Raw genomic sequence first — 54,787 nt, forward strand, 5'->3', positions numbered from 1 at the left:
GCCATCGACTATGCCACCGGCAGCGATGACCGGCAGCTCTACCGCCGCGACTATTTGTGGCAGCAAGGTAAAAGTACCTTGCTGCCAGGCGAGATCCTCATTGAGGAAATGGCCGCGATGGCCGCCTGCCTCCAGTCCCTGCGCTATGATGGCATCGGCGCCATGGCGGGCCAGCCACTTCGCTTCTGCTACCGTGGTTGCACTGGCAAACACTTTTGCTCCCGTGGCTTTCACCCGGGCCAGCAGGCCCGGTTCGGGCAGGCCGAAATGAAAGCTGACTACCGCGGGTTTGAACTCGGTCAGGATGGCGGCATGCTCGGCGTTGAACGGGGCACGACCTGGCCCACTCGATACAGCATCGGTACTCACACCGAACTCGGCATAAAAAGGCGCCAGCGCCTGTTGCCAGCGAGCAACCTGCTGGGGATCGGGATCCCCTTGCTGATGACAGAAGAAGTTGATGTTGAATGGCCCCAGACCGCTGGCGGCAAGCCGAGCGAGCTCACTTCGCAGGTCAGTCGGACTGAGCATGGCCGCCGGCAAGGAGCCCAGACAACCCGCGCCGGTGACGGCCAGCGCCAGCGCACTGTTTTGCACTCCCGCCATGGGCGCCTGAATGATGGGATAACGCATCCCGAGCTCTGCAAACAGGTTCATGGCTATGTACCCCGCGTACAGTCCGAAACAGCAGCGACCTGGCTGCGCGCCAGCGCTATGGCGCCATCAATGGCGCCGCGGGCCTGCGGGCTGTTCTGCCAGCAGGTCGACCCCAGCATGCTGGCCACCAGCTGGACTATATGGGCTGTATCCGCCTCGGCCAGCTCGCTCAGTGTGTGGTAACCCAGCTGTTCGAGCCGCCCTATGACGGTGGGACCCACCCCTTTCACCCCAAGCAGCAAGCTTCGTTCCTGTGCCGAGAACTGTTTCATGTCGGTCATTGCCCAGACTCCTTTCCTATGGCGGTATTTGAACATCAGGCCCGCAAGGGGCCCGATGAAGATAGAGAGTGATCAGCGCACGCTGCGCAGCAGGAAGTCCGGCTGACCGCAGGAGCGCAGTTCACGCTTTTGCATCTCGTCGGAACAGGTGACGGCATCCGTCCCCTCCTTGTTGATGCAGATGTAGACCTCCCGCAGGAAGCGACCGCCGTCGGCACAGGCAACCGTGATGTTGTCTGGCGCCAGCCAGTCGTTGGTACTGGCCAGATCCGCCTTGAGCTGGAAGCGGCTTTTGCGCAGAGGCTCGGCAGGGGACTGATACGCGGCCGGGATCTTCACCTTCTGACGCAGGTCGCTGGCCAGCTGATGATACTGGCCCTGGCTGAGGCCTGAGCAGGTACCGTGTTTCTCCCACTCATGGCGATAGAGAAAGCGGCTGGGGTAGAGCCCGGCAAACTGCTGCTCCATGTCAGGATCCAGCCGCTCGCGGGAACAGCTGCTCGGGTAGCCGCGCTGGTACTGGGGCCAGAGGCCGTGCAACACGAAGCCCAGCTGGCGGGAGCATTGATCCCGATCGGCCGGTTTGATGGCGCAATGCTCCGGCGACCAGGATAGCGCCAGGGCGTAATAGTCAAACTCGCCCACTTGCCCCTTGGCCTGCACGGCAGAAGAGTACAAGGGGGAGAGCAGCAGGGTGCCGAGCAGCACAACAATCTTCTTCATCTTGGGTTCCAGCGTTATATCAAAAGAGTGCTAACGCGGCAGCGCAGCCCCGTCGGCAGACGTCATGCTCCCATATTTTGAGAAGAGGGAACACCCCGGCAAGATGACAGCGCGCCCCTGGGGGTCAGACCAGTAAAGGGTTCCCCCTCCCGTTCCACAGGCGTAAGCTGACCCACCGGCAGGCCCTCGTGCCTCGCCCTTTCCCCATCCCGATTTCATCTTCAACAGGATGCAACATGATCCGCAAGAATCCATCCGGCCACCTGCCGGTCATCGACGAGTCCGCCTATATCGACAAGACAGCCATCATCTGTGGCAAGGTGATCATCAAGGAAAACGTGTTTGTCGGCCCCTATGCGGTGATCCGCGCCGACGAGGTGGATGCCAATGGCGACATGGAGCCCATTGTCATCGGCGCCAACTCCAACATTCAGGACGGGGTGGTGATCCACTCCAAGTCCGGCGCTGCCGTCACCATAGGCGAGTACACCTCCATCGCCCACCGCAGCATAGTGCACGGGCCCTGCGAAGTCGGTAACCGGGTCTTCATCGGCTTCAACAGCGTGCTGTTCAACTGCCATATAGGTGAAGGTTCAGTGGTGCGCCACAACTCTGTGGTGGATGGCTGCGATCTGCCCCCCGGCTTCTATGTGCCCTCCACGACCCGCATCAACCAGCAGAGCGATCTGGCCGAGATCCCCAGAGTCACTGTGGATGCCACCGAGTTTTCCGAAGATGTGGCTCACACCAACATAGACCTGGTCAAAGGTTACAAGGCGCTCTCAAACGAGTTTTGAGGCCGACCCGGTTTCATGACACACAACGGGCGCTCAGGCGCCCGTTGTCACAACTGTAAAGGGGGTGAAAAGGGTGTGTAAAAGCGATTGAGCGCAGCATAGGTGTGGCGTTTGATGGGTCATATTCACCCGGATGGAGTCATCCCATGTCATGCAAAGCCCTCCTATTGCCCCTGCTGCTCGGCAGCCTGTTTGTGCACGCCAGCGACATGCAGCCTCCCCTTCCCGATCGCCCCGGCGCTCATATGCCGCCACCCTCGGTACTCTATCAGGCCAGCAAGCAGAGCAAGGATCCCCAGGCGACTGCTCAGGAGCTGTTCAAGAACATCCCTGCCGCCGAGACAGACAAACGCTATGAGGTGATGATCAGTGTGCGGGAGTTGCCGCCGCAAGCCATCCGGGCCCAGCCCACCACTGCCCCGCTCAAGGGCCAATAAAATGAACAAGGATCGCTTCTGGCCGTGGGCGCTGGCGCTGTTCATCACCCTGCCTGCGCTCGCGGGCCAGGGCGAGATGGGCAGACCGGGCGGCCCACCAGGACGAGACATGTCACCTTCCGCCCTCCGCCCTGGTCACTATGCGGGCCCCTGGTCAGCCCCGGCGCCGGGCCATCGCATCGACAGGCTGCCAGGCGGGGTAGAGACCATATTGCTGGCGGGGTTCACCTACTATGTGTTCGGCGGCATCTATTACCAGCAACAGGAGAGCCACTATGTGGTGGTCACGCCACCCACTCAAGCCATCTTGGTGAAAACGGAGACCCACCTCATCCCGCTGGATCTGGATGGTCGCCGCTACTACGTCAGAGACGGCCACTACTATCAGCGGGAGATTGACGGGCACTACACGGAAGTGCCGCCTCCCGCCGCGCTGCGGTAAGCAGCAACAAAACGGGCGCCAAGGCGCCCGGTTTTATGTGTGTCAGCGGATGATCATGAGCACTTTTTCAAACTGATATGCCAGTTGGCACCCGACTGCACCTGATGTTTGGCGGCGAAGCTGTCCATGTTGAGGGCGACCGAGACCTGCAACAGGCTGTTGAGGTAGACCAGCGGCTGGCCTTCCGGCACGTCGCCGAAGCTGCTGACATAAGGAGCCTTGCCGTCATACCTGACCACATCCCCTTCACTGATCTTGATACAGGCCTTGTCCCCCTTGTTGACCCCCACCTGGGTCAGCAGTGTCTCGTCGATATTGGTCCAGACGTTGCCGTACTGCACATCCAGGATCGGGATTGTGCCCTTGAGGGTGCCATCTTTCTCGGCCACAGCCGGCTGGTAAGGGATCTTCACCACGTCGGCGGGCAGCAGCGGGCCCACCTGCTCATAGCTGATGGCACCGGAGGCGAGCCGGGCGCCTGTATAGGCGTAAACATCGCGGCCGTGGAAGGTGTAAGACTTCTCGGATCCCTTGAGGCGGTTGGTTTTCTCATCGATCTGACGCACAGCGTCTATGCCGAAGTGCTCGGCCACCAGGGTCAGGGTGCCGTTATCCGGGGTGACGATGTAGTGGCCGCTCCTGGTCTTGAGCACCACAGAGTGGCGATCTGTGCCCACACCGGGATCTACCACGCTGACAAACACAGTGCCCTTGGGCCAATACTGCAGGGTCTGATAGAGGCGGTAAGCCCCTTCCCAGATGTTGTAAGCCGGTATCTCGTGGGTCAGATCATAGAGCGGCAGGGTGCGGTCCACCCCGAAGGCAACCCCCTTCATGGCTGACACTGCGCCATCTTTGAGGCCAAAATCAGTCTGGATCACCAGGGCCTCGTTGGCGGCGGCGATGCCGCTGGCCAGCAGGAGGGCGAGCGCAAGGGCCCGGGGAGCGGTGCGAATATCCATATCAGAACTCCTGAATCGTGATAGATGAACAAGAACAGCCATTTAGACATCCAGAATGCCACCTATCATCAGCATTGCAAGCCGTTTCACCTGTATGGGGGGAACAGAAAAGCACTCGCCAGTGCATGCTGGCGGGTGTATGGATAGGCTTTGCCGTGACGGGATCACAGAGGAAGCAACATGACCAGACCCCAAGCCCCCACCCTGGCGTTGAATCTGGGTGAACAGATCAGCAAGGTGCTGATCACCCAGGCCGATGGCATCACCATCACCTACAAGCTGGCATTTGGTCTCGACGCCATGACACCGGGGCCATTTCGCCAGGATCCGCCGACGGCGCACGAACTGGAACGGGCCATCATGGTGGTGGAGGATGCGCTCATGCCGCTGGCGGACCGCATTCCGGCCCACGAGCTGGTGACGCTGTACAGCCCGATCCCGCTGGCTGGCGAGCTTGGCAGCCATGAGCTGAGCCGGGAGAGCATAGAGCAGCTGTTCGGCCAGTTTGCCGCCATGGTGGAAGGGGACCCGCTGGCGGCGGCCCACTTGCCCAAGGGACGGCACTTTGCCGCCGTATTGTTGATCCTGCGCGAATGGATGCACCACCTGGATGCCAAACGGGTAGTAGTAGCGGAGTAAATGGCTCAGGCTGCGGCTCGCTCGAAGCGGGTTCGCGACACAACCCAGGCCAGACCAAGACTGATCAGAACAGAGCCGAGGGCGAGCACATCCACCGCTGCCAGCAGGCCGACGCTGTCGCTCACCCAGCCCAGCAGCACAGGCACCCAGTTGGCCACATAGGCGATCACATAGAAGAGCGACACCAGCCGGGCGTGGCTGGCGCTGGGGGCAATCCGATTGACCAAAGTCGCGCTGCCGACAAAGGCGGCGCCCTGGGCATAACCGGACACCAGCAGCCCGAACCCTGCCAGCCACAACGACTGATAGTGAACGGCACCGGTAAACAGCAGCACGCTGAGCGCCAGGGCAAGGCAGCCGCTCTGCAGTGTGTGGCGGGCATCGAGGCGGCGAGCCCATAGCTGGCAAAGGCCGGAGAACACCAGATAGGCTGCGATGAGATAGCCAAACAGGCCGAGATCCCGCATCCCCAGCAACTGGCTAGCCACCTTGGGACCGATTGCCAGCAGACTGGCCGCCACCGCCCAGGCAGTAAACAGAGCCAGGGCGCAGAGGAAGAACGCCGCCCCCGTGGCTTTGAGCCCCTCCCCCAAGGAGCCCTTGCCTTGCCCCGATGCCACTGGCGGCTGCGCTCGTGCGCTGGCGGGCCAGCTCAGCACAACGCCGACCATGGCGCAGGTCGCCAGTCCCATGATGAGCAGGAAGGGCAGCTGAGTCGGATAAAAGTCCAGTTGCAGCGCCAAGCCGCTGAATACCGGGCCGAGCGCCAGTCCGGCAGTGAAGGATAGGGTCGCACTGAGGGCCGCCCGCTTGCCGCCGTCGCGGGGGCCGAAGCGCAACAGCGCCACATTGGCGGCGCCGGTCAGCGCACCCGTGCCAATGCCGGCCAAGACCCGCGCCAGCAGCAGCGACCAGAACGAATCGGCCAGGGAGAAGAGCAGGGCTCCACCCAGCACCGCCAGCAGCGCAGGCAATATCATGGCACGCAGGTCCGTCACCCGGCCTGCCAGATTGCCCACTCCGAACAGCGAGATCAGCACGCCGGCCGCATAGCCACCATAAATCAGGGTGAGGCTCACATCGCTCAACGCCAGCATCTGCTGATAGTGGGGATAGAGCGGCGTAGGCACGCTGCTGTTGAGCAGCGCCGACATCAGGGCCAGCGGCAGAAACAGCAGAATGGCGCCATGGGCAGCGCCCGACTGGCAGGGCCCGGGGGTAGACAAGGGTGATGACATGCACGGCTCCGATGGGCGCGGGGCCAAACCCCGCTGGTGAGAGGCGGCCATGATAGCGCCCGCACAGCGCCGCCGACAGCAGCACAAATGCATCATGCGGCTTCAATAATGCATGCGATCGGCATCTATTTGCACGCACACCAGGGCACACTTGGCTTGTGATCCCGCCTGTGCTGGCTTCTAATGGGCTCGCCCCAGCGGGGGGAACTTGAGTGGGAGGCTCGATGATCAACTGGGATGACGCGCGTTTTTTTCTGGCATTGGCAAGACAGGGCACACTGCGTGGCGCGGCCGGGGTGCTGGGGGTCGATCAGGCTACCGTCGGGCGACGCATCACGGCGCTGGAGCAGAATCTGGGCTCCAAACTCTTTATCCGCACACCAAAACTCTATGATCTGAGCCCGCTCGGCGAAACCATGCTGGCCGATGCCAGCGCCATGGAGCAGGCCATCCAGGCCATAGAACGCAAGGCAAGCGCCGGGGATCAGAGCTTGTGCGGCGAGGTACGCATCGCCACCACCGACACCCTGGCACAAGCCTTCGTGCTGCCTGCCCTCACCCTGCTGCGCGAGCGCCATCCCGGCATTCGTCTCAGCCTGCAGACGGCGGTCAACGTCAGTGATATCGCCTGTCTCGAGGCAGATCTCGCCATTCGGGGCCTGCGCCCCGACAACGACGAGCTGGTGATCAAGCGCCTCACCACCATAGAGATGGGGCTCTACGCCTCTCACGACTATCTGGCCAGACACGGCACACCCAAGTGCGGCCTCGGCCTGAGCCAGCATGCCCTGCTGCTGTTTGCCAAAGAGCTGGTCTCCCGCCACTGGCACAGCCTGTGCGGGGAGCCGCTGCACGAGCCGAATGTGGTGCTGCAGTGCAATGCCCAGCTGCTGTTGTTGGCGGCGGCCCGTCAGGGGCTGGGGATAGCGCTGCTCTCCACCTTTCTGGCAGACAAAGAAACCGAGCTGGTACGGGTGCTGCCCGCCCTCAGCGATCCGGTCGATATCTGGCTGGTGCTCCACCCCGACCTGCAGAAGGCCAGCCGGGTACGCGCCGTAGTGGATGCGCTGGAAGAGGTGTTTCACTGCCGTTAACCAGCACAGAGTGTTCCAGCACAGGGAGCTGCTCGCCATGGCGCAGCTCCCGAGCCCGACCGTGGGGATATGGCGAGGGATAAAGCCCAGCCCCCTCTCCGCCTTCTGCCCATACCCCCGCTTCTGTTAACATGCCGGCCACTATGATTGTTTCCATCGTGGCCCTGGCCGCGATAACCCCACACTGGTGCCCCTATGTCCATTGCCTCCTTTGCCGAACTGGCCCTCTCCCCCCGTTTGCAGCAGACCCTGAGCGAGCTCGGTTATGCCGCGCCGACCCCGATCCAGGCCCGCGCCATCCCCATCATTCTGACGGGGCGGGATCTGATGGCGGGGGCCCAGACCGGCACAGGCAAGACCGCCGCCTTCGTGCTGCCGTTGCTGGAGCAACTGATGCAACACCCGGCGAGCGACGCACCCCGCCCCATCCGCGCCCTGGTGCTGGTGCCGACCCGCGAGCTGGCGGTGCAGGTCTTTGATAGCGTGGCGCGCTACGGGCAAGGTACGGGTCTCACCTGCGCCCTGGTCTATGGCGGAGTCAGCATAGCCGCCCAGGTAGAGGCGCTTCAAGCCGGGGTGGATCTGCTGATCGCCACCCCGGGTCGCCTGCTCGACCATCTGCGTCAGGGGGCCTTGAGCCTTGAACACCTCAGCCATCTGGTGTTTGACGAGGCAGACAGGATGCTCGACATGGGCTTTATGGACGAGATCAAGGCGCTGCTCAAACAGATACCGGCGGATCGCCAGACCCTGCTCTTTTCGGCCACCTGCGACGACAACCTGTTTGCCTTGAGCCGCGTATTGCTGCGCGCCCCTGAGCTGATCGAAGTGGCACCGCGCAACACCACTGCGGCCGAGGTGGAGCAGCGGGTTTATACCGTGGATGGCGAGCGCAAGCTGGCACTGGTGGAGCACCTGATCAAGGTGAAAGGCTGGGCGCCTGTGCTGATCTTCAGCCGCACCCGTCAGGGGGCCGACAAGCTGGCCCAGCAGCTTGGCAAGGCGGGCATCAATGCGCTGGCCTTCCACGGCGATTTGTCGCAAGGGGCGCGGGAGAAGGTGCTGCTGGAGTTTCGCGCCGGCACCTTGCAGGCGTTGGTCGCCACCGACGTGGCGGCCCGCGGTCTCGATATCTTGGATCTCAACTACGTGATTAACCTGGAGTTCCCGTTTGTGGCCGAAGATTACGTCCACCGTATCGGTCGCACCGGCCGCGCAGGTAACAAGGGGCTCGCCATCACGCTATTTAGCCCGGAAGATGCGCCGCTGCTGGAAAAGGTGGAAGCCGTGCTCGACACCCGATTGCCCCAGCAGTGGTTCCCGGGCTTTGAGCCAGACCTCACCCGTTTCGAACCCGAGCGGCGCCGCAACAGCAAGGCAGCCCAGAAACAGAGAGCCAGAAAACAGGCCCTCGGCGGCAACAAGAGTGGCAAGGGCCAGCGTTAAGCAGCCTCAACGCCGCCCATAAAAAACGCCCGCATGGGCGTTTTTTATTATCCGACAAGGGCCAGCACTATGCTTGGTGACTTGGCACCTAGCGGGTAGCCAGCACCAATGGCAGGGATTTCAGGATCCGCCGCTCCGCCAGGGTCGAGAGGATAAACATCGCCATATAACCGAGACCGAGTGCCACGATAATGGCCACCACATTGGTGGTGAAGCGGGCCACCAGATAGTAGGCCGCCACCAGCGCCACTATGCCCGCCAACCGGATCAGCAGGCTCTGGGTAAAGTGACCATGGGCCTTGATATAGGCGAGCTGATAGCCGTTGAGCATCATGAAGATGAAGAAGATGGAGAAATGGAACAGCACGGGCACGGCCCCCACATAGTCGACGGGGAACAGCAGCAACACCAGCGGCTTGCCCGCCAGCAGCATCAGCATAAAGAACACCAGGCTGACGATGGCGGAGAGACGGAAGATCCAGCGGCGAATAAGCCTTATCTGGCGGTGATCGCCGTTGCGCAGATTGACCGCCAGCTCCGGCAGCACGAAGCGGTAGATGGGGAAGACAAACAGCAGCGTCATATAGGTGAAGATCGGGCGCACCACCACCTGGAAATCCCCCAGCTCGTCGATGCTGAAGTGGCGTATGGTGAGCAGCACGGTAATGTAAATCATCAGGATACTGGCCCCCGCTTCGAGGGACGCGGTAAAGCTCTTCTTCACATAGCTGACCATCTCCGGGCCGAGCGCCACCTTGGCCAGCGGTCGGGTAGCGATGTCCCGGCGGCGATAAAGATACATATAGAGGGCAATACCCAGCGACGAGAGCGTCAGCCCGTAGAAGAGCGACGAGAGTGCATCCATCCCCAGCCCGAAGTAGCAGGCCATAAACATCAGGGCGTTGGCGAGCGGCTCCAGCCAGGTGACCTTGTTGGAAATGTCATACATGCGGTACATGGCCACCAGATTGGTGAAGTAGACCTTGAGCCCCAGCCCGAAGATGATCCCCACCAGTTGCAGGTACTCCACCCGGATATGGAGCCCGTGCTTGATATAGGGGATCACTATCCCCCAGGTGAGCAGCACAATGCCGATGAGGAAGTAGCGGAAGATATTGATGATGTCTCTGTCGTTTTTGGTCTGGGAGTAGCTCACCACCATGGAGGAGCGAAAGCCGGTCATCAGGATGAGGGAAAGGGAGATGAGATCCACCACGCTGTTGAACAGCGCCAGGTCTCCCTTGGCCACCCACTGCGCCAGCCACACCTTGAAGGCGAAACCCATGATGATGCTGGCGAGTGACGCCCACATGCCGGTGACAAAGGCCTGCTTCAGCCGCTCGAGGGATTTATATTGCATAACAGTCACTTGTTACTGCCTGGCCAGAGAGGAATCCATCTTATGAAAGCCCACCCGGCTTGAACAGCCTTAATGCCGGGGGCCAGCTGCCGGTCGGCAAGACTCGGAAATCAGCCACAGAAAATCCGGTGCGCTGAAAACAGGAAAACGCCCGTTTGGGCGTTTTCTCTGGCTGGCACCCTTCAAGGGTGCCCCGCTTCTTGGGATCCCTGCGCCCTGGCTCTCTATGCCTGCGGCGCGGCCTTGATCAGCGACTGGTAGTGATCAATCAGCTCGGGGCCGTGCAGTGGCGAGTCATGACCGCCGACCACAATCTTGATGGGCAGCTTCATGGCCTTGAGTCGCTCCAGCGTTTGCGGATACGCCTTCACATCAGCAAAGCTCAGGTTGCCCAGCTTCTCCTTGAGGATGCAGTTGCCATAGAGCACCTGCTGGTCAGGGAAGTAGACAAAGATACCGTCCGGCGTGTGGGCCGGGCCTGTGTAGAAGGCGTGCAGCTTGCCCTCTTGCAGGGTGAAGTCGCCATCGTGCACCACGTTAGGCAGCACCAGCGGCAAGTCCGGGTACTCCGGCAGCCCCTTGCGGGTAAAGGCGACGATCTCGGCCCAGTCGCTCTTCATCAGATCCCGGGTCTGGCGGGTCGAGACCACCTTGGCACCGATGGACTTCCAGTAGGCGTTCCCCCCTGCCCTGTCCGTGTGGTAGTTGGTGTTGATGACCTCCAGCACAGGCTTGTTGCTGACCCGTTTGATCAGCTTGTGCAGCTCGCGGGCGGTATCCGGCGTCCAGGTCGCCCCCACTACCGTCACTCCCTTGGCCCCGAAATAGACCATGGAGTTCTCTTTGACGTAGTAGTTATCCTCTACGACATACACGGGGCCGCTCACCTGAGTAAGCGATATCGCCGCCGCATGCACGCTGCCGCCCCAGAAACTCGCCATCAGCACCAGAGCACCGGCCAGTCCGCACTTTATCCAACCTTTCATCATCTTGCTCCCTCGATACAAGCGCCCCCTCGCCACCCCTGTGGCAAGCCGAGCCCTTTACGCAGTGGGCAGAAGATACGGGAGATTTGTGAGGGGAAAATGAGGTTGTGTGAAGAGAAGGTGAAGTTGGGGGGACGTCGGAGGGGGTGTCGTCACCAATCCCGCAAGACACGATATAGCAGGCCAGCCCCAAACCACGTAGGGACGATTAGCGCAGCGTAATCGTCCGCATACCGCAGCGCACCGAGTCACGGCAAGACCGATAGGAAACTCTGGATACCAGCGGCTTCTCGGCCACCTTTCGCGATCGTCCGAATACGCTTCGCTATTCGAACCTACGGCCCTTCATTCCCCACGGTGTGAAGATGAAAAAACGAGCAGAAAACCTTGAGTACTAACAACCTCTTGTTAGTCTCTTTTTAGCGCTCGTCCGAATACACCTCACAATTCGAACCTACATTCCTCTATCAAAAGATGACGCTTTCCCATAAAATCTTACAGAGCCCCACTCGGGACTCAACATGAGTAAGCTATTTAATTAACTATATCCAACTAAAATTAATGATTAAAAATATGATTAAACCTACTAGAGCAGTACCTAAAAACATATTATTAATGGACATTTGCACCATTGGGATAATTAAAAACAGGGAAAAAATACTTCGAGGAAAGGACTCTAGAAAAAAAACGAGGCTACAAGAATTAGAAATCATGGCCCAGAGCAATAAGTATAGATTTTCATTTCTACTTGCCATTATAGAAAAAACTACTGATAGGAGACATATCCTAACCGAAAGCACCGCAATAAAAGAGTTTGAAAATGACTGGAGAGCAATAAAGGGGGTTATTGGCAAGGAAAACATGCATGAACCATTAGAATCTTTTAAATTATTAATCCCAACAATGATGGATGAAAGATATCATATAGACGAACGAGCAGAACTTTCTATTGGACCTGCTATTGAGCTGCTAGATTATTATAACAAATTAGGTATACATAGTACTCCAGAACAAATTGAACGCATTAGTTTAACCAGAAAAATCGTTGATTTTAGTAAAAAGATTGGTTTCGAACAAAGTCACCTTGTTGTTATTATATGCGTGTCAGCACTTCATGGTTGTCGCGATGCACAAAAAATTCTAAAAATAAAAAAAGATGGCTCGGAATTTAACCCAAGCAATATACTTGGTGATATTATGTCCTTCGTTCGCACAGCGCATGCAAGAGCACTTATAAAATCAAAAACCCCATCAGCAAGGTGTGTTTTTAGAACTGAAGATAAAGCTCTGGAAAATATTGGACAATATTTTAATGTGACGTATGACATTAATACTAGCGCAGTAACAACAAATTTTCATAGTTTACAAAATCTTGAAAAATTATTTCCAACTCTATTTTCAAAAAATAGTACTGATAGCATACGGAACGAAGTGTTTTCTCTGCTACAAATAAACATACCCAAAGAAGGCACAAGCTAACATCCAATTCGGCCACATATACCCACCCAAAAACATCTTTATATATAGATGCATAATAAGTGACAAGCCTTATAAAGTTAAGGCTTGTCACTAATTGCAAACCATCCAAAAATCAATGATGACAAAACATTCTTATAGACTGGAACTATTAAATAAAAGATTATGTCTTTCATGTTCTCATATATCTAGTAATATCTTACTATGATTGTAAATGGTAAATATTTTCATGAGGACTCTATACCTCATTCAGCAAATGAAAGATCACCTGCTATATAGCAGGTGATCTTTCTTTATATATCCAATAACACTCACCCCAACGGCGGCGTGCGCGGCGGCACCATACGCTTGCTACCGGTTGACTCGAAGGCCGAGGCAAAGCGCAGCAGCTTGTTGTCGTCATAGGCACGACCGGCGAAGGTCAGGCCCACCGGCATGCCGATATCTGCCATCACGCCCATGGGGACGGTAACAGTCGGCACGCCGAGATGGCGAATGGCGAGGTTACCGTTGGCAACCCAGATGCCGTTGCTCCAGGCGATATCGGCGGAGGCTGGATTCACGTCCGCGTCAGCCGGGGCGACGTCGGCGACTGTGGGGAACAGCACGGCGTCGAGCTTGAGGCCGTCCATCCACTCTTCCAGATCCAGCTTGCGGGTCTGCTCCAGCCCACGCAGGCCGTCCGGCACAGAGGCAATCTCGTCAAAGCGCTTGAGGCCGCGCTTGGCCATCTTGACGTACTCGTCCATGCCCGCCGCCAGATCGCCCTCGCGGTTCGGCAGGGTGCCCGGATCGTGGGGGAAAATCTTCGGCCCATCGACATCTTCAAGTTTGTTCAACTTGGGATCGCCGTTGGCGCGCAGGAAGTCGTCAAACGCCCAGCCGGAGAGCTCCCACAGCTCGTCGTTGAGGAACTCAGGTGTGACTATGCCGCGATTGAACACGGTCGGCGCGCCGGGTCTGTCCCCTTCGCAGTTGGAGACCAGCGGGAAGTCCACTTCGATGACCTCGGCGCCTGCGGCTTCCAGCGCCTTGCGTGCATCTTCCCACAGAGCGATCACGGTCGGACGGGTATGGATGCGCTGACCTGTCGGGCCGCCGATACCGGGGTTTTCGCTGGTGCCGGCCAGTTCATCCTTGTTGATAAACATGCGCGGCACGCCGAGGCGCTTGCCCTTGAGGGCAGAGGCACCGGCGGCCAGCTCAAGATAGGAGGCCGGGCGCACATCTGAGGCCTTGGGGATCTTGACCCAGGGCTGCAGGCGCCAGAGATCGCCACGGGGATCGCTGTCGTCGGCCACCACCACATCCAGTACTTCCAGCAGATCGGCCATGGTGCGGGCGTAGGGCACCACCACATCCATGGTCGGGGTCAGCGGCCAGTTGCCGCGCACCGAGATGACGCCACGGGACGGTGTGTAGGCGCACAGACCGTTGTTGGAGGCAGGGCCACGGCCGCTCGACCAGGTCTCTTCCGCCAGACCGAAGGCGGAGAAGCTGGCAGCTGTGCCGGTGCCGGCACCGTTGGAGGAACCGGAGGCAAACGGCGCAGTCAGGTAGTCGGCGTTGTAGGGGCTCTCGGCACGGCCATAGACGCCGCGCTGCATGCCACCATTGGCCATGGGTGGCATATTGGTTTTGCCAAGGCAGATGGCACCTGCGGCCCGCAGCCGCTCAACGGTAAAGGCATCACGCTGGGCCACCAGATCCTTGAAGGCCGGGCTGCCGGAGGCGGCCGTCAGCCCCTTGACCAGATAGCTGTCTTTGGCGGTGTAGGGGATGCCGTCGAGCGGGCTCAGGGGTTCGCCACGGGCGCGGCGGGCATCGGAAGCTTCTGCCTCTTTCAGCGCATCGGGATTGGCGACCACCAGGGCGTTGAGGCGGGTTTGTGTCTCGGGGCCGTTGTAGGCCTCGATACGGGCCAGATAGGCCTTGACCAGTTCAACCGCTGTGGTGCGGCCTGATTCGAGCGCACCGCGCAGCTCGGCAATGGAAACCTCTGTCACTTCGATCATTTGGATCTCCTGTAAAAGGGTGACTTTTTGTAATGATGATCGCCGCATCAGCGCCTTCGACCATCACGTCATCAAGAGATAAAACCCCACGGCGTGGGGTTTTGAATACCAACCACTGCTGGCGTAAACCGGTTTACGACCCGTCGCGAGAGGCCGTCAGCAAGGTGAAGAGCAGCGCAGGAACCGGAGTGTATGTGAATACATGAGCCGTTTGTTCCACATAAGCGAGCTGCACATAAGCCTCTAATAACTGCCTCGCAGCAGGATCGTCATCCGGTTCTTACTTGCCAGAGGGGATCTGCTGGGTAATGCAGTGAATATTGCCACCGCCCAGCAGGATCTCCCGAGCCGGTACGCCGACGACTTTATGCTCGGGGAAGATCTCTTCCAGAATGCGCTGGGCTTCGCCATCGGTGGCGGCATCCAGCAGCGGGTAGACGATGCGATCGTTGGTGATGAGGAAGTTCACATAGGAACCGGCCAGACGACCTTCAGCCTCGCGCGGCACACCGGTACCGCTCTCGACACCGGCAGACTCCTCTTCAGTGCAGTAGAGCGGGCCCGGCTGGGGCAGCTTCCACACTTTCAGCTTGCGGCCCTTGGCATCGACCGCCGCTTCCAGCACCTTGAGGGCTGCCAGGGAGCGGGCGTACTGGGGATCGTTCTGGTCGTCGGTCCAGTGCAGGGCCACTTCACCCGGGCGCACGAAGCAGCAGACGTTGTCGATGTGGCCGTCGGTTTCGTCCATGTAGACGCCTTCGTTCAGCCAGATAAAGCTCTTCACGCCCAGATAGTCGCGCAGATAAGCTTCGATCTGCTCCTTGGTCAGGTGCGGGTTGCGGTTTTCGTTGAGCAGGCACTCGGCTGTGGTCATGCAGGTGCCTTCGCCATCGACGTGGATGGAGCCCCCTTCCAGAATGAGCGGCGCGTCGTAACGATCCATGCCGTGCTGTTCCAGCATCTGGGCCGCCACTTTTTCATCCTGATCCCAGGGATAGTAGAGCCCGCCCTTGTGGCCGCCCCAGGCGTTGAAGCCCCAATCCACACCACGGCACTCGCCAGCGGCGTTGGTGACCACTGTCGGGCCAGTGTCGCGGGCCCAGCAGTCATCGCTGGCCATTTCGACCAGGGTCACGTGAGCGGGCATGATGGCGCGGGCCTGCTCCATAAACTGGGCGGGCACGCCCATAAAGACAGGGGTGGCCTGCCCTATGGCATCGGCTACCTTGGCGAAGGTGGCTTGCGCGAAGCGACCGGCCTCACGCCAGTTGTCCGGGCGAAACGGCCAGATCATCCAGACGGCCTGCTGGTGTGCCCACTCGGCGGGCATGGTGAAGCCGTCAGCAGCAGGGGTGGAGTCAATAGTCTTGATGCTCATCGCAATATCCTTGCGGGCCTCACAGGGCCGGTAAGAGGGGAAACGGGCGGTCGATCGCCCCGGCAGCGTGCCGGACGGCCCACCAGTTGGTCATCGGCTGCGCAACCGCCTAGCGCACCCGGGAAAAATGAGTGTGGCCGCAGTGTAAGAAGTTGCGCTCACATCCATCAAATGAATAGGATGGATTGTCCCATAAACAAGGCAAATAATCCCTCCATGAAACTGCACCAGCTCGACCTCAATCTGCTGCTCGCCTTTGACGCCCTGATGACACAGGGCAGCGTCACCCGCGCCGCCGAAGCGCTGTTTATCAGTCAGCCCGCCATGAGTCACGCCCTCGGCCGGCTGCGCACCTTTTTTGGCGACCCGCTGCTGGTTCGTACCCCGCAAGGCATGCTGCCCACTCCCCGCGCCCAGCGACTGCATCTGGGGGTACAGCAGGCGCTGCGGCTGCTGGAGCAGCAACTGAGCGACGAGGAGGTGTTCGAACCGAGCCAGTCCAAACGGCGCTTCGTGCTCTGTACCACTGACTATGTGGAGTGCGTGCTGATCCCGCCGCTTATGCAGCGCCTCAAGAAGCTGGCACCCGGCGTCACCATAGAGATCCGCATACTGCGCGACACGCTGCCGGAAGCCGAGCTGGCGAGCGGCGAGATCGATCTGGTGCTGGGGTTTGACGAATACATGCAGGTGCCGAGGTATCTGGGCAAGGAGACCTGGCTCACCGAGCCCCTGGCCGGTCTGGTGCGCGCCACCCTGGAGCTGGAGGAGGAGCGGATCACCTTGCAACAGCTTATCGAGATGCCCCATGTGTTCCACTCGCCGCTGGGCACCTCGGAGGCGAGTCTGGATCGCTACCTCAGCACCCTGGGCCACAGCCGCACCATCTCGGTCAACAGCCAGAGCTATATGTCGGCAGCGACCATTGTCAGCCAGAGCGACCACCTGCTGGTGCTGCCCAGCATGGTGGCCGAACTGCTCGCCAACCACTGGCCGCTGAAAAGCCTGCCCCTGCCTGCGGATGTACCGGATTACCACCTCAACTGCGTCTGGCACCCGGTGCATGCACAGCAACCCGCACTGATATGGCTGAAAGACATGATGAAGGAACTGGTGAGCCAGCCATAAACAGCAGGCGTGCAAATGATGTTGGGGAGATTGGCGTAGCGGGAAGGGGTTGAACAGGCGCCTGGCAGGAAGTAGGAAGCAAGGCATTCGAGGAGAAGCAGCCCGTGTTTGACGTGAGGCAACTCGATGCGTCATCTGGGCGCTTGTGATAAGGCCCGCTGCCCAGAGGTGGGCTGCGGGCCTTGAAGTGCATCACAGCAGTGGCGTACTGGCTGACGAAGGGGCCTAGTTGCGACCGATAAAGAGGTCTGTCACGTGACAGCTGCTTCTGGCTTCCAGCGCATCCAGCATGTAGGCGGCCGCATCTTCCGGTGTCATGAAACCGCTCGGGTCGACGTGATCCGTGTTGTCCCAGAATTCACTGCGGATCCCGCTCGGATAGAGGTTCACCAGTCGCAATGGAGAGTCCTTGAGCTCGGCACGCAAGGACTCCAGAAAGCCGCGCATGCCCCACTTGGAAGCACAGTAGAGACTCTCGTTGGCCTTGCCTACCTGAGCGGCGGAGGAGAGCACATTGGCCAGCACACCGCCCCTCTCGCCGATGAGGCGCACCGTCTGCTGGGCCACCAGTATGGTGGAGACCAGATTGCTCTCCATCACCCGGCGGATCTGCTCGGCGGTGTAGACACCGACCGGACCGAACTCACCGGTGCCGGCACAGTGCAGCACCAGCTCCGGCAGACCACCCCACTCCACGGCAGCGGCAAACGCCACATCCACGTCTTCGTGGTGCGCCAGATCGGCGACTATGCCAATCACGGCGCTCCCGAGCAGCAGTTCCTGCTGCTGCAGTCGCTGATAACGACGCCCCATCATGGAGACTTGATGGCCCCGTTCAACCAGTCCTATGGTCAGGGCTCGGCCCAGACCGGACCCGGCCCCCGTCACTATGATGTGACCCATTATCAGCTCCTGTCAGTCAGATCAGAATGTGAATTCGCCGCCGATGAACCAGCCATCTACACGCTGATCAACGCGATCGAAGTCAATGCTCGCATCACGCCAGCCGGCACGGACCTTGAGAGGTACGGCAGCGAACTTGTAGGAGCCACCCAGACGGTAGTCATAGTTGTCGGCATCCTGCACGCGGGCATCGCCAAAGGCGGCAAAGCCGGTACCCGGAATGCGCACTTCGGCACCGGTGTAAGCCATCAGCACATCCTTGTCATAGGAGTAGTGCTGGGTGTTGAAATCGCCATCGTAACGACGACCGGTCAGGCCCAGATCGATCTGGAACAGGTCGTTGTTGAACAGGCGATAGTAGAGGCTCAGGTCGTAGGCCATCAGATCGTTGTTGAGGGCACCACCGCTGGTACCGAAATCGGAGATCTCGAACTTGGCGTTGGGCAGCAGAATGATACCGTGCTCCAGTTGCAGGTAGCCGCTCCAGTTGTAGTTCTCGTCATAGCTGCCGTTGGCCCCGATACCGTCAATCTGGCCGCTGCCCTGAGCGTTCCATACATCGGCACCGGCAGCGATACGCCAGTCATCAGCGGCCATGGCAGCCTGGCTGAACAGGGCCAGCACACAACCGGCAATCAAGGTCTTCTTCATCATTTCACTCTCTTATGGACTGGAAAGGCCATCATTTTACCCAGTGTGGCGGGAATACACAGTGCAAAAAGCTGAACAAGCGTCCATTAATGTCAGTGCTGCATCCCTGCCATGGGTTCAATCGGCTTCACTGGCAGGCTCAATTCCAGCGTCTGGCCATCATCCATGGTCAGGGTCAGCGGGAAAGGAGTGCCTTGTGACAACTCGCGCACCTCGAACAACATCACATGAAAGCTGCCGGGTTTCAGTGCCACTTCCCCCTTGGCCGGGATCGCTATGCTCTCGACCTGGCGCATCCTCATGACGCCATTTTCATGCAGATGGGTGTGCAGCTCGGCGCGCCCCACCTCGGGCGAGGCCGCGGCCACCAGCTTCACCGGCTTGTCGGCGTCATTTTTCAGCACCAGAAAAGCCGCGGTATTGGGGGATCCCGGAGGCAACAGGCGCACATAACCATCGACGGCTTCGACCTTGGCCAGGGCCGGTGCGGCCAGACCGAGCGCCAGCAGGGAGTAAAACGCACGTTTAAACATGGTTGAAATCCTTTTATGATGTTGTTAAACGCCGTAAAGCTTACCGCAGCAGTAATCTTTTGGCAGCCTGTGATAACAAGGATTTAGACATGGACCCCATTATCGTTGCCGAGCAGCAGGATGGCTTGCTCACCCTGACCTTCAATCGCCCCGACAAGCGCAATGCCCTCAATACCGACATGTATCGTGCGCTCACTCAGGCACTGCGGCAAGCGACACAAGATGACGCCATACACGTGTTGCTGATACAGGGGCAGCGCGATTGTTTCACCGCCGGCAACGATCTGGTGGACTTCATGGGCAAATCGAGTCTGGATGCCGATGACCCCATACTGCAGTTCCTGCACACACTGGCGGATTTTCCCAAGCCCGTCATCGCCGCGGTCGGGGGGCCGGCAGTCGGGATCGGCACCACCTTGCTGCTGCACTGCGATCTTGTCTATCTGGGGGATAATGCCCGGCTGCAACTGCCGTTCGTCGAACTGGGGCTGGTGCCGGAGTTTGCCTCCAGCCTGCTGCTGCCCCGCGCCGTGGGTCATCTGAAGGCGGCGGAACTCTTGCTGCTGGCCGAGGCCATCGACGCTGATGAAGCACTGCGCCTTGGTCTGGCCAACCGGGTAGTTGCCGCCGACGAGCTGCTGGCACTGGCTCGGGATCAGGGATTGAAGCTGGCGGCCAAGCCGCCCAAGGCGCTGCAAAAGAGCAAGGCACTGCTCAAACAGGAGCTGAAACAGGCGGTACACTTCGTCATAGATCTGGAGGCGCGCGCCTTCTCCCTCGCCTTGCAGGGGGAAGAGACGCAACACAGGATCGCGCAAAGGCTCAAACTCAGGGCCTGATCCTCAGTTGAGACGAAACCGACCTATCAGCTCGCAGCCCTGTACCTTGTCCTGCAGCTGGATCAGCCGGGCGATCTCGGGATTGGGGTGACGCTTGAGGAAGGAGATGAGCGCCGCCTGGCAGCAACCCAGTTCGCTGACAAGGGACTCGCACTCCCGGTTCGGGCACTGGGGCACCAGTGCCGTCACCAGCTCGGAGGCCAGCTTGAGGTAGCGCAGCTCATAGGCAGGCTCTTCCATGGCGCGCCAGAAATCCGCCAGTCGATGGCAGGTGGCCACCCGCATGCTGGCCAGCTCATCCAGATCATCGCTGGCCAGTTCGTACACTTCGGCAAGGGCTTGCTGATAGAGGCAAATAGCCGCACCCAGCGCCCCCGCGCCCAGTGCGTTTTCCGCCTCCAGCATGTAACGCTGCCAGATATGATGGGTCATGCTGATCTCCCGAGTCTATGGGTGGGATCCTTATCATGCCCAGTTGAGAATGAATATCAACCGGACCTTTTGTGCAGGATTTGACCAGCAAGGCGCTCAACCGGTTGGCATCGCCCTTCTCATGTCTTACCATCCGGTCCCATCATCTGGCCTCCACTGTCAGGATCCCCTTTTCATGTTGCGACCCCGTTTACCCCAGGCGCTCGGCTGCTCGACACTGTGCGTGCCCCGCCTGCTGGTCTGGATCTATTAGCTGCGCTCCTCGCGCCATTTATCCCTTTATCCATTGAACGAGGAACACAGCCATGAAGCACTGCCAACACTGGTCGCAGGTCGAGTACCTGCATCTGACGGTGACCAATCCCAACATCCGCCTCAAGGGGCAGCACAGCTACTACTCGGGGGCCTGGGACGGTCCTTTTGAAGAGGAGGCCGTGCGCTATCTGCACGGTGACAGCTGGAGCCGCTCACCCGACACCGGCTGGGAGCCGCTCTGGCACATAGACAGGCTCCATATCGGCGACTATGTGCAAATCGCCGCGGGCGTGAAGATCATCATGGGAGGCAACCACACCCACAACCCGGCGTTTATCAGCACCTATCCGTTTGCCGATCCGGATGCCCTCAAGCGCAGCTACCGCCCCGCCGGCGATACCCGTATCGGCAACGATGTCTGGATCGGGATGGACGCCATGATAATGCCGGGGGTCACTATCGGGGATGGCGCCATTATCGCCGCCCGCAGCCTGGTGACACAGGACGTGCCACCTTACTGCATGGTGGCGGGTGCGCCCGCCAGGGTGATCCGCCAGCGCTTTGCTGTGCAAGAAACAACACGGCTGCAAGCACTGGCCTGGTGGGACTGGCCGGATGAGCAGGTGCAAGCCCTGCTGCCGCTGATCCAGCAAGGAGAGGTGGCGCTGCTGGAACAGGCCGCCGCTCGCTGGCACTCAGCCGAACAGGAGTAAAAACACGAGTACGGGGCGCCCGGGCGCCCCGTACTCGACCTGCTGTTTCCCTGATTCAGCTGCCGCTGCGTGACTGATTGACCCGACACTGCTTGCCGGGATAACCGGGCAGATCACTGGCCTTGCTGCTGCACGCCAGCCGTTTGGCCTGATTGAGGCGTTCCATCAAGCTGGCGCCATCGACCGGTAGCCAGTTCAGCTGCTGGCCGAGCCAGCTGGCCCAGGCAAACTCGACAAAATAGACCTGATCCCGCTTCTCGAAATAACCCGCATCCTGCAGCATGCCCGCCACAGTCCGGTAGGGGTAATCGGGCAAGTCGCCGATATGGACAGGTAACTGCTCCGGAGTCAGGGGGGCTCCCTTCTCATCCTTGAGCCAGGCCCAGTGATTGCCCTGCATCTGGCTCCAGAAGCTGGACTTGTCCTGCAGCCGCGCTATCACCTTGACCCTGGCCTGCTTCACCCCCAGTTGCCACAGCGCCTTGGTGAGGTGATGCCTGTCCACCAGCCAGTAGCCGCCATCCGGTGCTATGACGATGGGGATCTCTTTCTTTTTCATCACTTTATCGAGCTGCTTCTCGCTCTTGCCCGCCAGTTCTGCCTGAGTATTGTCGACCTGGATCTGGCCAACACCGCCCTGGGTCGGATGCAACTGATCTATGTTCACCTCGCACCAGCTGCCGACCTGAGTCTCGCGCTCACAAGGCGCCAGCGCCCAGGCGCCCTGACTAATGGCCAAGGCCAACAGGATCCATGCTCTCATCGTTCACTCCTCTTCCCCTGATCGCAGATCAGCGGGTCAAATAAGGTTCCATACCGTCCCTGAAATACCGGGACTCATACTGGCGGTCTGACCAGCAAAGGGGATATCATGATTTCCCGTCTGCCGGCGATCATTTCTCGCCGAGTTTTCTCCCCGCTTCACACTATTTGAAGGATTAACCATGAAAGGATGGAGTCCCTTGCTGGCCCTGCTGGGTTGTGCCTGTGTCCAGGCCGCCGATGTTCCACCCGGCACCCAACTCGCCGCCGAACAGGCCGTCGTGCGTCACCTGAAAGATGAACCGGCAAGCCTGAGCCCGCTCAAGCTGGTCGGCCTGCCCGAACTGCAGGTATTGCGAGACCTCTACGAGGGGCTGCTGACCCAGGGGCCGGATGGCAAGGTGCTGCCTGGCGTCGCGACGCGGTGGGACAACAAGGACAATCAGCAGTTTACCTTCCATTTGCGACCGGATGCACGCTGGTCCAACGGTGACAAGGTCAAGGCTGCCGACTTCGTCTACGGCTGGCGCAAGCTGGTTGATCCAAAGGAGGCCGCTACCTTCGCCTGGTTTGCCCAGCTGGCTCACTTCACCAAGGTGGACGAGATAGTAGCTGGCAAGCTGCCGCCCGAGGCGCTCGGGGTAAAAGCCCTCGACGAGCACACGCTGCAGGTGACCCTCTCCCAGCCGGTCCCCTATTTCCTGAGCCTGCTGACCCACCCCAGCCTGTCACCCCTGCATCAGGCCAGCATGGAACAGTACGGCAACCAGTGGACCCAGCCGGGCAAGCTGGTCGGCAACGGCGCCTTCGTGCTGAGCCAACGGGTGGTGAACGAGAAGCTGGAGCTGGCCCCCAATCCCCATTATTGGGACAGGGCTCATACAGTGCTGACCAAGGTCACCTTCGTCCCCATCAACCAGGAAACCGCCGCCACCAATCGCTACCTGGCAGGGGATCTGCACATCACGGAATCCTTCCCCAAGGAGCAGTATCACAAGCTGATGCAGCAGATCCCGGGTGAGGTCCATACCCCGGATCAACTCGGCACCTACTACTACGCCTTCAATACCCAGCTGCCACCGCTGAACGATGTGCGGGTGCGCAAGGCGCTCTCCTACACCATCGACCGCGGCCTCATTGCCGCCAAGGTACTGGGGACTGGCGAGAAACCGGCTTATCGCTTCACGCCGGATGTGACGGCCGATTTTGAACCCAAGGCCAACCTGCTCTCCAGCACCAGCCAGCAAGATCTCGATGCCAGGGCCAGAGCATTGCTGCAAGAGGCGGGCTATGGCCCGGCCAAGCCGCTCAAGCTGACCCTGCTTTACAACACCGCCGAAATCCACAAGAAGATGGCGCTGGCCATCGCCAACCTGTGGAAGCAGAAACTGGGGGCGCAAGTCGAGCTTACCAATCAGGAGTGGAAGACCTATCTCGACAGCCGCCAGAGCGGTCAGTTCGAGGTGATCCGCTCCTCCTGGGTGGCCGATTACAACGATCCTTCTGCCTTCCTCGGCCTGTGGGGATCACGGCACAGTGGCAACATGGCCCGCTTCGCCAATGCACGCTATGACGAGATCCTGGCTCAAGCGGCCAAGAGCCGGGATCCCGGTGAGCGAGCCCGCCTGTTCGACGAAGCCGAGTCCATCTTGCAAGATGAGGCGCCGATCGCCCCCATCTATCAGTACACCAATGCACGGCTGATCAAACCCTGGCTCAAGGGGTATCCCATCAACAACCCGGAAGACGTGGCCTATAGCCGCCAGCTCTACCTCATCAAGCACTGATCATGCGGGGGCCAGCCTGACTGGCCCCCATTCAGGGCTGTTCATGCTCACGTTTTAGGCATAAAATGCCGCCCTTTCCATCAACCCCCACTCTCTTATCCGGTTTGTTATGCGTTTCTTATTGATGATCCCCCTGCTGGTCACACTGCCTGCCCACGCTGCAAGCGAGTCACAATGCCGTCAGGCGTTCACGGACTGGATGCTGACCCAGCACCAGCAATTCAGCGATCGCAATGCCAGCAAGATGAAGCGACGCCTGGCCGAGCGGGCCATCGATCAGATGCGCGACGAATTTGCCAAGCAGGAGAGCTTCTGTCAGGCCATGGAGTGGGCGACGCATCACCAGGATCAGGACCCCCGCTTCAACCCGAGACCGGGGGAGATCCACGACTTCACGCCCGCCAGCTGAATCAGCCGAATGAAAAAGCCCCGAACCTGAGTTCGGGGCTTTTTCATTTATCGAGCGAGACACTTGCCTCAGTCGACGTAGAAGGTCTGCTGGAAGGTGAGCGTCTGCTGCTGCCCCTCCCCCATGATCTTCAAGGTGAACTGGTAGGTATCCTGGTTGCGATAGGGCAGCACAGCCAGATAGTAGATGGCGTCCCCCTCCTTGACCTCCTGGAAGGTCAGAGTGCGCAGGGTACCGGTGAGGTTCTTGGCCTCGCCCGTGATCCCCACCGCCTGTGCCACCCCTTGCTTGTTCTGCACAGCGATATTGATGATGCCGTTGTAGCGACTGCGCTCCAGACCGTAGGCCTTGGCCACGTCCGGAGTAAGGAAGCTGGAGTTGAAGGCGCTGTAGTGCACTTGCCAGGGCCCCAGCTCCTTCATCTGTTCCGCCCGCAGCGGCAACGTCATCAGCAGTGCCAGCAGGCAGCTTATCCAGGCTGTTTTCATGGTGTCATCCTTCTCGTGTTATCCCTGAGTCTCCAGCAGGGCATGGATCTCGGCGGGGATCTGCCTGGGCGACTCGATGGCAACCGTCTTGTGCCGTCCCAGCTCCCCGCGCACTATGCGAACCTGTCCCTTGGCCACCTTGAACTGCTTGGCCAGGTACTTGATCAAGTGGCTGTTGGCCTGGCCATCCACCGGCGGCGCCGTGATGGCCACTTTCAACTCGTCTCCGTGCAATCCGACGATCTGATCCCGGCTCGCCTTGGGCTGGATCATCAGATGCAATATCAGCTCATCCCCTTCCCGCAGGACGGCTGGCATCAAATCATCCACCACAGCTGGCCGAACAGATCACCCAGCAGATAGTTGATGGCCTGCAGCCCGATAAAGGCGACCAGCACGGAGAGATCCAGCCCGCCCAGTGCCGGCAGGATGCGGCGGATAGGGGCCAGGAAGGGCTCGGTCAGCTGGTGCATCACGTGTTCGATGGGGTTGCGACCCTGGCTGACCCAGCTCAGGATGGCGCGGATCAGCAGCACCCAGAAGATCATGGAACCCGCTTTTTTCAGCACTGTCAGGGCGGCAAACAGGCTGATGGTGAGCCAGTCTGCCAGCAGCACGTTCATGCTCTTGAGCAGTGCCAGTTTGGCGAAGGCAATGATAATCGCCAGCAGCACCGAGGCCATGTCCACCCCACCGAAGCCAGGAATGACCCGGCGCAGCGGTATCACCAGCGGATTGGTCACCTTGACCACCATCTGGCTCATGGGGTTGTAGAAGTCGGCGCGGGCCCACTGCAACCAGACGCGCAGCAGCACCACCATGAGGTAGATATCAAAAATCGTGTTAATCAGAAAGTAAGCGGTGTTCATCTGAGCTCCAGCGGTAAGAGAAGAGTGTTCAGAAAAGAGTTTCCATCTCGGCAGCCCGTGCAACGGCTGCCTGCATGGCGTGAGCGGTCAGCGGCATCAGCCCCTGTTCCTGGAATGTCTTGATGGCCTCGGCTGTGGTGCCCCCCTTGCTGGTCACCTGCTCGCGCAGGGTTTGCAGCGACAAATCGGGATTCTGCTCCACCATGGCGGCGGCGCCAAGGGCTGTCTGCTGCACCAGCAGGCGGGCCTGCTCGGGGCTGAAGCCCATGGCCTCCGCTTCTTCGGCAATCGCCTGCATGAACAGGAAGAAGTAGGCGGGCGCACTGCCGGCCGCCGCTATCACGCCATTGATACCGGACTCTTGCGCTGTCCAGAGGGTCTTGCCCACGGCCTGCATCATCTGCTCGGCAAAGTCGCGATCGGCTTGCTCAATACCGGGTGGGGCATAGAGACCTGTCATGCCCAACCCCAATAGAGAAGGGGTATTGGGCATGGTGCGGATGATGCGAGCGTGACCGCCCGCCATCTCGCCAAGACGGGCCACCTTGATGCCGGCCGCGATGGAGATGAGCAGCTTGCCCTCAAGGGACCCCAGCTCACCGACCAGCGCACTCAGCATGCCCGCCATCAGCTGGGGCTTGACCGCCAGCACTATGACGTCGGCCTCGCGGGCCGCCTCGGCATTATTCTGGGTGATGCGAATGCCATATTCGCTTGCCAGCGCATCCAGCTTGGGGCGGCTGGGATTGGCGGCGATGATACGCTCGGCCGGATAACCCGCCTGGACAAGGCCGGCAATGATACTGCGGCTCATATTGCCTGCGCCGATAAAGGCGAGGATTCTCTGCTGCATCAAACACTCCTGTGGATGAAATGGCTGCAAACACCTGCACTGCCTGCGCCGATAAAAGCGAGGGTTCCATATTGCATCAGGTGGTCTTGCTTATGAATAGTCACGGGCTCCAAAGATGGCGGTACCGACCCGCACCATGGTGCTGCCATGGGCGATGGCCAGTTCGAGATCCTCGGTCATCCCCATCGAGAGGGTATCGACGCTCGGGTATTGTTGCGCAAGCTCGGTGAACAGAGTCTGCATGCGCACCATCTGGGCAGCCAATACCGCTTCGTCACTGGTATGTTCAGGAATGGCCATCAGCCCCCGCAATACCAGCCTTTCACTGCGGGAGACCAGCTCGGCCAGCCGGAAAATCTCTTGCTCCGACGTTCCGGATTTGCTGCTCTCTCCGCTAATATTGATTTGCAGACAGATATTTAGCGGCGCCAACCCGGCTGGACGCTGGTTGTTGAGACGCTCGATCAGCTTGTCACGATCCACGCTCTGTACCCAGTCGAACCGTTCGGCCACCAGCCTGGACTTGTTCGATTGCAAGGGGCCGATAAAGTGCCACTCTATGTCTGTACAGATGGCTTGCTCGCGCAGTGTATCTATCTTGGTCGCCGCTTCCTGGGCATAGGACTCACCGAAGCGTCGTTGACCGGCTGCATAGGCCTCGCGAATGGCCTCAAGCGGCTTGGTTTTGCTGACCGCAAGCAGGTTGATGTGATCGACACAGCGATCCGCCTGGCGAGCGGCCTGTACAATACGTTCCTTTACCTGAAGCAGGTGCTGGGCAATCTGGCTCATATTTCGTTAGTGATCTTGTGATGGGAGAATGACAAGTCTATGGATATCACAGAGTTATTGGCTTTCAGTGTAAAGCATAAAGCCTCGGATCTACACCTCTCGGCCGGGGTTCCCCCGATGATCAGGGTTGATGGTGAGGTTCGCAAGATCAATTTGCCCGCCCTGGAACACAGGGAAGTGCATGCCCTCATTTACGACATCATGAACGACCACCAGCGCAAGGAACTGGAAGAGAACTTCGAGGTCGACTTCTCGTTCGAAGTCCCCAATCTGGCCCGCTTCCGGGTCAATGCCTTCCAGCAATCCCGCGGCTCGGGGGCCGTATTCCGTACCATCCCCAGCACAGTGCTGAGCCTGGAGGATCTCGATGCCCCCGAAATCTTCCGCAAGATCTCCGAATACCCGCGCGGCCTGGTACTGGTGACAGGGCCGACCGGCTCGGGCAAGTCCACCACACTGGCGGCCATGGTCAACTACATCAACGAGAACTTTCATCACCACATTCTCACCATCGAAGACCCCATCGAATTCGTCCACGAGAACAAGCGCTGTCTGGTGAACCAGCGGGAAGTACACCGCGATACCAAGAGCTTCAGCAACGCCCTGCGCTCGGCACTGCGGGAAGACCCGGACATCATACTGGTGGGCGAGATGCGTGACCTCGAGACCATTCGTCTGGCAATGACGGCGGCCGAGACCGGCCACCTGGTATTCGGCACCCTGCACACCTCGTCGGCAGCCAAGACCATAGACCGTATCATCGACGTCTTCCCCGGTGCGGAAAAAGACATGGTGCGCTCCATGCTCTCCGAATCCCTGCGGGCGGTTATCTCCCAGACTCTGCTCAAACGGATAGGCGGCGGCCGGGTGGCGGCCCACGAGATCATGATGGGCATACCCGCTGTGCGCAACCTCATACGGGAAGACAAGATCGCCCAGCTCTACTCCGTGATCCAGACCGGGATGACCCACGGCATGCAGACCATGGATCAGAGTCTCAAGCAGCTGGTCAGCCGTGGTGTGGTTGCGTCACTCGATGCCAAGGCCAAGGCGGTCGACCCCAATAGCGTGTAACCACAATGAAAAACGAATCTAAGGAAGGAGTCGTTATGAATCTGGATGCTCTGTTGGCCGAACTGGTCGCACGCAAAGGCTCGGATCTGTTCATCACGGTTGGGACGCCCCCCACCCTCAAGATCAACGGGCATCTGTTCTCCCTCGGCAGCGAAGCGCTCGACAAGCAGAGCGCGCTGACCCTGGTCAGGGAGACGCTCAGCCCTGAGCATTTCGAGCGCTACATCCGCACCAGGGAGGGCAACTACGCCATCCACCGCGAGGCACTGGGACGCTTTCGGGTGAGTGCCTTCTGGCAGCAGGAGCTGCCGGGCATGGTGGTGCGCCGTATCGAGACCCGCATTCCAACCTTTGACGAACTGACCCTGCCGCCCATCTTGCAGGAGGTGGCCATGGCCAAACGCGGCCTGGTGCTGTTCGTCGGTGCCACCGGAACGGGCAAATCCACCACTCAGGCAGCCATGATCGGCTATCGAAACCAGAATGCGGACGGCCATATCCTGACGGTGGAAGATCCGGTGGAGTTCGTGCATCAGCACGGCCGCAGCCTGATCACCCAGCGGGAAGTGGGCATAGATACGGAATCATTCGATGTGGCGCTGAAGAGCTCCCTGCGCCAGGCACCTGACGTTATCCTCATCGGCGAGATCCGAAGCCAGGAAACCATGGAGTTCGCACTGCAATTTGCCGAGACCGGCCATCTTTGCCTCGCGACCCTGCACGCCAACAATGCCAACCAGGCGCTGGATCGCATCCTCCATCTGGTACCGCAGGAGAAACACCGCCAGTTACTGTTCGATCTCTCCTTCAACCTGCGTGCCATCGTCGCCCAGCAACTGGTGCCAAGCCTGGATGGTCGCCGCCGCTTCGCGGCGTTTGAAGTGCTGCTCAACACGCCGCTCATCACGGATATCATCCGCAAAGGCGAGGTTCATCGTCTCAAGGAGGTGATGACCAAATCCACCGAGCTTGGCATGCAGACCTTCGATCAGGCGCTGTTTACCCTGTTTTGTGCCGGCCAAATTGGCTACAGTGAGGCCCTTGCCCATGCCGACTCGGCCAACGACCTGCGACTGCTGATCAAGCTGTCCGGCCGTGAGCAGATGGGTGCAGGCACACTCGACAACGTCACCCTGGATGAATGAGGGACGTGTGTCACCGCTATAAAGGATCGTTATGCTGATTGTGGTTTCCCCGGCCAAGACGCTGGATTACGAGTCACCTCTGGTGACCTCCCGTTTCACCCAACCCCAATTGCTGGATCACTCGGCTGAGCTGATCACCCGGGCCCGCCAACTGACACCGGATCAGATCGCCAGTCTGATGAAGATCAGCGACAAGCTGGCCGGCCTCAATGCCGCCCGTTTTGCCCAGTGGCAACCTGACTTCCATCCAGACAACGCCCGCCAGGCGCTGCTTGCGTTCAAGGGGGATGTCTACACAGGGCTTGCGGTAGAAGATTTCAGTGACGGGGATTTCGACTTTGCCCAGGCGCACCTTCGCATGCTCTCCGGCCTCTACGGCGTGCTGCGCCCGCTCGATCTCATGATGCCCTATCGGCTGGAGATGGGGACCCGGCTAGATAACAGTCGCGGCAAGGACCTCTACCAGTTTTGGGGGGATGTGATTACCCAGCACATCAATGCAGCGCTGACGGCGCAGGGGGACGAGGTGCTGATCAACCTGGCCTCTGACGAGTATTTCAAGTCGGTACGACCGAAAGCACTGAAGGGCAGGATCGTCACCCCTGTGTTCAAGGACGAGAAGAATGGCCAGTTCAAGATCATCAGCTTCTACGCCAAAAAGGCGCGCGGCATGATGGCCCGCCACATCATCAAACACAGGCTGACCGAGGTTGAGCAACTGACTGGTTTCAACGTCGATGGTTACTACTTCGTGCCAGAAGAGTCTGACGCTCATACCCTGATGTTTAAACGTGCCGAAAATTAATTACAGAAAGAGGGAACCAAATTCAGGATCCCCGGGTCTGAATACGTGAATCCTCTGTTGTAAGCACTTTTTATCAGCCGACGTCTATGCGTCGGCTTTTTTCTGCGCGCGATTCCCGCGCTACTTCCCCATCCAGGATCCACTTGGCAAAACGGCCATCCGAGGATGGCCGTTGCTGCAGGTATGGCTTACTTCTTTTTCTTCTTGGCACTCTTCTTCTTGCCATCCTTCGGCTTTTTCTTCTTCACCGGCACTCGTGCTTCTTTGTGCTTGGGACGCAGCTCGTCGATCACCCGCCGCTTGAGACGCTCTTCGGTGTAACGCTCAATCTTGGCGACCATGCCCATGTCGTGGGCTTCCACCAGGCTGATGGCGCAGCCACGGTTGCCGGCGCGACCGGTACGGCCAATGCGGTGCACATAGACGTCTGTACCATAGGGCATGTCGTAGTTGATGACATGGCTGACGTTGGGCAGGTCAATGCCACGGGCGGCAACGTCGGTGGCAACGAGGAAGGGGACTTCCCCTGCATGGAACTTGCGGATCGACTCGACACGCTTGCTCTGTTCCATCTCGCCACGGATCCAGGCACATGGAATACCCGCAGCCTGCAATTGGCCAGAGAGTTCGGCCAGGCGCTCGCGGGTTCTGACGAAGACGATGGCTTTCTGGGTTTCCGGATCCTTGAGGATGTGGATCAACAGGGCCAGCTTGTGGGCGGCGTCATCGGCCAGATGTACCCACTGGGTAATTGGGCGACGTTCGCTGCGGGGCGGCTCGGCATGGAGTTCAACCGGCTCGTTGAGGATCTCGTTGGCAAACTTCTCCAGCCCGGCCCCTTCCAGGGTCGCAGAGAACAGCATGGTGTGCTTGCGATACCGCGCCTCCGCCACTATCCGATTCACATCCTTGACAAAACCCATGTCCAGCATGCGGTCCGCTTCATCCAGTACCAGCACTTCGATGTCATGGCTCTCGAACTCTTCTTTATCTATGTACTCGAGCAGACGGCCCGGAGTAGCGACCACTATGTCGGTGGTCTTGGTCAGGGCAGGCAGCTGCTCTTCGTGGCTGACGCCGCCAATGATGGTCTCGATGCTGAGGTTGGTGTGCACTGCCAGCGCCTTGGCGTGGGCAGTAACTTGCAACGCCAGCTCGCGGGTCGGGGTCAGGATCAGCATGCGGCACGGGCCAGGCTTGCGGCGCGGGAAATCCAGCAGATGTTGCAGGGCAGGCAGCACGAAGGCCGCCGTCTTGCCGGTACCGGTCGGAGCGGATGCCAGAATATCGCGGCCGTCCAGGGCTGGCTCCAACACCATCTGCTGGATGGTGGTCGGGCGGGTGAATCCCATCTCGGCCAAGGCCCGGTTGAGGGCTGGATGCAGGTCGAAATCATCAAAGGACTGGCTCATGGCAATACTCGGTCATTAAGGAAACGGCAGATTATAGGCGATTATGCCGTCGGCTCCTATGGTGACTGTGGCTTAGTCGCTATAATCGCCGACCATTTTGTGTGTAACTGGCATATGGCGGGGGTCAGATGGGACGAAATAGCGGCTTTACCTTCAAACAGTTTCACGTCGAGCACGACCGCTGCGCCATGAAAGTCGGCACGGACGGCATACTGCTAGGCGCCTGGGCACCGGTGGCCGACACCCGCCGGGTACTGGACATAGGTACCGGTAGCGGCCTGGTTGCACTCATGCTGGCCCAACGCAGCAGATCCGACTGCATCATAGATGCGGTGGAGCTGGATATGAATGCAGCGACTCAGGCCAGAGAGAATGTGGCGGCCTCCCCCTGGGAAACCCGGATCAACATCATGGAGGGCGCCATTCAGGATTATCAGGCGACCCCCTATGACCTCATCGTCTCCAACCCTCCCTACTTTGGAGCAGGCCAGTCTCTGCGCGACCCGGCCAGGGCACTGGCTCGACATACAGGCTCCCTCGACAGCCGGGATCTGCTGGCAGCATGCGATCGCTTGCTGACCCCTGTCGGACAAGTCGCGCTGGTGTTGCCGACCGCCATGGCCGATGAAATTTTATGCATCTCGGCAGATTATGATCTGCATGGGGTTTGTTATACAGCTGTTATCACCAGAGCCGGGAAAGAGGCAAATCGTGTTTTATTGCTACTTGGCAGAGGATTAAACAGGTGTGAGCAGGGTGAGATTGTGATCCATTCTGCTGGGGGAGCCTATTCCGACAGATACATCCAACTGACCCACCCCTTCTATTTGAAGATGTAAATTTCGTCTTGAACTATTTTTTCACGCCATTATGCTGACTCTCAAACGAGCGCCCGCTCCAGACCAGCTCAAACCACTGGTTGTGATGAAAAAACACGCGGGGCTCCTTTTTTTTCCCCCTGAACAACGCCGGTCACTGACCAATAAAAAACTATAACAAGCAATAGTTTACAAGACAGACGAGGTTGAACTTGACGAAATCACTCACATTATCCGATGTACTCGGATTGGGCTTCATGACCTTTGCGTTCTATCTGGGCGCCGGTAACATCATTTTCCCGCCATTGGCAGGCTACATGGCAGGTGAGCACCTCTCTCTGGCCATGCTGGGCTTCCTGGTCACAGCCGTGGGCCTGCCCCTCATCACCATCATTGCTGTTGCCAAAGCGGGCAATGGCTGGGCTGGCATGACCAAATTTCTGCCTGCCGGACTGGCAACAGCACTTGCCGTGGCCATCTATATCATCATTGGCCCGGCCTTTGCTGCTCCACGTACCGGTCTGGTTGCCTATGAAATGGGCCTCAAGCCCTTTATCGGTGATATGGGTCAAGCCGGTCTTGCCGCCTATACAGTGATCTTCTTCGGCATTGCCATACTGGTCTCCCTCAATCAGGGCAAGCTGATGGATACCATCGGCAAATACCTGATGCCGGTTCTGATGGTACTGTTGCTAACCCTGGCCGTCGGCGTCTTCGTCGCACCGCAAGGCACAATACCGAGCGCCACCGGTGACTATCTCGAGGGCCCGTTCGTGAAGGGGATCCTGGAAGGCTATAACACCATGGATACCCTGGCCTCCCTGATGTTTGGTGCCCTGATCATCGATCTGCTGCGCCAGAAGGGGATCAACGACTACAAGAGCCAGTTCAAATATCTGGCCATTGCAGGCCTTATATCTGCCATCGGTCTGTCCGTGGTCTATGTTTCCCTGTTCCAGCTGGGTAATACCGCAGCCGGGGTTGCCACCGACGTCAGCAATGGCGGCGCCATCGTCAACGCCTATGTGCTGAGCCTGTTCGGTCAACCGGGTCAGTTCATTCTGGCCGGCATCATCACCCTGGCTTGCTTCACTACCGCAGTGGGCCTCATCTCCGCCTGCTCTGACTTCTTCCACAATCTCACAGGCATGAGCTACAAGAAGCTGGTTGTCCTGCTGGGTACCATCTGCGCCATCGTCGCCAACGTGGGTCTGAGCCAGCTAATCAGCCTCTCCATCCCTGTGCTGGTCGCCATCTATCCGGTCGCAGTGGCACTCGTGCTGGTCACCTTCCTGAAGGGATACTTCGGTCGTCCCCGTCTGGCATTCCGCTCTGTCCTGATGGTAGCGTTCCTGTTCGGTTGCCTGGATGGTCTGGGTGCTGCCGGCATGAAGATGGATGCCTTTGCCTTCCTGCCACTGTTTGACAAGGGCCTGGCCTGGTTGCTGCCGACCCTGCTGGCCTGTGGCCTGGGCATGGCGGTGCGCTCCAGCGAGAAGCTGGCTGCCGAAGCCGCCTGACAACAATTTGTTCCGATATAAAAAGAGGCCAGCATATGCTGGCCTCTCTCTTTTCTCTGATCCGTCACCACAACATCAAAGCAGCGGGACTATCGGTTTGGGTTTTCCTTCCAGGCCATACCAGTGCGTCTCAATCCGACCGGCATGCCACTGAAACGTGCCCCAAGGCCTGTCTGCCTGCCAGCGCGGAAAACTCACTACCACCTTGTTGTCGTCGTACTTGTAGAGCGAGGTGCTGATCTGGACATCAGACAATATGAGTAGCAAAACCCAGCCGATGAAAAGCCATTTCAGCGCTTTCCACATAGCATTACTCGAAACAGATTTCGATTGTGGCACGACCGTAGTCTGACTCGAACGGCATCATGATCTTGGTGCCGTCGGCCCTATGGGTAATGGTATGGTTCGGGCCCGAAACTATGATGGGGGTCGCCATATCAAACTCGTAGCCCTTCTCCCCCAGCATGCGCTTGGCGCCGCCGGTCACCATGTTGGTGATCTCGCCCACCATGTCGGTCACTTCTTCATTGATGGTCGCCGGGGCTTCACCCAGCATGCGGCGCATGATCTCCAGTGCCAGTCCCTTCTCGAAACTGATGGAGAGGGAACCCCGGGTCTGCGGGCCGACCATGCCGATAAGACCTGAGACATCGCCGCGCGCCAATTCGTCCATCTTGCGCTTGGGTTTCCCTGGTCTGAGCTCCAGCTGTGCCATGGTAGAAAGCACATTGAGCAGGGAAAGCAGGAATGGGTTTACAAAATCAGCCTTCATGTTGACTTCCTACGGTGGGCGTACAGCGAGCACATTGTCCATGTGCCTCTATTGTCTTATTGGTAATAGTAAAGCCATGCTGGTGGGCCTGCTCGGAAAACGCGCTATCGATGGCAGTGTCATGAAGCTCTACCACATCCCCGCACTCGTCACAAATAAGCAACTGCATCGGATGGGCATGGTCAAAATGACAGCAGAATATGAAAGCGTTGAGCGACTCCACCTTGTGGGCAAAACCCTGCTCGAGCAAAAAATCGAGCGCTCGATAGACAGTCGGCGGCTTGGCATGAGCCTCGGTTTGCTGCAGTTGAGCCAGCAGATCATAGGCGCTAATGGCGTTGCCGTGGGCGGCCAGCAGAGTGAATACCTGGCGCCGGGTAGGGGTGAAGCGGATCCCGCGTTGTTCGCAGAGTCGTTCGGCTCGTTGTAAAAGTTGGTCTTGATTCATGATCACGCAAATACCCTTTCTATTAGCCGGATACTACCACAGGGCCTCGCATGGCGCGGCGACAAAATTCATTTTCTGGGGCTGCCTCACGTTGTGATAAAATCCCGCCCCTTTGTTTAGCCAACCCGGATGATTTTTATGCAGGCGCAGCGTTTTTCCATCGCCCCCATGCTGGACTGGACCGATCGGCATTGCCGTTATTTCCACCGTCTGATGACCCGCCAGACCTTGCTCTATACCGAAATGGTGACCACGGGTGCCATCATCCATGGCAAAGGAGATTATCTGGGTTACAGCGAGCAGGAGCACCCCGTCTCCCTGCAGCTGGGTGGCAGCAATCCGGCGGATCTGGCCCACTGCGCCAAGCTGGCCCGGGAGCGCGGCTATGACGAGATCAACCTCAACGTCGGCTGCCCGTCCGATCGGGTTCAAAATGGCCGCTTCGGTGCCTGCCTGATGGGTGAACCGGCGCTGGTGGCCGACTGCGTCAAGGCGATGCGCGATGTGGTCGATATCCCGGTGACGGTCAAGACCCGGATCGGTATCGACGATCAGGACTCCTACGAATTTTTGCAGGCTTTTATCGAGCAGGTGCGTGATGCCGGTTGCGATACCTTCATCGTCCATGCCCGCAAGGCATGGCTCAGCGGTCTGAGCCCACGTGAAAACCGCGAAATCCCGCCGCTCGACTATCCCCGCGTCTATCGGGTCAAACAGGATTATCCCGAGCTGACCATAGCCCTCAACGGCGGAGTCACCAGCCTCGAGCAAACGCTGGAACATCTGCAGCAGGTGGATGGGGTCATGATGGGGCGTGAGGCCTACCAGAACCCCTACATACTGGCGCAGGTAGACAGCCAGCTGTTCGGTCTGGCGAGCGAGATCCCGAGCCGCCATGAGGTCGTGCGAATGATGCTCCCCTACATGGAGCAGGAGCTGGCCAAAGGCAACTACCTCTCCCACATGACCCGCCACATGCTGGGCCTGTTCCAGAACATGCAGGGAGCCCGAGCCTGGCGTCGTCACCTTAGCGAGAACGCCTGCAAGCCGGGCGCCGGCATTCAAGTTGTGCTGGATGCCATGGCCAAGGTGCCGGAATTCGCCAGCGCCGAATCGGTAGAGTAATCATGTACCGCTTCACGGGTTCATGGCTGCACAAGGCAGTCGTCCGGCTCTGCGCCGGACTGTTGGCCATCCTCGGCATCAAGCTCAGCGCCTTCTACTTTCTCGGTCTGCTGATCGTGCTGGGCCTGCACAAGGATCATTTGCTGAGCTGATCCTTGTCACCTCCCTGCCAACCAATGAAAAAGCGGGTAACACTAGGTGTTACCCGCTTTTCTCTATGGGGCCATCGCTCCTGAGCTACTCCCCCTTGTCCACAAACTGCAGTTCGGGCGCAAATGATGTCAGTACGTCGGCACAGTAGTCCCAGGTCGAGATGCGATAGTGCTGCAGATCCTCATCCAGATGCAGACCCTCCGACTCCTGATGGAACCAGCTGGCGAAACGGGACGGGGTGATGAGCTGGATCTGCTCCTCGATGGCATGGCTCTCCTTGCCTTCCGACAGATCACAGTCCTCCATGACCCGAACGGCGAAGATATGACGAAAATAGACTCGACACAGGATCTGTGGCGGCAGATCGATACTGCGCGCCCGACCCAGCATGACGGTCAGGGAGTCACTCCAGATATCCTGATGAAGCTCGGCCACAACCAGGCCTGGGGGGAGTTGGCGGGACGGAGCCCAAGGTACGGCAACCTGCCGAATGGCATTTTTCTGTTCCATCATCCACCTCACTACGGCGCACGCCATATCTTGAGTGTATCTGAAACAAATTCCGCTGACGATGGCAATAAAAAACCCGGCTGGCGCCGGGTTTTGCACGATTACTTGACGGCGTCTTTCAGCGCCTTGCCTGCCACAAAGGACGGCACATTCGCGGCTGCAATCTGGATTTCTTTACCAGTCTGCGGGTTACGGCCAGTACGGCCAGCGCGATGGTTCACCTTGAAGGTACCAAAACCCACCAACTGCACGGCATCGCCTTCTTTCAGGCTCTGGGTAATACCATTGATGATCTCTTCCAGAGCCACTTTGGCCTGAGCTTTGCTCAGATCTGCTTTGGCTGCAATTGCATCGACAAGTTGAGCTTTGTTCATAACATTTCCTTTATGATCGGGCATTTAGCACCGGGCCACTCTATTCAAAAAAAAACACTCAGGCAAAGGCTTTATCAGCCAGATTGGCTTGAATGCTGGGGTTTTCATCAAGATCTGCGGAAATAGTCACATATCTCGCCACTTCGTTATCGTGAGCGACAGGAAGGGGAGAACAAATGATGACGTCTTGTAGCCAAAACACCACCTGACGTAACAATATCCCCATACACCTATTGACGGTCAACCGGATTTTCCCTAGTTATAGAGAGTGTCGTCAGTCAATAAGAAAGGCCGGAGGCCTGTAGCGATAGCACTCCATGCCTATGCCCCACGGAGGGATTATGTTAACTGAACTGGAAAAAACAAAGCGCGCATTGGCAGGAAAACACCGTGCTATCGATGACTGGCTGGATGCCAGGCAGGCACTGCTGGTCGAATACATGCGGCTCGCCGGGCTGACCCCCGCCCGCAACAAACAACGCTCACTGCCCAGTCCATCCGAGCTGCAACGCTTTTGCGATCAGCTGGTCGACTACGTCAGCGCCGGTCACTTCGAGATCTACAACCATGTGGTCGCCGCCTTTGAACAGGCCAGCGGTGACAAGCTGGAACTGGCCAAGCGCATCTATCCCCATATTCGGGAATGCACTGAATTCGCACTGGAATTCAACGACAAGTACAGCAATGCAGACGAAGCTCAAATGTTGCTGCTTGATGAGGATTTGAATCAGTTGGGCCCTGTGCTGGAGGATCGCTTCAAACAGGAAGATCGGCTGGTCAAGGCACTGCAAGTGGTAGAGTCACTCAGCGCCCAACGGGTTTGATATCCAATTTCGGAGCCAGTTCAAGATCCTGATGCGCAAGGTGCATTACACTCTATGTCATGACCTTATAGCGCTAATCCCTATTGCTGACAGGAGATGATAATGTCCGAGCGTCGCCGTTTCTCACGGATCCTCTACTTGACCATGGCCGACCTCGTCCAGGGAGATAAAACATGGCGGACCCAACTGGTCGATGTCTCTCTGCAAGGGGCGCTTCTGATCCGGCCCGATGACTGGGAGAGCCGTGATAACAAAGAGTATGAACTCGGCTTTGTCCTGAGCGGCAGCGACATCGAGATCAAGATGCAGGTGGAGCTGACCCATGAAGCCAGCAAGAAACTAGGGTTCTACTGCCACCATATCGATATCGACAGTGCGACCCACCTCAAGCGGATGATAGAGCTCAATGTCGGCGACGAGGACTTGCTCCACCGCGAACTGGAACAACTGCTGGATGAGCACCTGGAACATCCTCATCCCTGAATACCAGTCCAGAACCAATAAAAAGGAGCGCTGGTTTGCGCTCCTTTTTATTGCTGAATCTTCACACTGTGCAAACAACGCTGGATGTGGGGTTACAACGCCTCAAGCGCATCTGCCAGCTTCTTCACCGGTACCACTTCCATCCCCTCGATAGGGTGCTTGGGTGCATTGGCATAGGGCACTATGGCACGGCGGAAACCATGTTTAGCCGCTTCCTGCAACCGCTCCTGGCCAGACGGCACGGGCCGGATCTCGCCGGACAGACCCACTTCGCCAAAGACCACCAGATCCTTGGGCAGGGCCTGGTCACGAAAACTGGAGACCATGGCCAGCAAGAGAGCCAGATCCGCACTGGTCTCTTCAACCTTGACGCCCCCCACTACGTTGATGAAGACATCCTGATCCGCCATCTGCAGCCCGCCGTGACGGTGCAGCACAGCCAGCAGCATGGCAAGCCGGTTGTGATCCATCCCCACCGCCACCCGACGCGGGTTGGAGAGCTGGGAGTAATCCACCAGCGCCTGCAGCTCGACCAACAGTGGCCGGGTGCCCTCCCAGATCACCATGACGATGGATCCAGGCGCCTGCTCTTCACCCCGGCTGAGGAAGATGGCTGAGGGATTGCTCACCTCACGCATGCCCTGCCCCGTCATGGCGAACACACCGAGTTCGTTGACGGCACCGAAGCGGTTCTTGTGGGAGCGCAGGGTGCGAAAACGCGAGTCATTGGCACCATCCAGCAGCACTGAGCAGTCGACACAATGTTCCAGCACCTTGGGGCCTGCCAGGGTGCCGTCCTTGGTGACGTGGCCCACCATGAAGATGGCGACGTGATTCTGCTTGGCATAACGGGTCAACAGGGCCGCGGCCTCCCGCACCTGGGAGACGGAGCCGGGGGATGACTGCACATCCGCCACATGCATCACCTGAATGGAGTCGATGACCATGATCTGCGGCTGCTCCTGCTGAGCTATGATGCAGATCTGCTCGACGCTGGTCTCCGACAGCATCCGCAGCTTGTCGGTGGGCAAGCCCAGCCTGCCGGCGCGCATAGCCACCTGCTGCAACGACTCTTCTCCCGTGACATAAAGGGTCTTCATCCGCTCGGCCAGACCACACATGGTCTGCAGCAGCAGAGTGGACTTGCCCGCCCCCGGATTACCGCCGATAAGAATGGCAGAACCTGGCACCACACCACCGCCGAGCACCCGATCCAGCTCCTTGAAACCCGAGGAGAAGCGGGGGATCTCTGTGGTGGCGATCTCCGCCAGCGTCTGTACCTGACTGCCGATGGCGCCAGCGTAGCCGGTATAGCGGGCGTTCTTGCCCGGCGTCACCGACCCCAGACGAACCTCGGTGATGGTGTTCCACTCCTTGCATTCACCACACTGGCCTTGCCAGCGTGTGAAGTCGGCACCACATTCGGTACAAACATAGGCAGTTTTATTTTTGGCCATGGATAACTCGGGGACAGGATGAATTCCTGCTTGATATACTTGTTTGCGACCGACAGATCAAACCCAGAATCGGAAAAATGACTTTCCGTGGCAGGAACACATGGATTCAGAACAACAACAACACTTGATCGAACAGCTCATTCCTCTGCTCAGAGAAAAAGATTTCGATGACATCTTCAACCGCCTGACTCAAGGTGAAAACAGCAACAGCCGTTTTCTGATCAAGATGGAGATCAAGCGCAGATGTACTCCCTGCCGGCGGGTCATCGACATGCGTGACGAACTGGGAGAGGAGTGCCTGGTTCATGAGTTTGAAGGGGTCACCCACTTCATGCCTGCCGAGGCCATAGGCCTGTTCCAGTCCCAATGCTATCTCTATCGCGATCTGTACACCCTCGGCGTGTACGAGACGCTGCAATATTGGCAGAAGCACCACCAGCACAAGAGCGACAATCAGTTGCAGCCGCCCACCAGCCCCTTTCGACAATTCGACGTCAATGCCATTCCCTTCGCCAGCTACTATGGTCGACGTCAGGAGCGAATGCACTTCAGCTCCCCCGTGGTGATCAAGTTTGCCGATGGAGAAAAGCTGTTTGCCAAAAGCTCGGATCTCTCCATCGGCGGCATTCGCGTCTCTGTCTCCTATCTGCCCAATTACCAGACCGGTGCCCAGGTCGAAGTCTTCTTTACCGGCCTGGAACGGGACCATCCCAACCCAGTGCTGCACCAACCGGTCAGCTACCAAATCCTGGGGGAAGAGAGCAAGGAGGGGAAATATTGGCTGAGGCTGGTCAAGACAGGTGAGCACCCGGGTTTTGATGCCTTCCTCACGGAATTTATCGAGAACAACAAGAGCCGCTATCGGGTCAGTGTCGACTACCTGCTGTCGGCCGCCATCATCAAGGGCTACGAGCAGTTCTACCTGCCTCGCATGACCGGCATGCCGCTGTTCTTCGGCTCGGGAGACAGCCCCAGCCTCGAGATTGCCCTTCGCACCGAGAATAACCAGCACATTCTCGAATACTGGCGCGATGCCAAGAACCGCGACATGCTCGCCAGCCTCTTTTCGGCAGCCCGTATGCAATCACTGCTGCCCGCAGCGGGTACCTTGCGTGAGACCCTGATCTACTGCTTCACCCACTCGGTTCGCAGCCACCTCTATTTTTTCTCCGCCACCCTGGAAGAGTTGCAGCAGAGCGGCCTGACCTCACTATTTTTCCAGGTTGGTGCTCGTCGGCCCAGCTGGCGCGTCTATAAATTCAGCCTCGAACGCTGCGCGCTGCACGAGGCAGATCTAGCCAGCCAACAGAACCAGGAGAGCCTGCAGTTGCAGGACATGCTGCTGCAAGAGCGGCTCAAGCAGATAAGCCATGTCGGCTTGTTGCAGGAGATTGGCCTTGAAAACCAGCGGGAAGAGTTTCAATACGACGCCACTTTGCAGCACAACGCCAACGAGTTGCAGCGCTTCGGCCACGATACAGGGGCGGCCCCCTTTGAAATCGAGACGCTGCACTATGTTCAACTGCGCAAAGAGGCACGCTACATCCACAAGACTGCCGTTGCCATCAAGCATAATGGCAAGGCATGGCTAGGTTGGACTCGCGACATCTCGGCCCACGGCATGCAGATAGAGCTGGAAGAGGCTATCGATTGCGCGAAAGACGACATAGTCACCATCGCCTTGCCCCGTTTGCAGGAGCTCTCCAAGAGCATGGACTTGCAACACCTCTCCTACCGGCTGGTCAGCATCAACCAGACACGGACTGTGCTGCATCTCTGCATCGAGGGGGACCCGGAGCGCCATACCGGCCGCCAGTTCTTCAGCCTGCTGATCGAAAGCAACCAGAACAAACTCAAGGCGGCGCAGGAACAGCGCCGTTATCGCGGCATGGCCAGGGCGCTGCGCAACATCTACACCCACCATGTCTTCAGTACCCCTGTGTACATCAACAAACTGAAGGGAGCTCCGAGACCGGCCTCCATCGGCCATGCCCCTCATACGCGCAGCCTGTCACGTCTGCTGCGGGCCTATGCCGAGCGCAGCGATCAAGACAACCTCTATCCCCTGTTCCAGGGAGACCTGCTCAAACAGCTGGTCATGAACCCGCTGCGCGCCATCGAGCGTGAGGACAAGCCCCAGGAGGAAGAGGTCTACATCGCCAGCCTGCATACGCCAGCCGGCCTGCCCGTGTTTACCAGCCGATTGGCCAGCAGCTTTCAGAGCCTGGCGGAAAAACGCAGCTTCATCGAACAGGCCTTGCGCCAGGGGGACTTCTACTCTGTGCTGGTCGGCATCTCCCGCACCGGGCGACCCGACACCAACTTCATCGCCAACGAGCTGGATTACATCGCCAAGTTCGCTATTCACAAGGCCAAAAAGCTGGAAGAGGAGCTGTGGAGCGTGGTGGGCGTGGGTGAGTTGACCGATACCAGTCAGGCCACCCTGTTCCGGCTCGGCATCACTGCACCGCAACACTGAACCCGCCTGAACGAAACAGGGCGCAACATGCGCCCTGTTTTTATTGTCATGCCGCCTGCGGGTTGAGCAGCCACGCGAGGATCTGCGGGAAGTGATCCTCCTGCGCCTGCGGCGCAGTCAGCATATTGATGTGATCGTAATCGAGCCGGTTGCCGTTATCCTTGCCAAGCCTCGTGTGGCGCGCAGCTGACCCCATCTCGGCAGTGAAACGACGCACATCGGTCGGGTGACCCAGCACCTTGTCAGCCTTGGCCGAGATCATCCAGAGCGGCGGCCAGTTGACCCGCGCCGCGGCTTCGTCATAGGAAAAGCCGTCAAACGGGTCCTGCCAGGGACCACATTTGACCCAGGGAATCGTCTCCTGCAAGTAGCGCAGCGGTTCGTCATCCGCCCCCATCTTCAGACGGCGGGCCGCCAGAAAACCGGTACGACGGGCCAGCCAGGGCGCCAGTCGATTCCAGATGAGATCCACCTTCAACCAGCGCTCGGGGTTTTGTACCGATACCCCGCGCTTGGTGCCAAAAAACACCAGGCTGGCGATCTGCTCGATCAGCTCAGGAAAACGCACCAGGGTCGAGGCCATGATGACGCCACCCCAGGAGTGGGCCATCCAGTGCAGCTTGAAACCGCTGTGACGCGCCGCAATCCAGCTGTGCAAGGCGGGCAGATCCTCGGTGATCAACTCATGCTGGCCATGCTCCGACTGCTCGGCGATGGCCGGAGTGCTCAAGCCCCGCCCCCGCAGATCGGCTACATAGACCTGATAACCGTGGCGTGCCAGAAAGCAGGCCAGCCCCTTGCCCGATTCGGTGTAGAAGATGCGGCCATTCTCGATGGCGCCATGCACCATCAGGATCGGCTCGCCATGTACCGCCACCCGCGGCTGTATGTGGCGCACATGCAGTTGATGTGCGCCACAGGGGATAAACAGGGATTGCTGTAACAGTTCCATCTCGATGTGACGTCCTCCGTGACGTGGGGTCAGTTGTGCGCGGCTAATCAGGGGTCAGCTGCGATCCCAGCGACGATCGCGACAGGCAAGAGCCCCCAGCAGGCAGATCACCCCTTCCAGGTCATGATGGTTTAGGGTGGCCGCAGCCTGGGCCCGCACCAGCGGTTTGGCGTGAATAGCGATGCCGAGTCCGGCCACCCCCATCATTTTCAGATCATTTGCGCCATCGCCAATGGCCACTGTCTGGGCAGGACGAATACCGAACGCGGTCGCCAGCTGTTGCAGCACGTCTGCCTTGACGCTGGCATCGACGATGCGCCCGCTCACCTGGCCGGTCAGCTGTGCCCCCTCGACTGCCAACTCGTTGGCGAAGATGGCATCCAGCCCCAGCGCCTGCTGCAACTCACCAGCGAAACGGGTGAAACCGCCCGAGGCGATCGCCACCCTCCAACCGGCCTGCTTGAGGGTATCGACCATCAGCTGCAGCCCTGGCATCCAGGGCATCTGAGCCGCCACCTCATCGAGAATGGTCACTGGTGCGCCCGCCAACAGGGCGACCCGATTACGCAAACTGTCGGAAAACTCCAGCTTGCCCTGCATGGCGGCGGCCGTCACGGCGGCAACCTGATCTCCCACACCAGCCAGACGGGCAATCTCGTCGATGCACTCGATCTGGATGGCGGTAGAGTCCATGTCCATTACCAGCAAGCCGGGCTCGCTCAGGGTCGGCAGCGCGGACAGATGGCAGATGTCGATGTCCCACGCTTCAGCCTTGAGCAACTGCACCAGCTCGGGGGAAAACCTGTCCGTGCCCAGCAACAGCAAGGGCACCCCGGCTGGTGTGCTCGGCGGATAGAGCTGCGCCTGAATATCCTGCGCCGCCAGCAGCTCGGCCAGACACGCCAGATGGCGGGTGGCAAGAGGCTTGCCAAACAGCACCAGCCAGGCGCCGTCCAGCGGCTGGGCAACGGGCAGCAAGGCTTGTGGCGTCAGCTGCCACCAGGGGGCGCTGTGCAGGCACTCTGGCCACTCGGACAAGGCAGCGGGTAATTGGGACAACAGCATAGAGATAGAGCCTTCCTTGGTGATCATGGGGTTACAAAACTGGCCCAGAGTAGCGTATTGCTTTTTGTACAGGCAAGCGCCAAGATCCCGCCACCGCTTGTCATCAGGAGGCTCAACGCTTGCGTCATCTTCCCATCAAACGCGTTCTCAGCCTGGGCGCCGGTATACTGCTCGGCCTCTGGGTGCTCGGTGTGCTCATCCACATGCAGAGCGAGAGCCAGGCCTCGCTGCACAGCGAGGCGCGCAACCGGGCGCAGGCACTGGTCGCCTATGCTGCCCGCGACATGAAACGCTGGATCAAGGAGGACAAAAACAGCGAGCTGGAGCGGCTGGCCCAGGATCTGGCCGCCGAGCCCGAGATCCTCGATGCCACCCTCTATGATGCCCGTGGCATTCCCCTCGCCCAATCGGATCAGGCCGTGCCACTGGACAGCCTGCTCCCCATCGGCGGTGACAACAAGTCGCTGCCTGAACAGGGCAAGGGACGCATCCAGTTTGTGCAGGAGATACTGGATGAGGAACAGACGCTGGGTTACCTGCGCATCACGCTGGAAGAGCATCAATTACTGGCGGAGAAGGACACCCGGCTCAAGGTGATTCAGGAAAAACAGCGGCTGATGCTGCTGGTGGCGCTGCTGGCCGGTCTGCTTATCTCCTATGGTGTACGCCGCAACTACATGCGGGTGCGCAAACACAAGAAGAAGAGTCCGCCCTCATCGGATACGCCGGCAAGCTGAACCGGCAACAGGACAGTCGACTCATAAAAAAACGGCGACCCTAGGGTCGCCGTTTTGCATGATGTGAATGGGGATTACTTGTCGCCCAGCAGGACGGAGTCCAGCGCGATTTCGATCATGTCGTTGAAGGTCAGCTGACGCTCTTCGGAGGTGGTCTGCTCGCCGGTACGGATATGGTCGGAGACGGTGCAGATGGTCAATGCCTTGGCACCGTACTCTGCGGCCACGCCGTAGATACCGGCAGCTTCCATCTCGACACCCAGGATGCCGTATTTTTCCATGACGTCGAACATGGAGGGATCCGGGGTATAGAACAGGTCGGCGGAGAAGATGTTACCCACACGCACCGGTACGCCCTTGTTCTTGGCGGCTTGCACTGCATTGGCGACCAGGTCGAAGTCGGCGATGGCAGCGAAGTCGTGATCCTTGAAGCGCAGACGGTTGACCTTGGAATCGGTGCAGGCACCCATGCCGATCACTACATCGCGCAGTTTCACGTCTTCACGCACGGCACCACAGGAACCCACACGGATCAGGGTCTTCACACCGTAGTCGGTGATCAGCTCTTTTGCGTAGATGGAGCAGGACGGAATGCCCATGCCGTGGCCCATGACGGAGATGCGACGACCCTTGTAGGTGCCGGTAAAGCCGAGCATGCTGCGCACGTCACACACCTGCTCGACGTTCTCCAGGAAGGTTTCGGCGATGTACTTGGCGCGCAGGGGGTCACCCGGCATCAGTACGGTATCAGCAAAGGCGCCATCTTTCGCATTGATATGAGGAGTTGCCATTCTCTTGATTCCTTCACACTAGGTTGAGTTTTATTGTCTTTATTGGTTGCCCGCCACCTGGGTGACGGGCGGGTAAATTACAGGAAGCTGGTACCGTATTCCAATTTCGGCAAACCGTGGTAGGCCGCTATGCTCTGGCCGATGTCGGCAAAGGTCTCGCGACGACCGACGGAACCCGCCTTGACCGGCTTGCCGAAGAACAGCACGGGGATGTATTCACGGGTGTGATCCGTGCCACCCCAGGTCGGATCGCAGCCGTGGTCGGCGGTCAGCACCACCACATCGCCGTCCTGCAGTATCTCGAACAGCTCCGGCAGGCGGGAGTCGAAGTACTCCAGCGCATCGGCGTAGCCCTTGACGTCACGGCGGTGACCGTAGGAGGAGTCGAAGTCGACAAAGTTGGTGAAGACGATGGTGTTGTCACCGGCCGCTTTCACCTCTTCCAGAGTGCGATCCCACAGCTCGGTCAGACCCGTGCCCTTCACCTGCTTGGTGATGCCCTGGTTGGCATAGATGTCGGCGATCTTGCCGATGGAGACCACCTGACCACCCGCTTCTTTCATGTAATCCAGCACTGTCGGCGCCGGCGGCAGCACAGAGTAGTCGTGACGGTTGCCGGTACGCTTGAAGTTGCCCTTGCCGCTGCCCACGAACGGACGCGCGATGACGCGGCCTATGTTGTAGGGCTCCAGCAGCACGCGCACTATGTGGCACAGCTCATAGAGCTTCTCGAGGCCATAGGTCTCTTCGTGACAGGCGATCTGGAACACGGAGTCGGCAGAGGTGTAGAGGATCGGCTTGCCGGTGCGCATGTGCTCTTCGCCAAGGTCATCCAGCACCTGGGTACCGGAGGCATGGCAGTTGCCGAGGTAACCCGACAGCCCAGCCTTCTCGACGATGGCGTCCAGCAGCTCCTGTGGGAAGCTGTTGTGGTGATCGGTGAAGTAGCCCCACTCGAACAGCACGGGCACACCTGCAATCTCCCAGTGGCCGGACGGAGTGTCCTTGCCGGAAGAGAGCTCCTGAGCGAAACCGTAGGCACCGACAACCTCGATATCCTTCTTCAACCCTTCCGGGAAGTAGCCGGAAGCGAGTTCGCCCGCATGGCCCAGACCCAGCTTGTTCAGGTTCGGCAGATTGAGGGCGCCACGGCCTTCAATGTCACCCGCCGCGCAGGCCTTGGCGATATGGCCAAGGGTATTGGCGCCCACATCTCCGAACTTGTCGGCATCGGCAGCAGCGCCAATACCGAAAGAGTCCATCATCAGAATAAAGGTACGTTTCATGGGTTTTCCCCTTGTTACAAATCAGCCAGACCGATGCGACGGTAAACCTCAGGCAACGCCTGGGGCTGGGTATCACCGATCTTGACGGCCGCCTGCACCATGCTGGCAGCCTGAGCAAATTGATCTTCAGTTTGAGCGTGGATCAGCGCGAGCGGCTTGTCAGCATCGACGCTTTGACCCAGTCGGATAAAGTCGGTCAGACCGACGGCGTAATCGAGCTTGTCACCCGCCGCGCGGCGACCGCCACCCATGGCAACCACGGCCAGACCCAGTTCGCGGGTATCCATGGCGGTCACGAAGCCGGCATTGGCTGCATACACAGGGCGCACAATAGCAGCCTTGGGCAAGTGACTGTCATAACGTTCCATGAAATCGGACGGACCACCAAGGCCAGTGACCATGCGACCGAAGATCTCGGCCGCTTTGCCGTTGTCCAGCACCGCCTGCAGTTTGCGGCGAGCATCGGCGTCATCGCTGGCCAGATGGGCAGAGATCAGCATCTCGGCACACAGGCTCATGGTGACTTCGTGAATGCGCGGGTTGCGATATTCACCGGTCAGATAACGCACCGCTTCACGCACTTCCACCCCGTTACCGGCGCTGGAGGCCAGCACCTGGTTCATGTCGGTCAGCAGGGCAGAGGTGCGGCAACCGGCACCGTTGGCCACTGCCACTATGCTCTTGGCCAGCTCTTCGGACGCTTCGAAGGTCGGCATGAAGGCACCTGACCCCACCTTGACGTCCATCACCAGCGCTTCCAGCCCGGATGCAAGCTTCTTGGAGAGGATGGAGCCGGTGATCATGGCGATGGATTCAACGGTCGCCGTGATGTCGCGTACCGCATAGATGCGCTTGTCGGCGGGCGCCAGATCGCCGGTCTGGCCAATGATGGCCACACCCGCCTCTTTCACCACTTTCAGGAAACGATCGTTGTCGACCGAGGTCTGGTAGCCGGGAATGGCATCCAGCTTGTCCAGAGTACCACCGGTATGACCCAGGCCACGACCGGAGATCATGGGCACGAAGCCACCGCAGGCGGCGACCATGGGGCCCAGCATCAGGGAGACCACATCACCCACGCCACCGGTAGAGTGCTTGTCGACAATGGGGCCCCCCAGATTGAGGTGCTCCCAGTTCAATACCATGCCGGAATCACGCATGGCACAGGTCAGGGCGACCCGTTCATCCATGGTCATGTCTTTGAAGTAAACCGCCATCGCCAGCGCCGCAATCTGGCCCTCGCCTATGGTGTTGTTGGTAATGCCCTGAACGAAGAATTGAATCTCTTGGGTACTGAGCGCTTCACCGTTGCGCTTCTTACGAATAATTTCTTGAGGCAAAAACATCTTTCATTCCCTCCGCCATTGCTGGCGTTACATAAGCCGTTATCCCTGCCCGCGCGCCGTCTGGCGGGGGCATAACAGGGCGAGCTGCGCTCGCCCTCTCATCAACTTAGTAACCGCTGGTGTTGGCAGGCTTGTCGCCATGCCCCAGTGTGGCCAGCAAGCTGGCCAACAGGCTGGATGCACCAAAGCGGAAGGTGCGGGCGGAGACCCACTCCTTGCCCAGGATCTCTTCGGCCATGGCGAGGTACTGACCCGCGACAGCGGCATCTTTTACGCCACCGGCCGGCTTGAAGCCAACTTTCGGGTTCTTGGCCTTGATCACTTCCATCATGATGCGGGCCGCTTCCGGGGTCGCATTGACCGGCACTTTACCGGTGGAGGTCTTGATGAAATCGGCACCGGCATCGATACAGATCTCGGAAGCACGACGGATCAGCGCCTCTTCTTTCAGTTCACCTGTCTCGATGATCACTTTCAGCAGTGCCTTGTCGCCACAGGCTTCCTTACAAGCTTTGACCAGATCGAAGCCAACCTGTTCATTGCCAGCCATGAAGGCGCGGTACGGGAACACCACGTCCACTTCGTCAGCACCGTAGGCGACGGCGGCGCGGGTCTCGGCCACGGCGATCTCGATGTCATCGTTGCCATGGGGGAAGTTGGTCACGGTCGCAATGCGCACGTCGGCGGCACCTATTTCACGCAGGGTTTTGCGAGCAATGGGGATGAAACGGGGGTAAATGCAGACAGCGGCGGTCAGGCCAGCCGGTGACTTGGCCTTGCGGCACAGGTCGATGACCTTCTGATCGGTGTCATCATCGTTCAGGGTGGTCAGGTCCATCAGGTTCAGGGCGCGTTGAGCGGCCAGTTTCAGATCAGTCATTCTATTCTCCAAAGTCTCGATTTAATCCAGATCTCAAGGGCGAGCGTCTGCTTGTCGCAACGCAACCAGCAAGACACAACTCCCCAGGATACGGGAATGGAATTACAGCGCGAATGCACAGGCACCATGCAGGCACTACGACTGTAAATAAGGCAAGAGCCCTGTCACTTTCTTACAAAAGTGCGGACTTGGTTCCATGAAGACTTGAGAAAGGCCGACGACTTCTGACCCGACTTCCCAATCAATTCCATTTGACCGCCAACACCCGACTTGATCGGGTATTAGTCAATGCCAGCACCCTGCTGGCAATGCCTATTTCAGCCGAGATACCCCGTGTTTGCAAGCCGGATTTGCCAATTTCAGAGGTACCTCACATCTGGCAAATCCGGTACTGGAAAGTGCGTCAAGAGAAGAAACGTGTGAGTACCCAGGAGTAAGCAATGCCCCCGAGATAGACTCCGACGATCCCCATCACCCCGGACAGGACGGGTGGTGCCGGGATCGGCAATTTGAGGAAAGAAAACAACAAGCCAACAATAAAGCCGGCCGCCATCGCCAGTAGCACTTCATTCATATAACCTCCGATTTGACTCATTTTATTATTAGTTTAGAAAGGAAAACGGTTGTCACCGCCCCAAACGCGAACGCCACAGCATTTCGCTGTGGCGTTCGTCTTTACCTGAGTGTCAGGCAAATATTACATGGCAGTCAGTGCCAGGAAGAAGCCTGCGATAGTGGCAGACATCAGGTTGGACAGAGAGCCAGCCAGTACAGCTTTCAGACCAAATCGTGCAATGGTGCCGCGACGGTTCGGTGCCATTGAACCCAGACCACCCAGCAGGATGGCAACGGAGGACAGGTTGGCAAAGCCACACAGGGCGAAGGAGATGATGGCTTTGGTGTGGTCGGACATGGCCACGCCGTTGATCAGCACTTCATCCTTCAGATACGGTGCAAAGTTCAGGTAAGCCACGAATTCGTTCACAACCAGCTTCTGGCCGATGAAGGAACCGGCAACCACGGCTTCGCTCCAGGGTACACCGATCAGGAAAGCCAGCGGGGAGAACAACCAGCCCAGCAGCAGTTCCAGAGAAAGCTCCGGCATGCCGAACCAACCACCCACACCAGAGAAGATACCGTTGATCATGGCGATGAGGCCGATGAAGGCCAACAGCATGGCACCTACGTTCAGGGCCAGTTGCAGACCGGCGGATGCACCGGCAGCGGCGGCATCGATCACGTTGGCAGGCTTGTCTTCCAGGTCGCCATCGGCAGAGTTTTCGTCATAGCTGGGGGATTCGGTTTCCGGCACCAGCAGCTTGGCGAACAGGAGACCACCCGGCGCGGCCATGAAGGAGGCGGCAATCAGGTATTCCATCTTGACGCCCATGGAGGCATAACCGGCCAGCACGGAACCAGCAACGGAGGCCAGACCACCACACATGACGGCGAACAGCTCGGAGTCAGTCATCTTGGAGATGAAAGGACGCACGACCAGCGGCGCTTCAGTCTGACCAACGAAGATGTTGGCAGTCGCAGAGAGGGATTCGGTACGGGAAGTGCCCAGTACTTTTTGCAGGCCACCACCCAGCAGCTTGATCACCCACTGCATGATGCCCAGATAATAGAGAACCGCGATCAGGGAAGAGAAGAAGATGATGACGGGCAGAACGCGGAAGGCAAAGATAAAGCCGCCGCCACCGAACACTTCAAACATCTTGTTGCTGACCAGGCCACCGAACAGGAAGTCGATACCATTCTGGCCATAACCGATGACGCTGGAAACGGCATCAGATACACCCACCAGAATATCGCGACCCACAGGGACATACAGTACAAATGCACCCAGACCAGCCTGGATTGCGAAGGCACCGGCCACGGTGCGAATTCTTATTGCCTTGCGGTTGCTGGAAAACAGCACCGCGATAAGGATGAGCGTTGCCATCCCCACCAGACCCATTATCAAATTCATTATTAACACTTCCTCTTTAGTAGCACCTTCCAGCTTGTTAACAACTTGTGTATTTCTGCTGTCAATCAAGGGTGCGCATTATACTAATTACGGGAAGACAAAGTAGAATGCTGGTCACATTTTATAAGCATGAAATGCGCTGAAGGTCGCCAAATTAGACCGCAAACGATTTTTACTCCCTGCAACTTTCAGCAAAACGCAACCTGGCGTTAATCAAATGTTACCAAAGCCTCTTTCAATCTGGAAAGTACGCAAAGTGGATTCATGTAACACCGAAGCAACATGAGACAATGGCTGTTGCCGCAACTCGGCCAATAGTTGCGCAATTTTTGGCAAGTTGGCGGGGGTGTTTGGCGCCCCCTGCTGACCCTGCAACGGCATGTCCGGCGCGTCCGTCTCCAGCAGCAAGGCTTCCAGCGACAGATCGCGGATCGCCTCCCGTGTCTTGTTGGCCCGATCAAAGCTGATCACTCCTCCGACGCCCAACCGAAACCCCAATTGCCAGAACGCCTGTCCCTGTTGCAGGGAGCCACTGAAGGCGTGAATGACTCCGCCTCTGGCCGGTTTGAAGCGTCGCAATATTTTCGCGACCGTATCGTTGGCCCGTACCGAGTGGACTATCAGTGGCAGCTCATGATCCATGGCCAGCCTGATTTGCGCCTCGAACAGTTCAAGCTGACCCTCCTGCGGCACATGGGAGCGCAGATCCAGCCCGCATTCCCCAACCGCCACCAGACCGCGGGGCCGGGCAGCCAGCCATCCTTGCAACCGGGTCAATACCCCTGGCGTCTGGGCGCCCACGTACCAGGGATGAATACCCAGTCCATAGGCAATGCCCGCATGCTGTTTGCTCAGCGCCATCACCCGGGTCCAGTTTTCCTCCCCCACGGCGGGAATGATATACTCGCTGACCCCCAACTGCCGGCACTCAGCCAGCAGCGCCGTCCGGTCGGGATCGAAGACCGGAAAGTCGAGATGGCAATGGGTGTCGATCAGTTGCATGTCACTTTCACCTGTTTGTCGTATTTGATGGGTCTACTCAATAATGAAACGCTCGAACCTTGGCTTTACCCTGATTGAACTGGTGCTGGTCATCATAGTGCTGGGGATCCTGGCCGTCACCGCCCTGCCCCGCTTCATCAATATCAAGGATGATGCGCTCAAGAGCACTGTCTCCACCACCGCAGCCAGCTTTGCCGGTGCGGTGCAACTGGCCCACGCAGGCTGGGCGGTCAAGACGAAAGGGGAGCCGCTGGCACTCTATAACTTTAGCGGCATGGGTAAGCAGGATCTCGACATCAACCGGTATGGCTGGCCGGTGGGCACCAAGGAAGACCAGGGAGGCCAGAGCCCCGATACCATTTTCCCGGGTGGCGACAGTGATCAGATCTCCGTCAGTAGCCGGGATGATTGCGAGAGTCTGTTCGAAGGCCTGCTCGATACCAATCAGACAGCGACCGATGAACTTCATACTGATGCAGAGAGCGATTACATCTCACAACTCATCCCGGCCGATGCCCAGATCGACGGACAGCTGCGCCATGACAACTGCCGCTATACCCTGCGTGACTCCATCTCCCGCTTTCCAGCTTACCCGGATGGCTTGAGTTTTGACTACAACAGCGTTACTGGCGCCGTGACTCGCAATTTTGATTGAGAGACTCTGCATCGCACTCTGGCGCAGCCTTCTTTGTCTCATCGTCATCATAACGAACCGGCATGCAGCAGCGCCGGTTCTCCGGGGTGAGTCCCCACTCCTGACACCAGCCATCGTAACGGGCCAACCAGCGTAACAAGACACCTTTCATCGTCTGCTCCTTGGGGTTGCTATAAAGCGGTTCTATACCCTGCTCCATTGCCTCATACCGGCCAAGCACAATCGGGCCAACGGCATCATGGCGCTTCGGACGGCAACAGCAGCCCCATGCTGATCTCGTCGACATAGCCCTCGTCCAGTGCCGCCGCATCCTCCACGTTTGCCAGACGAATCGTCATGCTCACCCTCCCTGTTTGGCTGCAGTGCCGGATCACTGTCATAAAAAAACGACTCCATTTGGAGTCGTTTTTATCAGAGCCATCTGGCCAGTTCAATCAATGGCGATACCGGCAGATCACTTGCCGGCAGGCAGACTGAGTCTGGCAACAGCTTCAACGTGCATGGAGTGCGGGAACATGTCCACCGGCTGCACCTCGTCCAGCACAAAGCCCTGCTTGACCAACCAGGCGAGGTCGCGGGCCAGGGTCTGCGGGTTGCAGGAGACATAGACCAGACGGCGCGGCGCCATGGCGACCAAGGTCTGCAGTACCGCCTTGTCACAACCCTTGCGGGGCGGATCCATCACCACCACATCGGCGGTCACGCCCTGGGCGTACAGCTCGGGCATCAACTGCTCGGCCTTGCCCACATGGAATTCGGTGTGCTCTATGCCGTTGAGGGCCGCGTTGCGACGGGCATCGCTGATGGCGCTCTCGACCGATTCTATCCCCACCACCTTGGCGGCCTTGCCAGCCAGGAAGAGGGAGATGGTGCCGATACCGCAATAGATGTCGAACACAGTCTCGTTGCCGGTCAGCTCGGCATACTCGAGGGCGCTGGAGTAGAGCACGTCAGTCTGGGTCGGGTTGTTCTGGAAGAAGGAGAGCGGCGAGATCTCGAACTCGAGTTCATGGATCTTGTCGCGGATCACCCCTTCCCCCAGCAGCACCCGGTTGTTGGCCCCTAGAATGCGGTTGGTGCGCTCATCGTTGATGTTCTGCACCAGGGTGGTGATGGGCAGATCGCTCAGGGTAGCCAGCAGCTCCGCTTCGAATGGCAGCGCTTCACCCAGGGTCACCAACACCACCATCAGCTCACCGCTCTTGAAACCCTTGCGGGTCATCAGGTTGCGCACGCAGCCAGTGTGGTTCACCTCGTCATAGGCCGCGATGTCATGCTCGCGCATCCAGTTGCGCACACGGGCATTGAGCTCCACGTGCAACGAGTCCTGCACAGCGCAATCGTCGGCGGTGATGAG

At 58.7% G+C, this 54,787-nt stretch carries 61 protein-coding genes (2 of these 61 cut by a window edge); 24 read left to right on the forward strand and 37 right to left on the reverse strand.

All coding sequences use genetic code 11. From position 1 onward, the window contains the following. The 3 genes from ONZ54_RS19145 to ONZ54_RS19155 all read right to left on the reverse strand — a co-directional run. A protein-coding gene (locus ONZ54_RS19145) for an NAD(P)H-dependent flavin oxidoreductase (protein WP_271786923.1) crosses the window boundary here: on the reverse strand, nt 1-657 show its 5' portion. The gene continues 390 nt to the left of window position 1, outside the view; only the first 657 of its 1,047 coding nucleotides appear in the window; it begins with the start codon at nt 655-657; the stop codon falls past the left edge of the window. 2 nt (nt 658-659) lie between these two features. Then, the gene (locus ONZ54_RS19150; RefSeq protein WP_059112443.1) at nt 660-938 is read right to left on the reverse strand and encodes a hypothetical protein; all 279 of its coding nucleotides are present in this window, start codon (nt 936-938) and stop codon (nt 660-662) included. A 72-nt stretch (nt 939-1,010) separates the two neighbouring features. Then, entirely contained in the window at nt 1,011-1,661 is a 651-nt protein-coding gene (locus tag ONZ54_RS19155; RefSeq protein WP_271786924.1) for a ribonuclease T2 family protein, read from the reverse strand. Between the two features lie 236 nt (nt 1,662-1,897). Here ONZ54_RS19155 and ONZ54_RS19160 point away from each other — a divergent pair, with 236 nt between their 5' ends. The 3 genes from ONZ54_RS19160 (at nt 1,898) to ONZ54_RS19170 (ending at nt 3,337) form a co-directional block, all read left to right on the forward strand. Beyond that, on the forward strand, nt 1,898-2,458 hold the full coding sequence (locus ONZ54_RS19160) for a gamma carbonic anhydrase family protein (RefSeq protein ID WP_058395296.1): 561 nt from the start codon (nt 1,898-1,900) through the stop codon (nt 2,456-2,458). Between the two features lie 146 nt (nt 2,459-2,604). Then, nucleotides 2,605-2,895 (forward strand): hypothetical protein, encoded by a 291-nt coding sequence (locus ONZ54_RS19165; RefSeq protein ID WP_234595642.1) that lies wholly within the window; start codon nt 2,605-2,607, stop codon nt 2,893-2,895. 1 nt (nt 2,896) lies between these two features. Beyond that, nucleotides 2,897-3,337 carry a DUF6515 family protein gene (locus tag ONZ54_RS19170; protein ID WP_271786925.1) on the forward strand — a complete coding sequence of 147 codons (441 nt, stop codon included), beginning with the start codon at nt 2,897-2,899 and terminating at the stop codon, nt 3,335-3,337. A 53-nt stretch (nt 3,338-3,390) separates the two neighbouring features. On the opposite strand, the gene ONZ54_RS19175 is transcribed toward ONZ54_RS19170, so the two are convergent. Next, nucleotides 3,391-4,299 carry an SAM hydrolase/SAM-dependent halogenase family protein gene (locus ONZ54_RS19175; RefSeq protein WP_096118838.1) on the reverse strand — a complete coding sequence of 303 codons (909 nt, stop codon included), beginning with the start codon at nt 4,297-4,299 and terminating at the stop codon, nt 3,391-3,393. Between the two features lie 180 nt (nt 4,300-4,479). Here ONZ54_RS19175 and ONZ54_RS19180 point away from each other — a divergent pair, with 180 nt between their 5' ends. Beyond that, the gene (locus ONZ54_RS19180; RefSeq protein ID WP_271786926.1) at nt 4,480-4,938 is read left to right on the forward strand and encodes a hypothetical protein; all 459 of its coding nucleotides are present in this window, start codon (nt 4,480-4,482) and stop codon (nt 4,936-4,938) included. Between the two features lie 5 nt (nt 4,939-4,943). Here the strand turns inward: ONZ54_RS19180 and ONZ54_RS19185 are convergent, their stop codons facing one another. Beyond that, entirely contained in the window at nt 4,944-6,176 is a 1,233-nt protein-coding gene (locus ONZ54_RS19185; RefSeq protein WP_005320517.1) for an MFS transporter, read from the reverse strand. Nucleotides 6,177-6,400: 224 nt separating this feature from the next. On the opposite strand from ONZ54_RS19185, the gene ONZ54_RS19190 reads away from it, so the two are divergent. Then, a complete protein-coding gene (locus ONZ54_RS19190; protein WP_058395302.1) occupies nt 6,401-7,270 on the forward strand; it encodes a LysR family transcriptional regulator in 870 nt (289 codons plus the stop codon). Between the two features lie 195 nt (nt 7,271-7,465). Further along, nucleotides 7,466-8,716 carry a DEAD/DEAH box helicase gene (locus ONZ54_RS19195; protein WP_271786927.1) on the forward strand — a complete coding sequence of 417 codons (1,251 nt, stop codon included), beginning with the start codon at nt 7,466-7,468 and terminating at the stop codon, nt 8,714-8,716. 88 nt (nt 8,717-8,804) lie between these two features. On the opposite strand, the gene ONZ54_RS19200 is transcribed toward ONZ54_RS19195, so the two are convergent. Together ONZ54_RS19200 and cphA are read right to left on the reverse strand one after the other, a co-directional pair. Then, nucleotides 8,805-10,076: an MATE family efflux transporter gene (locus tag ONZ54_RS19200; RefSeq protein WP_271786928.1), complete on the reverse strand. Its 1,272-nt coding sequence runs from the start codon at nt 10,074-10,076 to the stop codon at nt 8,805-8,807. A 224-nt stretch (nt 10,077-10,300) separates the two neighbouring features. Then, complete coding sequence (gene cphA, locus ONZ54_RS19205) at nt 10,301-11,065, reverse strand: CphA family subclass B2 metallo-beta-lactamase (protein ID WP_271786929.1); 765 nt, start codon at nt 11,063-11,065, stop codon at nt 10,301-10,303. A gap of 570 nt (nt 11,066-11,635) precedes the next feature. On the opposite strand from cphA, the gene ONZ54_RS19210 reads away from it, so the two are divergent. Then, entirely contained in the window at nt 11,636-12,541 is a 906-nt protein-coding gene (locus ONZ54_RS19210; protein ID WP_271786930.1) for a hypothetical protein, read from the forward strand. Between the two features lie 308 nt (nt 12,542-12,849). Here the strand turns inward: ONZ54_RS19210 and ONZ54_RS19215 are convergent, their stop codons facing one another. After that, nucleotides 12,850-14,553, reverse strand: coding sequence for an amidase (locus ONZ54_RS19215; protein ID WP_271786931.1), 1,704 nt, complete (start codon nt 14,551-14,553; stop codon nt 12,850-12,852). Between the two features lie 280 nt (nt 14,554-14,833). Further along, the gene (aguA, locus tag ONZ54_RS19220; protein WP_271786932.1) at nt 14,834-15,931 is read right to left on the reverse strand and encodes an agmatine deiminase; all 1,098 of its coding nucleotides are present in this window, start codon (nt 15,929-15,931) and stop codon (nt 14,834-14,836) included. 216 nt (nt 15,932-16,147) lie between these two features. Between aguA and ONZ54_RS19225 the strand changes: the two genes are divergently transcribed. Continuing rightward, on the forward strand, nt 16,148-17,059 hold the full coding sequence (locus ONZ54_RS19225) for a LysR family transcriptional regulator (RefSeq protein WP_169047367.1): 912 nt from the start codon (nt 16,148-16,150) through the stop codon (nt 17,057-17,059). Nucleotides 17,060-17,284: 225 nt separating this feature from the next. Here ONZ54_RS19225 and ONZ54_RS19230 read toward each other — a convergent pair whose 3' ends face one another. The 3 genes from ONZ54_RS19230 to ONZ54_RS19240 all read right to left on the reverse strand — a co-directional run bounded on the left by ONZ54_RS19230 (nt 17,285) and on the right by ONZ54_RS19240 (nt 19,146). Then, on the reverse strand, nt 17,285-17,962 hold the full coding sequence (locus ONZ54_RS19230) for an SDR family oxidoreductase (protein WP_005320501.1): 678 nt from the start codon (nt 17,960-17,962) through the stop codon (nt 17,285-17,287). 21 nt (nt 17,963-17,983) lie between these two features. Continuing rightward, entirely contained in the window at nt 17,984-18,613 is a 630-nt protein-coding gene (locus ONZ54_RS19235; protein WP_034283590.1) for a TIGR04219 family outer membrane beta-barrel protein, read from the reverse strand. A 92-nt stretch (nt 18,614-18,705) separates the two neighbouring features. Continuing rightward, nucleotides 18,706-19,146, reverse strand: a complete 441-nt coding sequence (locus ONZ54_RS19240) for a copper chaperone PCu(A)C (RefSeq protein ID WP_005320497.1) — start codon at nt 19,144-19,146, stop codon at nt 18,706-18,708. A gap of 89 nt (nt 19,147-19,235) precedes the next feature. Here ONZ54_RS19240 and ONZ54_RS19245 point away from each other — a divergent pair, with 89 nt between their 5' ends. Beyond that, complete coding sequence (locus ONZ54_RS19245) at nt 19,236-19,985, forward strand: enoyl-CoA hydratase-related protein (protein ID WP_271786933.1); 750 nt, start codon at nt 19,236-19,238, stop codon at nt 19,983-19,985. 3 nt (nt 19,986-19,988) lie between these two features. Here the strand turns inward: ONZ54_RS19245 and ONZ54_RS19250 are convergent, their stop codons facing one another. Then, on the reverse strand, nt 19,989-20,417 hold the full coding sequence (locus ONZ54_RS19250) for a DUF2753 family protein (RefSeq protein WP_005320494.1): 429 nt from the start codon (nt 20,415-20,417) through the stop codon (nt 19,989-19,991). A gap of 305 nt (nt 20,418-20,722) precedes the next feature. Between ONZ54_RS19250 and ONZ54_RS19255 the strand changes: the two genes are divergently transcribed. Beyond that, nucleotides 20,723-21,385, forward strand: a complete 663-nt coding sequence (locus ONZ54_RS19255) for a CatB-related O-acetyltransferase (protein ID WP_271786934.1) — start codon at nt 20,723-20,725, stop codon at nt 21,383-21,385. A 55-nt stretch (nt 21,386-21,440) separates the two neighbouring features. Here the strand turns inward: ONZ54_RS19255 and ONZ54_RS19260 are convergent, their stop codons facing one another. Next, complete coding sequence (locus ONZ54_RS19260) at nt 21,441-22,148, reverse strand: ParB-like protein (RefSeq protein ID WP_005320489.1); 708 nt, start codon at nt 22,146-22,148, stop codon at nt 21,441-21,443. 181 nt (nt 22,149-22,329) lie between these two features. On the opposite strand from ONZ54_RS19260, the gene ONZ54_RS19265 reads away from it, so the two are divergent. Both ONZ54_RS19265 and ONZ54_RS19270 read left to right on the forward strand, forming a co-directional pair. After that, nucleotides 22,330-23,934, forward strand: coding sequence for a peptide ABC transporter substrate-binding protein (locus ONZ54_RS19265; RefSeq protein ID WP_155604018.1), 1,605 nt, complete (start codon nt 22,330-22,332; stop codon nt 23,932-23,934). A 109-nt stretch (nt 23,935-24,043) separates the two neighbouring features. Next, a complete protein-coding gene (locus ONZ54_RS19270) occupies nt 24,044-24,343 on the forward strand; it encodes a hypothetical protein (RefSeq protein WP_011899099.1) in 300 nt (99 codons plus the stop codon). 68 nt (nt 24,344-24,411) lie between these two features. Here the strand turns inward: ONZ54_RS19270 and ONZ54_RS19275 are convergent, their stop codons facing one another. The 5 genes from ONZ54_RS19275 to ONZ54_RS19295 form a co-directional block, all read right to left on the reverse strand. Next, nucleotides 24,412-24,831, reverse strand: a complete 420-nt coding sequence (locus tag ONZ54_RS19275) for a DUF4426 domain-containing protein (protein WP_005320482.1) — start codon at nt 24,829-24,831, stop codon at nt 24,412-24,414. 18 nt (nt 24,832-24,849) lie between these two features. Continuing rightward, nucleotides 24,850-25,149 carry a DUF167 family protein YggU gene (gene yggU / locus ONZ54_RS19280; RefSeq protein WP_005320479.1) on the reverse strand — a complete coding sequence of 100 codons (300 nt, stop codon included), beginning with the start codon at nt 25,147-25,149 and terminating at the stop codon, nt 24,850-24,852. Then, nucleotides 25,149-25,700, reverse strand: coding sequence for a YggT family protein (locus tag ONZ54_RS19285; RefSeq protein WP_005320477.1), 552 nt, complete (start codon nt 25,698-25,700; stop codon nt 25,149-25,151). Before ONZ54_RS19285 ends, yggU begins: the two co-directional genes overlap by 1 nt. 28 nt (nt 25,701-25,728) lie before the next feature. Then, nucleotides 25,729-26,553, reverse strand: coding sequence for a pyrroline-5-carboxylate reductase (proC, locus tag ONZ54_RS19290; protein WP_271786935.1), 825 nt, complete (start codon nt 26,551-26,553; stop codon nt 25,729-25,731). A gap of 90 nt (nt 26,554-26,643) precedes the next feature. Next, complete coding sequence (locus ONZ54_RS19295) at nt 26,644-27,345, reverse strand: YggS family pyridoxal phosphate-dependent enzyme (protein WP_271786936.1); 702 nt, start codon at nt 27,343-27,345, stop codon at nt 26,644-26,646. Nucleotides 27,346-27,384: 39 nt separating this feature from the next. On the opposite strand from ONZ54_RS19295, the gene tapT reads away from it, so the two are divergent. From tapT to yaaA, 3 genes are read left to right on the forward strand one after another with little or no spacing between them, the layout of a single operon-like run. After that, the gene (tapT, locus tag ONZ54_RS19300; RefSeq protein WP_005320466.1) at nt 27,385-28,419 is read left to right on the forward strand and encodes a type IVa pilus ATPase TapT; all 1,035 of its coding nucleotides are present in this window, start codon (nt 27,385-27,387) and stop codon (nt 28,417-28,419) included. A 35-nt stretch (nt 28,420-28,454) separates the two neighbouring features. Next, nucleotides 28,455-29,564 (forward strand): type IVa pilus ATPase TapU, encoded by a 1,110-nt coding sequence (tapU, locus tag ONZ54_RS19305; protein ID WP_021140458.1) that lies wholly within the window; start codon nt 28,455-28,457, stop codon nt 29,562-29,564. 31 nt (nt 29,565-29,595) lie between these two features. Further along, nucleotides 29,596-30,369 (forward strand): peroxide stress protein YaaA, encoded by a 774-nt coding sequence (gene yaaA / locus ONZ54_RS19310; RefSeq protein WP_087757148.1) that lies wholly within the window; start codon nt 29,596-29,598, stop codon nt 30,367-30,369. A 188-nt stretch (nt 30,370-30,557) separates the two neighbouring features. Here the strand turns inward: yaaA and srmB are convergent, their stop codons facing one another. Continuing rightward, complete coding sequence (gene srmB, locus ONZ54_RS19315) at nt 30,558-31,781, reverse strand: ATP-dependent RNA helicase SrmB (RefSeq protein WP_005320462.1); 1,224 nt, start codon at nt 31,779-31,781, stop codon at nt 30,558-30,560. 128 nt (nt 31,782-31,909) lie between these two features. On the opposite strand from srmB, the gene ONZ54_RS19320 reads away from it, so the two are divergent. Then, nucleotides 31,910-32,620, forward strand: a complete 711-nt coding sequence (locus tag ONZ54_RS19320) for a tRNA1(Val) (adenine(37)-N6)-methyltransferase (RefSeq protein ID WP_059112464.1) — start codon at nt 31,910-31,912, stop codon at nt 32,618-32,620. A 185-nt stretch (nt 32,621-32,805) separates the two neighbouring features. Next, complete coding sequence (brnQ, locus tag ONZ54_RS19325) at nt 32,806-34,119, forward strand: branched-chain amino acid transport system II carrier protein (protein WP_017412062.1); 1,314 nt, start codon at nt 32,806-32,808, stop codon at nt 34,117-34,119. Between the two features lie 75 nt (nt 34,120-34,194). On the opposite strand, the gene ONZ54_RS19330 is transcribed toward brnQ, so the two are convergent. The 3 genes from ONZ54_RS19330 to zur are packed head-to-tail and all read right to left on the reverse strand — an operon-like array spanning nt 34,195 to nt 35,339. Then, a complete protein-coding gene (locus tag ONZ54_RS19330; RefSeq protein ID WP_005320453.1) occupies nt 34,195-34,425 on the reverse strand; it encodes a hypothetical protein in 231 nt (76 codons plus the stop codon). 4 nt (nt 34,426-34,429) lie between these two features. Next, nucleotides 34,430-34,891, reverse strand: coding sequence for a chemotaxis protein CheX (locus tag ONZ54_RS19335; RefSeq protein WP_005320452.1), 462 nt, complete (start codon nt 34,889-34,891; stop codon nt 34,430-34,432). Continuing rightward, a complete protein-coding gene (zur, locus tag ONZ54_RS19340) occupies nt 34,881-35,339 on the reverse strand; it encodes a zinc uptake transcriptional repressor Zur (protein ID WP_005320451.1) in 459 nt (152 codons plus the stop codon). Before zur ends, ONZ54_RS19335 begins: the two co-directional genes overlap by 11 nt. A 138-nt stretch (nt 35,340-35,477) precedes the next feature. On the opposite strand from zur, the gene dusA reads away from it, so the two are divergent. Then, the gene (gene dusA / locus ONZ54_RS19345; protein ID WP_125596815.1) at nt 35,478-36,464 is read left to right on the forward strand and encodes a tRNA dihydrouridine(20/20a) synthase DusA; all 987 of its coding nucleotides are present in this window, start codon (nt 35,478-35,480) and stop codon (nt 36,462-36,464) included. Nucleotides 36,465-36,466: 2 nt separating this feature from the next. Beyond that, nucleotides 36,467-36,616 carry a hypothetical protein gene (locus ONZ54_RS19350; RefSeq protein WP_021140465.1) on the forward strand — a complete coding sequence of 50 codons (150 nt, stop codon included), beginning with the start codon at nt 36,467-36,469 and terminating at the stop codon, nt 36,614-36,616. A gap of 85 nt (nt 36,617-36,701) precedes the next feature. Here ONZ54_RS19350 and ONZ54_RS19355 read toward each other — a convergent pair whose 3' ends face one another. Together ONZ54_RS19355 and hupA are read right to left on the reverse strand one after the other, a co-directional pair. Further along, on the reverse strand, nt 36,702-37,127 hold the full coding sequence (locus ONZ54_RS19355) for a hypothetical protein (RefSeq protein ID WP_005320448.1): 426 nt from the start codon (nt 37,125-37,127) through the stop codon (nt 36,702-36,704). A gap of 101 nt (nt 37,128-37,228) precedes the next feature. After that, on the reverse strand, nt 37,229-37,501 hold the full coding sequence (gene hupA / locus ONZ54_RS19360) for a nucleoid-associated protein HU-alpha (protein ID WP_005305063.1): 273 nt from the start codon (nt 37,499-37,501) through the stop codon (nt 37,229-37,231). A 341-nt stretch (nt 37,502-37,842) separates the two neighbouring features. Between hupA and ONZ54_RS19365 the strand changes: the two genes are divergently transcribed. Both ONZ54_RS19365 and ONZ54_RS19370 read left to right on the forward strand, forming a co-directional pair. After that, nucleotides 37,843-38,325: an Rsd/AlgQ family anti-sigma factor gene (locus ONZ54_RS19365; protein ID WP_005320446.1), complete on the forward strand. Its 483-nt coding sequence runs from the start codon at nt 37,843-37,845 to the stop codon at nt 38,323-38,325. A 102-nt stretch (nt 38,326-38,427) separates the two neighbouring features. Then, entirely contained in the window at nt 38,428-38,808 is a 381-nt protein-coding gene (locus tag ONZ54_RS19370; RefSeq protein WP_005320440.1) for a PilZ domain-containing protein, read from the forward strand. A 92-nt stretch (nt 38,809-38,900) separates the two neighbouring features. Here ONZ54_RS19370 and radA read toward each other — a convergent pair whose 3' ends face one another. Then, nucleotides 38,901-40,265, reverse strand: a complete 1,365-nt coding sequence (gene radA, locus ONZ54_RS19375) for a DNA repair protein RadA (protein ID WP_005320438.1) — start codon at nt 40,263-40,265, stop codon at nt 38,901-38,903. A 100-nt stretch (nt 40,266-40,365) separates the two neighbouring features. On the opposite strand from radA, the gene ONZ54_RS19380 reads away from it, so the two are divergent. After that, a complete protein-coding gene (locus ONZ54_RS19380; protein WP_271786937.1) occupies nt 40,366-42,744 on the forward strand; it encodes a PilZ domain-containing protein in 2,379 nt (792 codons plus the stop codon). Between the two features lie 46 nt (nt 42,745-42,790). On the opposite strand, the gene ONZ54_RS19385 is transcribed toward ONZ54_RS19380, so the two are convergent. Together ONZ54_RS19385 and serB are read right to left on the reverse strand one after the other, a co-directional pair. Next, nucleotides 42,791-43,696, reverse strand: a complete 906-nt coding sequence (locus ONZ54_RS19385; protein WP_271786938.1) for an alpha/beta hydrolase family protein — start codon at nt 43,694-43,696, stop codon at nt 42,791-42,793. A gap of 54 nt (nt 43,697-43,750) precedes the next feature. Further along, complete coding sequence (gene serB / locus ONZ54_RS19390; RefSeq protein ID WP_271786939.1) at nt 43,751-44,761, reverse strand: phosphoserine phosphatase SerB; 1,011 nt, start codon at nt 44,759-44,761, stop codon at nt 43,751-43,753. Between the two features lie 119 nt (nt 44,762-44,880). Here serB and ONZ54_RS19395 point away from each other — a divergent pair, with 119 nt between their 5' ends. Next, on the forward strand, nt 44,881-45,498 hold the full coding sequence (locus ONZ54_RS19395; RefSeq protein ID WP_021140887.1) for an AhpA/YtjB family protein: 618 nt from the start codon (nt 44,881-44,883) through the stop codon (nt 45,496-45,498). A 74-nt stretch (nt 45,499-45,572) separates the two neighbouring features. Here the strand turns inward: ONZ54_RS19395 and deoD are convergent, their stop codons facing one another. From deoD to ONZ54_RS19430, 7 genes are all read right to left on the reverse strand, one after another. Continuing rightward, nucleotides 45,573-46,289: a purine-nucleoside phosphorylase gene (gene deoD, locus ONZ54_RS19400; protein ID WP_005320418.1), complete on the reverse strand. Its 717-nt coding sequence runs from the start codon at nt 46,287-46,289 to the stop codon at nt 45,573-45,575. A 77-nt stretch (nt 46,290-46,366) separates the two neighbouring features. Then, entirely contained in the window at nt 46,367-47,575 is a 1,209-nt protein-coding gene (locus ONZ54_RS19405) for a phosphopentomutase (protein WP_271786940.1), read from the reverse strand. A gap of 14 nt (nt 47,576-47,589) precedes the next feature. Further along, on the reverse strand, nt 47,590-48,921 hold the full coding sequence (gene deoA / locus ONZ54_RS19410; protein WP_059112475.1) for a thymidine phosphorylase: 1,332 nt from the start codon (nt 48,919-48,921) through the stop codon (nt 47,590-47,592). A gap of 106 nt (nt 48,922-49,027) precedes the next feature. Next, nucleotides 49,028-49,801, reverse strand: a complete 774-nt coding sequence (gene deoC, locus ONZ54_RS19415) for a deoxyribose-phosphate aldolase (protein WP_271786941.1) — start codon at nt 49,799-49,801, stop codon at nt 49,028-49,030. Between the two features lie 403 nt (nt 49,802-50,204). Further along, nucleotides 50,205-50,375 (reverse strand): XapX domain-containing protein, encoded by a 171-nt coding sequence (locus ONZ54_RS19420; RefSeq protein ID WP_005320410.1) that lies wholly within the window; start codon nt 50,373-50,375, stop codon nt 50,205-50,207. Between the two features lie 123 nt (nt 50,376-50,498). After that, nucleotides 50,499-51,773, reverse strand: a complete 1,275-nt coding sequence (locus ONZ54_RS19425; protein WP_005320408.1) for a NupC/NupG family nucleoside CNT transporter — start codon at nt 51,771-51,773, stop codon at nt 50,499-50,501. A gap of 213 nt (nt 51,774-51,986) precedes the next feature. Then, complete coding sequence (locus ONZ54_RS19430; protein ID WP_271786942.1) at nt 51,987-52,775, reverse strand: TatD family hydrolase; 789 nt, start codon at nt 52,773-52,775, stop codon at nt 51,987-51,989. 43 nt (nt 52,776-52,818) lie between these two features. Between ONZ54_RS19430 and tppF the strand changes: the two genes are divergently transcribed. After that, nucleotides 52,819-53,430 carry a type IVa pilus pseudopilin TppF gene (tppF, locus tag ONZ54_RS19435; RefSeq protein WP_271786943.1) on the forward strand — a complete coding sequence of 204 codons (612 nt, stop codon included), beginning with the start codon at nt 52,819-52,821 and terminating at the stop codon, nt 53,428-53,430. On the opposite strand, the gene ONZ54_RS19440 is transcribed toward tppF, so the two are convergent. Both ONZ54_RS19440 and rlmD read right to left on the reverse strand, forming a co-directional pair. Further along, entirely contained in the window at nt 53,399-53,581 is a 183-nt protein-coding gene (locus tag ONZ54_RS19440) for a hypothetical protein (RefSeq protein WP_087757137.1), read from the reverse strand. The two genes, tppF and ONZ54_RS19440, sit on opposite strands and share 32 nt — an antisense overlap. Before the next feature lie 303 nt (nt 53,582-53,884). Then, nucleotides 53,885-54,787 carry the 3' portion of a 23S rRNA (uracil(1939)-C(5))-methyltransferase RlmD gene (gene rlmD / locus ONZ54_RS19445; protein ID WP_059169429.1) on the reverse strand. Its footprint extends 450 nt past the window's final position, so 903 of the gene's 1,353 nt are visible here — the last part of the coding sequence; its start codon lies beyond the right edge, outside the window — the gene reads right to left on this strand; the stop codon is at nt 53,885-53,887.

It is taken from the genome of Aeromonas salmonicida (assembly GCF_028355655.1).
GTDB lineage: Bacteria > Pseudomonadota > Gammaproteobacteria > Enterobacterales > Aeromonadaceae > Aeromonas > Aeromonas salmonicida.

Coding starts and splice junctions, on each gene's coding strand:
- ONZ54_RS19150 (WP_059112443.1), bottom strand. CDS start 938: ATGACCGACATGAAACAGTTCTCGGCACAGGAACGAAGCTTGCTGCTT.
- ONZ54_RS19155 (WP_271786924.1), bottom strand. CDS start 1,661: ATGAAGAAGATTGTTGTGCTGCTCGGCACCCTGCTGCTCTCCCCCTTG.
- ONZ54_RS19160 (WP_058395296.1), top strand. CDS start 1,898: ATGATCCGCAAGAATCCATCCGGCCACCTGCCGGTCATCGACGAGTCC.
- ONZ54_RS19165 (WP_234595642.1), top strand. CDS start 2,605: ATGTCATGCAAAGCCCTCCTATTGCCCCTGCTGCTCGGCAGCCTGTTT.
- ONZ54_RS19170 (WP_271786925.1), top strand. CDS start 2,897: ATGAACAAGGATCGCTTCTGGCCGTGGGCGCTGGCGCTGTTCATCACC.
- ONZ54_RS19175 (WP_096118838.1), bottom strand. CDS start 4,299: ATGGATATTCGCACCGCTCCCCGGGCCCTTGCGCTCGCCCTCCTGCTG.
- ONZ54_RS19180 (WP_271786926.1), top strand. CDS start 4,480: ATGACCAGACCCCAAGCCCCCACCCTGGCGTTGAATCTGGGTGAACAG.
- ONZ54_RS19185 (WP_005320517.1), bottom strand. CDS start 6,176: ATGTCATCACCCTTGTCTACCCCCGGGCCCTGCCAGTCGGGCGCTGCC.
- ONZ54_RS19190 (WP_058395302.1), top strand. CDS start 6,401: ATGATCAACTGGGATGACGCGCGTTTTTTTCTGGCATTGGCAAGACAG.
- ONZ54_RS19195 (WP_271786927.1), top strand. CDS start 7,466: ATGTCCATTGCCTCCTTTGCCGAACTGGCCCTCTCCCCCCGTTTGCAG.
- ONZ54_RS19200 (WP_271786928.1), bottom strand. CDS start 10,076: ATGCAATATAAATCCCTCGAGCGGCTGAAGCAGGCCTTTGTCACCGGC.
- cphA (WP_271786929.1), bottom strand. CDS start 11,065: ATGATGAAAGGTTGGATAAAGTGCGGACTGGCCGGTGCTCTGGTGCTG.
- ONZ54_RS19210 (WP_271786930.1), top strand. CDS start 11,636: ATGATTAAACCTACTAGAGCAGTACCTAAAAACATATTATTAATGGAC.
- ONZ54_RS19215 (WP_271786931.1), bottom strand. CDS start 14,553: ATGATCGAAGTGACAGAGGTTTCCATTGCCGAGCTGCGCGGTGCGCTC.
- aguA (WP_271786932.1), bottom strand. CDS start 15,931: ATGAGCATCAAGACTATTGACTCCACCCCTGCTGCTGACGGCTTCACC.
- ONZ54_RS19225 (WP_169047367.1), top strand. CDS start 16,148: ATGAAACTGCACCAGCTCGACCTCAATCTGCTGCTCGCCTTTGACGCC.
- ONZ54_RS19230 (WP_005320501.1), bottom strand. CDS start 17,962: ATGGGTCACATCATAGTGACGGGGGCCGGGTCCGGTCTGGGCCGAGCC.
- ONZ54_RS19235 (WP_034283590.1), bottom strand. CDS start 18,613: ATGAAGAAGACCTTGATTGCCGGTTGTGTGCTGGCCCTGTTCAGCCAG.
- ONZ54_RS19240 (WP_005320497.1), bottom strand. CDS start 19,146: ATGTTTAAACGTGCGTTTTACTCCCTGCTGGCGCTCGGTCTGGCCGCA.
- ONZ54_RS19245 (WP_271786933.1), top strand. CDS start 19,236: ATGGACCCCATTATCGTTGCCGAGCAGCAGGATGGCTTGCTCACCCTG.
- ONZ54_RS19250 (WP_005320494.1), bottom strand. CDS start 20,417: ATGACCCATCATATCTGGCAGCGTTACATGCTGGAGGCGGAAAACGCA.
- ONZ54_RS19255 (WP_271786934.1), top strand. CDS start 20,723: ATGAAGCACTGCCAACACTGGTCGCAGGTCGAGTACCTGCATCTGACG.
- ONZ54_RS19260 (WP_005320489.1), bottom strand. CDS start 22,148: ATGAGAGCATGGATCCTGTTGGCCTTGGCCATTAGTCAGGGCGCCTGG.
- ONZ54_RS19265 (WP_155604018.1), top strand. CDS start 22,330: ATGAAAGGATGGAGTCCCTTGCTGGCCCTGCTGGGTTGTGCCTGTGTC.
- ONZ54_RS19270 (WP_011899099.1), top strand. CDS start 24,044: ATGCGTTTCTTATTGATGATCCCCCTGCTGGTCACACTGCCTGCCCAC.
- ONZ54_RS19275 (WP_005320482.1), bottom strand. CDS start 24,831: ATGAAAACAGCCTGGATAAGCTGCCTGCTGGCACTGCTGATGACGTTG.
- yggU (WP_005320479.1), bottom strand. CDS start 25,149: ATGCCAGCCGTCCTGCGGGAAGGGGATGAGCTGATATTGCATCTGATG.
- ONZ54_RS19285 (WP_005320477.1), bottom strand. CDS start 25,700: ATGAACACCGCTTACTTTCTGATTAACACGATTTTTGATATCTACCTC.
- proC (WP_271786935.1), bottom strand. CDS start 26,553: ATGCAGCAGAGAATCCTCGCCTTTATCGGCGCAGGCAATATGAGCCGC.
- ONZ54_RS19295 (WP_271786936.1), bottom strand. CDS start 27,345: ATGAGCCAGATTGCCCAGCACCTGCTTCAGGTAAAGGAACGTATTGTA.
- tapT (WP_005320466.1), top strand. CDS start 27,385: ATGGATATCACAGAGTTATTGGCTTTCAGTGTAAAGCATAAAGCCTCG.
- tapU (WP_021140458.1), top strand. CDS start 28,455: ATGAATCTGGATGCTCTGTTGGCCGAACTGGTCGCACGCAAAGGCTCG.
- yaaA (WP_087757148.1), top strand. CDS start 29,596: ATGCTGATTGTGGTTTCCCCGGCCAAGACGCTGGATTACGAGTCACCT.
- srmB (WP_005320462.1), bottom strand. CDS start 31,781: ATGAGCCAGTCCTTTGATGATTTCGACCTGCATCCAGCCCTCAACCGG.
- ONZ54_RS19320 (WP_059112464.1), top strand. CDS start 31,910: ATGGGACGAAATAGCGGCTTTACCTTCAAACAGTTTCACGTCGAGCAC.
- ONZ54_RS19330 (WP_005320453.1), bottom strand. CDS start 34,425: ATGTGGAAAGCGCTGAAATGGCTTTTCATCGGCTGGGTTTTGCTACTC.
- ONZ54_RS19335 (WP_005320452.1), bottom strand. CDS start 34,891: ATGAAGGCTGATTTTGTAAACCCATTCCTGCTTTCCCTGCTCAATGTG.
- zur (WP_005320451.1), bottom strand. CDS start 35,339: ATGAATCAAGACCAACTTTTACAACGAGCCGAACGACTCTGCGAACAA.
- dusA (WP_125596815.1), top strand. CDS start 35,478: ATGCAGGCGCAGCGTTTTTCCATCGCCCCCATGCTGGACTGGACCGAT.
- ONZ54_RS19350 (WP_021140465.1), top strand. CDS start 36,467: ATGTACCGCTTCACGGGTTCATGGCTGCACAAGGCAGTCGTCCGGCTC.
- ONZ54_RS19355 (WP_005320448.1), bottom strand. CDS start 37,127: ATGGAACAGAAAAATGCCATTCGGCAGGTTGCCGTACCTTGGGCTCCG.
- hupA (WP_005305063.1), bottom strand. CDS start 37,501: ATGAACAAAGCTCAACTTGTCGATGCAATTGCAGCCAAAGCAGATCTG.
- ONZ54_RS19365 (WP_005320446.1), top strand. CDS start 37,843: ATGTTAACTGAACTGGAAAAAACAAAGCGCGCATTGGCAGGAAAACAC.
- ONZ54_RS19370 (WP_005320440.1), top strand. CDS start 38,428: ATGTCCGAGCGTCGCCGTTTCTCACGGATCCTCTACTTGACCATGGCC.
- radA (WP_005320438.1), bottom strand. CDS start 40,265: ATGGCCAAAAATAAAACTGCCTATGTTTGTACCGAATGTGGTGCCGAC.
- ONZ54_RS19380 (WP_271786937.1), top strand. CDS start 40,366: ATGGATTCAGAACAACAACAACACTTGATCGAACAGCTCATTCCTCTG.
- ONZ54_RS19385 (WP_271786938.1), bottom strand. CDS start 43,696: ATGGAACTGTTACAGCAATCCCTGTTTATCCCCTGTGGCGCACATCAA.
- serB (WP_271786939.1), bottom strand. CDS start 44,761: ATGCTGTTGTCCCAATTACCCGCTGCCTTGTCCGAGTGGCCAGAGTGC.
- deoD (WP_005320418.1), bottom strand. CDS start 46,289: ATGGCAACTCCTCATATCAATGCGAAAGATGGCGCCTTTGCTGATACC.
- ONZ54_RS19405 (WP_271786940.1), bottom strand. CDS start 47,575: ATGAAACGTACCTTTATTCTGATGATGGACTCTTTCGGTATTGGCGCT.
- deoA (WP_059112475.1), bottom strand. CDS start 48,921: ATGTTTTTGCCTCAAGAAATTATTCGTAAGAAGCGCAACGGTGAAGCG.
- deoC (WP_271786941.1), bottom strand. CDS start 49,801: ATGACTGATCTGAAACTGGCCGCTCAACGCGCCCTGAACCTGATGGAC.
- ONZ54_RS19420 (WP_005320410.1), bottom strand. CDS start 50,375: ATGAATGAAGTGCTACTGGCGATGGCGGCCGGCTTTATTGTTGGCTTG.
- ONZ54_RS19425 (WP_005320408.1), bottom strand. CDS start 51,773: ATGAATTTGATAATGGGTCTGGTGGGGATGGCAACGCTCATCCTTATC.
- ONZ54_RS19430 (WP_271786942.1), bottom strand. CDS start 52,775: ATGCAACTGATCGACACCCATTGCCATCTCGACTTTCCGGTCTTCGAT.
- tppF (WP_271786943.1), top strand. CDS start 52,819: ATGAAACGCTCGAACCTTGGCTTTACCCTGATTGAACTGGTGCTGGTC.
- ONZ54_RS19440 (WP_087757137.1), bottom strand. CDS start 53,581: ATGAAAGGTGTCTTGTTACGCTGGTTGGCCCGTTACGATGGCTGGTGT.